The 51,612-nt window shown below is 32.2% G+C and carries 47 protein-coding genes, 1 tRNA gene and 1 rRNA gene; 16 read left to right on the top strand and 33 right to left on the bottom strand.

Going from position 1 to position 51,612, the window contains the following annotated elements; genetic code table 11:
• Positions 1-324: 324 nt before the first annotated feature.
• The 3 genes from BUA82_RS19960 to BUA82_RS19950 form a co-directional block, all read right to left on the bottom strand.
• The gene (locus BUA82_RS19960; protein WP_073012831.1) at positions 325-1,680 is read right to left on the bottom strand and encodes a deoxyribodipyrimidine photo-lyase; all 1,356 of its coding nucleotides are present in this window, start codon (positions 1,678-1,680) and stop codon (positions 325-327) included.
• 92 nt (positions 1,681-1,772) lie between these two features.
• Positions 1,773-2,741, bottom strand: a complete 969-nt coding sequence (locus BUA82_RS19955; protein ID WP_178140792.1) for a YbgA family protein — start codon at positions 2,739-2,741, stop codon at positions 1,773-1,775.
• A gap of 338 nt (positions 2,742-3,079) precedes the next feature.
• The gene (locus BUA82_RS19950; protein WP_073012827.1) at positions 3,080-3,805 is read right to left on the bottom strand and encodes an EcsC family protein; all 726 of its coding nucleotides are present in this window, start codon (positions 3,803-3,805) and stop codon (positions 3,080-3,082) included.
• 174 nt (positions 3,806-3,979) lie between these two features.
• Between BUA82_RS19950 and BUA82_RS19945 the strand changes: the two genes are divergently transcribed.
• Positions 3,980-5,056: an NAD(P)H-dependent flavin oxidoreductase gene (locus tag BUA82_RS19945; protein ID WP_073012824.1), complete on the top strand. Its 1,077-nt coding sequence runs from the start codon at positions 3,980-3,982 to the stop codon at positions 5,054-5,056.
• Positions 5,057-5,158: 102 nt separating this feature from the next.
• Here BUA82_RS19945 and feoB read toward each other — a convergent pair whose 3' ends face one another.
• The 4 genes from feoB to BUA82_RS19925 form a co-directional block, all read right to left on the bottom strand.
• The gene (gene feoB / locus BUA82_RS19940; RefSeq protein ID WP_073012821.1) at positions 5,159-7,276 is read right to left on the bottom strand and encodes a ferrous iron transport protein B; all 2,118 of its coding nucleotides are present in this window, start codon (positions 7,274-7,276) and stop codon (positions 5,159-5,161) included.
• Positions 7,277-7,290: 14 nt separating this feature from the next.
• The gene (locus BUA82_RS19935) at positions 7,291-7,518 is read right to left on the bottom strand and encodes a FeoA family protein (protein WP_073012819.1); all 228 of its coding nucleotides are present in this window, start codon (positions 7,516-7,518) and stop codon (positions 7,291-7,293) included.
• 152 nt (positions 7,519-7,670) lie between these two features.
• Entirely contained in the window at positions 7,671-8,612 is a 942-nt protein-coding gene (locus BUA82_RS19930; RefSeq protein WP_073012816.1) for a GNAT family N-acetyltransferase, read from the bottom strand.
• A gap of 103 nt (positions 8,613-8,715) precedes the next feature.
• Complete coding sequence (locus BUA82_RS19925; RefSeq protein WP_073012813.1) at positions 8,716-9,894, bottom strand: MFS transporter; 1,179 nt, start codon at positions 9,892-9,894, stop codon at positions 8,716-8,718.
• 243 nt (positions 9,895-10,137) lie between these two features.
• Here BUA82_RS19925 and BUA82_RS19920 point away from each other — a divergent pair, with 243 nt between their 5' ends.
• The 3 genes from BUA82_RS19920 (at position 10,138) to BUA82_RS19910 (ending at position 12,887) form a co-directional block, all read left to right on the top strand.
• Complete coding sequence (locus tag BUA82_RS19920; RefSeq protein ID WP_073012810.1) at positions 10,138-10,689, top strand: hypothetical protein; 552 nt, start codon at positions 10,138-10,140, stop codon at positions 10,687-10,689.
• 116 nt (positions 10,690-10,805) lie between these two features.
• Positions 10,806-12,002 carry a class I SAM-dependent methyltransferase gene (locus BUA82_RS19915; RefSeq protein WP_073012807.1) on the top strand — a complete coding sequence of 399 codons (1,197 nt, stop codon included), beginning with the start codon at positions 10,806-10,808 and terminating at the stop codon, positions 12,000-12,002.
• Between the two features lie 204 nt (positions 12,003-12,206).
• Positions 12,207-12,887 carry a DUF4230 domain-containing protein gene (locus tag BUA82_RS19910; protein WP_178140791.1) on the top strand — a complete coding sequence of 227 codons (681 nt, stop codon included), beginning with the start codon at positions 12,207-12,209 and terminating at the stop codon, positions 12,885-12,887.
• On the opposite strand, the gene BUA82_RS19905 is transcribed toward BUA82_RS19910, so the two are convergent.
• Entirely contained in the window at positions 12,882-13,637 is a 756-nt protein-coding gene (locus BUA82_RS19905) for a tRNA threonylcarbamoyladenosine dehydratase (protein WP_073012802.1), read from the bottom strand. The two genes, BUA82_RS19910 and BUA82_RS19905, sit on opposite strands and share 6 nt — an antisense overlap.
• Positions 13,638-13,851: 214 nt before the next feature.
• Between BUA82_RS19905 and BUA82_RS19900 the strand changes: the two genes are divergently transcribed.
• The 5 genes from BUA82_RS19900 to BUA82_RS19880 all read left to right on the top strand — a co-directional run bounded on the left by BUA82_RS19900 (position 13,852) and on the right by BUA82_RS19880 (position 18,457).
• Positions 13,852-14,274, top strand: a complete 423-nt coding sequence (locus BUA82_RS19900) for a MarR family winged helix-turn-helix transcriptional regulator (RefSeq protein WP_073012799.1) — start codon at positions 13,852-13,854, stop codon at positions 14,272-14,274.
• 97 nt (positions 14,275-14,371) lie between these two features.
• Entirely contained in the window at positions 14,372-14,725 is a 354-nt protein-coding gene (locus BUA82_RS19895) for a carboxymuconolactone decarboxylase family protein (protein ID WP_073012796.1), read from the top strand.
• A 63-nt stretch (positions 14,726-14,788) separates the two neighbouring features.
• On the top strand, positions 14,789-16,537 hold the full coding sequence (lpdA, locus tag BUA82_RS19890) for a dihydrolipoyl dehydrogenase (RefSeq protein ID WP_073012794.1): 1,749 nt from the start codon (positions 14,789-14,791) through the stop codon (positions 16,535-16,537).
• Positions 16,527-17,522, top strand: coding sequence for a lipoate--protein ligase (gene lplA / locus BUA82_RS19885; RefSeq protein WP_207650323.1), 996 nt, complete (start codon positions 16,527-16,529; stop codon positions 17,520-17,522). The genes lpdA and lplA overlap by 11 nt, the downstream gene beginning before the upstream one ends.
• Positions 17,523-17,764: 242 nt before the next feature.
• Positions 17,765-18,457, top strand: a complete 693-nt coding sequence (locus BUA82_RS19880) for a 5'-methylthioadenosine/adenosylhomocysteine nucleosidase (protein ID WP_073012790.1) — start codon at positions 17,765-17,767, stop codon at positions 18,455-18,457.
• A gap of 313 nt (positions 18,458-18,770) precedes the next feature.
• On the opposite strand, the gene BUA82_RS19875 is transcribed toward BUA82_RS19880, so the two are convergent.
• The 4 genes from BUA82_RS19875 to BUA82_RS19860 all read right to left on the bottom strand — a co-directional run bounded on the left by BUA82_RS19875 (position 18,771) and on the right by BUA82_RS19860 (position 20,439).
• On the bottom strand, positions 18,771-18,983 hold the full coding sequence (locus BUA82_RS19875) for a DUF3955 domain-containing protein (RefSeq protein ID WP_073012787.1): 213 nt from the start codon (positions 18,981-18,983) through the stop codon (positions 18,771-18,773).
• 50 nt (positions 18,984-19,033) lie between these two features.
• Positions 19,034-19,258, bottom strand: coding sequence for a helix-turn-helix domain-containing protein (locus tag BUA82_RS19870; protein WP_073012783.1), 225 nt, complete (start codon positions 19,256-19,258; stop codon positions 19,034-19,036).
• Positions 19,259-19,272: 14 nt separating this feature from the next.
• Entirely contained in the window at positions 19,273-19,761 is a 489-nt protein-coding gene (locus BUA82_RS19865) for a DUF2975 domain-containing protein (RefSeq protein ID WP_073012780.1), read from the bottom strand.
• Between the two features lie 87 nt (positions 19,762-19,848).
• Entirely contained in the window at positions 19,849-20,439 is a 591-nt protein-coding gene (locus BUA82_RS19860; protein ID WP_073012777.1) for an RNA polymerase sigma factor, read from the bottom strand.
• An 877-nt stretch (positions 20,440-21,316) separates the two neighbouring features.
• Between BUA82_RS19860 and BUA82_RS19855 the strand changes: the two genes are divergently transcribed.
• The 3 genes from BUA82_RS19855 (at position 21,317) to BUA82_RS19845 (ending at position 24,474) form a co-directional block, all read left to right on the top strand.
• Positions 21,317-22,606: an ABC transporter substrate-binding protein gene (locus tag BUA82_RS19855; RefSeq protein ID WP_073012852.1), complete on the top strand. Its 1,290-nt coding sequence runs from the start codon at positions 21,317-21,319 to the stop codon at positions 22,604-22,606.
• 179 nt (positions 22,607-22,785) lie between these two features.
• The gene (locus BUA82_RS19850) at positions 22,786-23,628 is read left to right on the top strand and encodes a carbohydrate ABC transporter permease (protein WP_083600047.1); all 843 of its coding nucleotides are present in this window, start codon (positions 22,786-22,788) and stop codon (positions 23,626-23,628) included.
• 18 nt (positions 23,629-23,646) lie between these two features.
• The gene (locus tag BUA82_RS19845) at positions 23,647-24,474 is read left to right on the top strand and encodes a carbohydrate ABC transporter permease (RefSeq protein WP_073012774.1); all 828 of its coding nucleotides are present in this window, start codon (positions 23,647-23,649) and stop codon (positions 24,472-24,474) included.
• Positions 24,475-24,666: 192 nt separating this feature from the next.
• Here BUA82_RS19845 and BUA82_RS19840 read toward each other — a convergent pair whose 3' ends face one another.
• A complete protein-coding gene (locus tag BUA82_RS19840) occupies positions 24,667-25,503 on the bottom strand; it encodes an AraC family transcriptional regulator (protein WP_073012771.1) in 837 nt (278 codons plus the stop codon).
• A 131-nt stretch (positions 25,504-25,634) separates the two neighbouring features.
• Between BUA82_RS19840 and melA the strand changes: the two genes are divergently transcribed.
• Positions 25,635-26,933 (top strand): alpha-glucosidase/alpha-galactosidase, encoded by a 1,299-nt coding sequence (melA, locus tag BUA82_RS19835; protein ID WP_073012768.1) that lies wholly within the window; start codon positions 25,635-25,637, stop codon positions 26,931-26,933.
• A gap of 112 nt (positions 26,934-27,045) precedes the next feature.
• Here melA and BUA82_RS19830 read toward each other — a convergent pair whose 3' ends face one another.
• The 5 genes from BUA82_RS19830 to BUA82_RS19810 form a co-directional block, all read right to left on the bottom strand.
• Positions 27,046-28,608: an anti-sigma factor family protein gene (locus BUA82_RS19830; protein ID WP_073012765.1), complete on the bottom strand. Its 1,563-nt coding sequence runs from the start codon at positions 28,606-28,608 to the stop codon at positions 27,046-27,048.
• Positions 28,586-29,167 carry an RNA polymerase sigma factor gene (locus tag BUA82_RS19825; RefSeq protein ID WP_073012763.1) on the bottom strand — a complete coding sequence of 194 codons (582 nt, stop codon included), beginning with the start codon at positions 29,165-29,167 and terminating at the stop codon, positions 28,586-28,588. The genes BUA82_RS19830 and BUA82_RS19825 overlap by 23 nt, the downstream gene beginning before the upstream one ends.
• A gap of 361 nt (positions 29,168-29,528) precedes the next feature.
• Positions 29,529-31,088: a PTS transporter subunit EIIC gene (locus BUA82_RS19820; RefSeq protein ID WP_073012761.1), complete on the bottom strand. Its 1,560-nt coding sequence runs from the start codon at positions 31,086-31,088 to the stop codon at positions 29,529-29,531.
• A gap of 58 nt (positions 31,089-31,146) precedes the next feature.
• Positions 31,147-32,472, bottom strand: coding sequence for a 6-phospho-alpha-glucosidase (locus BUA82_RS19815; protein ID WP_073012759.1), 1,326 nt, complete (start codon positions 32,470-32,472; stop codon positions 31,147-31,149).
• 16 nt (positions 32,473-32,488) lie between these two features.
• Positions 32,489-33,811, bottom strand: coding sequence for a 6-phospho-alpha-glucosidase (locus tag BUA82_RS19810; RefSeq protein WP_073012757.1), 1,323 nt, complete (start codon positions 33,809-33,811; stop codon positions 32,489-32,491).
• Positions 33,812-34,163: 352 nt separating this feature from the next.
• Between BUA82_RS19810 and BUA82_RS19805 the strand changes: the two genes are divergently transcribed.
• On the top strand, positions 34,164-34,904 hold the full coding sequence (locus tag BUA82_RS19805; protein ID WP_073012754.1) for a MurR/RpiR family transcriptional regulator: 741 nt from the start codon (positions 34,164-34,166) through the stop codon (positions 34,902-34,904).
• 147 nt (positions 34,905-35,051) lie between these two features.
• On the opposite strand, the gene BUA82_RS19800 is transcribed toward BUA82_RS19805, so the two are convergent.
• From BUA82_RS19800 to BUA82_RS19755, 11 genes are all read right to left on the bottom strand, one after another.
• The gene (locus tag BUA82_RS19800; protein ID WP_073012752.1) at positions 35,052-36,296 is read right to left on the bottom strand and encodes a DUF1015 domain-containing protein; all 1,245 of its coding nucleotides are present in this window, start codon (positions 36,294-36,296) and stop codon (positions 35,052-35,054) included.
• 166 nt (positions 36,297-36,462) lie between these two features.
• Complete coding sequence (locus BUA82_RS19795; protein ID WP_073012750.1) at positions 36,463-37,374, bottom strand: D-2-hydroxyacid dehydrogenase; 912 nt, start codon at positions 37,372-37,374, stop codon at positions 36,463-36,465.
• A 21-nt stretch (positions 37,375-37,395) separates the two neighbouring features.
• Positions 37,396-38,469, bottom strand: a complete 1,074-nt coding sequence (locus BUA82_RS19790) for a pyridoxal-phosphate-dependent aminotransferase family protein (protein ID WP_073012748.1) — start codon at positions 38,467-38,469, stop codon at positions 37,396-37,398.
• A gap of 433 nt (positions 38,470-38,902) precedes the next feature.
• Positions 38,903-39,583, bottom strand: coding sequence for an ABC transporter ATP-binding protein (locus BUA82_RS19785; protein WP_073012745.1), 681 nt, complete (start codon positions 39,581-39,583; stop codon positions 38,903-38,905).
• A gap of 2 nt (positions 39,584-39,585) precedes the next feature.
• Complete coding sequence (locus BUA82_RS19780) at positions 39,586-42,237, bottom strand: ABC transporter permease (protein WP_073012742.1); 2,652 nt, start codon at positions 42,235-42,237, stop codon at positions 39,586-39,588.
• A gap of 184 nt (positions 42,238-42,421) precedes the next feature.
• On the bottom strand, positions 42,422-42,595 hold the full coding sequence (locus BUA82_RS19775) for a zinc-ribbon domain-containing protein (protein WP_073012739.1): 174 nt from the start codon (positions 42,593-42,595) through the stop codon (positions 42,422-42,424).
• 182 nt (positions 42,596-42,777) lie between these two features.
• Positions 42,778-44,022 carry a HAMP domain-containing sensor histidine kinase gene (locus BUA82_RS19770; RefSeq protein WP_073012736.1) on the bottom strand — a complete coding sequence of 415 codons (1,245 nt, stop codon included), beginning with the start codon at positions 44,020-44,022 and terminating at the stop codon, positions 42,778-42,780.
• Positions 44,023-44,071: 49 nt separating this feature from the next.
• Positions 44,072-44,755 (bottom strand): response regulator transcription factor, encoded by a 684-nt coding sequence (locus BUA82_RS19765; protein WP_073012733.1) that lies wholly within the window; start codon positions 44,753-44,755, stop codon positions 44,072-44,074.
• A gap of 385 nt (positions 44,756-45,140) precedes the next feature.
• Positions 45,141-46,643, bottom strand: coding sequence for a carboxypeptidase M32 (locus BUA82_RS19760; RefSeq protein WP_073012730.1), 1,503 nt, complete (start codon positions 46,641-46,643; stop codon positions 45,141-45,143).
• Positions 46,644-46,761: 118 nt separating this feature from the next.
• Positions 46,762-46,923, bottom strand: a complete 162-nt coding sequence (locus BUA82_RS20875; protein ID WP_178140790.1) for a hypothetical protein — start codon at positions 46,921-46,923, stop codon at positions 46,762-46,764.
• Between the two features lie 20 nt (positions 46,924-46,943).
• Complete coding sequence (locus BUA82_RS19755) at positions 46,944-47,648, bottom strand: beta/alpha barrel domain-containing protein (protein WP_073012726.1); 705 nt, start codon at positions 47,646-47,648, stop codon at positions 46,944-46,946.
• Between the two features lie 219 nt (positions 47,649-47,867).
• Between BUA82_RS19755 and BUA82_RS19750 the strand changes: the two genes are divergently transcribed.
• Together BUA82_RS19750 and BUA82_RS19745 are read left to right on the top strand one after the other, a co-directional pair.
• Positions 47,868-49,103, top strand: a complete 1,236-nt coding sequence (locus BUA82_RS19750) for a DUF1576 domain-containing protein (RefSeq protein ID WP_073012722.1) — start codon at positions 47,868-47,870, stop codon at positions 49,101-49,103.
• A gap of 1 nt (position 49,104) precedes the next feature.
• Positions 49,105-49,464 (top strand): hypothetical protein, encoded by a 360-nt coding sequence (locus tag BUA82_RS19745; RefSeq protein ID WP_073012719.1) that lies wholly within the window; start codon positions 49,105-49,107, stop codon positions 49,462-49,464.
• Positions 49,465-49,484: 20 nt separating this feature from the next.
• On the opposite strand, the gene BUA82_RS19740 is transcribed toward BUA82_RS19745, so the two are convergent.
• The 4 genes from BUA82_RS19740 to rrf form a co-directional block, all read right to left on the bottom strand.
• Complete coding sequence (locus tag BUA82_RS19740; RefSeq protein WP_073012716.1) at positions 49,485-50,009, bottom strand: NAD(+) diphosphatase; 525 nt, start codon at positions 50,007-50,009, stop codon at positions 49,485-49,487.
• 67 nt (positions 50,010-50,076) lie between these two features.
• Positions 50,077-50,790: a DNA/RNA nuclease SfsA gene (gene sfsA, locus BUA82_RS19735; RefSeq protein ID WP_073012713.1), complete on the bottom strand. Its 714-nt coding sequence runs from the start codon at positions 50,788-50,790 to the stop codon at positions 50,077-50,079.
• Between the two features lie 528 nt (positions 50,791-51,318).
• Positions 51,319-51,393 (bottom strand) — tRNA-Glu (locus BUA82_RS19730).
• Positions 51,394-51,517: 124 nt separating this feature from the next.
• Positions 51,518-51,612: ribosomal RNA gene (gene rrf, locus BUA82_RS19725) — 5S ribosomal RNA — on the bottom strand; the annotation flags it as partial.

Here is a 51,612-nt window from a genome sequence, read left to right as displayed (position 1 = left end):
CTCTGTTCAATTTTCAAAGACCAGTGCGGCTTTTCCCTCACCGCTTAGTTATCTTACCACGGTGGGTTTTCCTTGTCAACACTTTTTTAAAAATTGTTTGTTAGATTTTCTTACTAACTAATTTTTAATGTATCCAAGTGTTTTGACTCGGTGTCGCTCTTGCCGCAAGCGACTCACTTATAGTAACACGAGACTACTATCATACAAATATCAAAAACTCCTGTATAAATGAATTATTCCTATTATGATATTGTATACTCAAAATATCAAATTTATTCATATACTGACACACTAGGAATTGTTTATTGCTTTTTATAGAATATTCTAGGAAATACTCTGTATTTTTATCAAATATCTCTCCATATTAAACTTTCTTTTTAGCCCTTTATCATTCATATATCTAACGGTGCCAAATATCTCTCTTTCCCTCCAAGGTCTATCATGCTTGCCAAAGCACCAAGCTACCCCTGTAAATCCATTGGGATCTCTTCCATCTAAAAGGTATTTATTATTTAAGTACATAGCTGTATTAAAAGCCTCTTCCGGGGTTTTGCTCCATTCTAATATTTTCTTTCCCCAATACATCCTCATATATCCCTGCATCTTTCCTGTAATAACCATTTCCTTCTGGGCAGCATTCCAATATATATCATGGGTTCTACCTTCCTCTAATTCCTCTAAGGAATAAATGAACTCCCTCTCATCCTTCAAATGCTTTTTCAAGGTAACCTTTGCCCAAGCAGGAATACACTCATAAGAATCATACTTATCATTATAAAAAACAAAATTCATGCTTAATTCTCTTCTTATTATTAGTTCTTCCAAAAAGTACTTTTTATCCTCTATATGTACATTCATTAGTTTCATATAAATATATAAAGGAGAAATTTGTCCAAAATGCAGGTAAGGGCTTAAATTAGAGGTATAATCTTCTCCCGGCTCATTTTTTAATTCATTATAGTAAGGTAACTTATGGATGATAAACCCTTCCAATAATACCTTGGCATTACTAGTACCACCTTTATAATAAGAAGTTCTTTTAATATCCTTATTAATTTTTAATTGAGATATAGCTTTATCTATATCTTCTATATCATACTCTTCAAAAGGAAGAGTACATTTCAAAGAACCCTCATTAATTTCCCTTTCACTCAGGGGTAATGTATAGTCCTGTAACTTTTTGCTTATTTTATTTCTAAGAGTAGCTGCGGAATATTCTTCTTTAGGTGAAGCCTCTTCTATTGGTACAATAACATTAGTTTCTACCTGAATCACAGCACAGGGTGCATTTTCAGCTAAGACTTTTCTCCAGTCTCTTTCTATCCTTAAATAACCTCTGTCCACCACCATCAAAGCCGCCAAAGATGATATCTCCAAGGCTCCTTTTTCAGGTGATATTCTTATAATAAGCATCTTAATATTTCTTTTTGATAATTCTGATTTTACTTCCTTTAAGCCCTCTAACATAAAATAATAATGTCTTTCATTAGCTTCAGGAAAATTATCAGTTAGTCCAAAATATACAACTAAAGGTTTTTTAAGCTTATTTGCCTGTAAAATAGCATACTCCAAGGCATGGTTATACTCAGTCCTCTGGGAGCTTTGCATCCAATAAACTACATAGGGGTTGTTCATCACGGTTTTATCATTTAAGATTATAATTCTTTCTTGAGAAATCAATACTTTCACCGACCTTATTACTAGTTATAAACTTTTCCTAAATATCTATATTTCCTAAGATTCTAATTACCTCTTGAGAATCCACTCTTTTATTATGAGTTATCAGCCTTCCCTGAATCGCTTATATCCACCAAATCCTCAGGATATGGAGCCCAAATGCTCTGTTCTAATAGATAGCCTTGCTCATACTTAATAACATAAGATCTTAAAAGATTTAGCGGCACGCTTAAAGGTGCTTTTCCTTCCCTATATTTATCAAAAGTACCTAAAACAAATTCTTTCTCTTTTGAAGAAAGATTATCTGAAAAGTAACCAAATATATGCATTAATGCATTTATATAATTAGTATATCTAGGAAGTCTTGCAAAGGCATTTCCTAAATGATCTCTATATTCATCAATGATTTCCTCAAAAGGTTTTTTATCATGATTTGCTACTATTCTGCCTAAAAGTTTTTGCTCTCTTTGGTGATAAGCCATAAGGAGGTATTTGTTATCTGACTGAAACTTAACCAGCTCAGCCATGGACTTGCTTTCTTTAACTTGGCGTAGCTTGAACATTATATATACTTTTGTAAGGAAGTGTTCTCTTATTCTAAAGTTAGTCAGCCTTCCTTCTTCTTCAATAGCCAAATAAGGATATTTCTTCATAACCTCAGAAGCAAAAAGCCCTGCTCCTTTAGTAGAACCTACAGCTTTTTCCTTTCCTATATACACCTTTACATCCTTTATACCGCAAGAAGGTGACCTTCCCTTAAGTATAAAGCCATCTACATCCTTAAGGGAGTTTAAAAAGTTTAAAGAGTAGTCTGTCATTTCTTTTGAATACTCCTTACCTGAAGCAGGCTGGTAAAGAAAGATTTCGTCTTTTTCAGAAACCAATCTAATAGGGTCTCTTGGTATTCCTAGCCCGATTTCTACTTCTGGACAAACAGTAGTATATTCTACATAATCTTTTAGCTTGTTAACGAATTTATCTGGTATAGTCTGACCATTGTAGCGACAAGCACTAAAACCTAAACATCTACTTACCACCACCTGTGGCATGCAAATCTTTTCCATAAACAATCCTCCTATTGTAAGTGAAACCTACTGATAATTGAATTATCACTAGGTTTATTATCCCTTGCTATTTTATTTACTTACTTAATAATTTTTAAGAGTATTTGAGTAAATCATAATAATTGTTTTCAAATCAAGTGATTCTTAGCTTCAGAGGTCGTTTGCTTAAAAGGAATACTTACTCCAGCTGAAGCTTAGAAGAACTTATCCAGGAGCTTAGACCCCCTTATCTCACCACTTAAATAAGTAGGAGTATTAGGGGCGGTTAGCTATGGGATAAATTATATCATGGGTTTTGAAATATTTATATAATGTGATAATTGTAATGTACAATTAATTTAATCTTCTTTTTTAAAGACTCTCATTCTATAAGCGTTACAGGCATAATAGCCCAGCTGATTTAAAAGCTTGTAATTAGCATAGGCTCCTACCACTGCCCCTATCCCTGGTACTAGTTGAAGCATCTTTGCTAAGTCTATATAGTCCCTATACTCCTGTTGAAAAATTCTCCAATCAAAGGATTCTGCATCATCAGGAAGAGTTTTAATATAACTGTCCCAATTTTCCATAATGTTGTATATTTCATTTCTCCTTTTTTGACTGGAAAAGGTTATTTGAAATATATAAAGTATATAAAGTCTTTCCCTATAATCTTTTACATTAAATCCATATATAGCAGCGGCATCAAATAGAAACTTCATCTTAATGCTTAATAGAATAGGAAAATCCGCTAAACCCAAAAGAATTCCACCTGCCCCGGTACTAGCACCACTCACCGCTCCAGCACCTTTGTAAAACTTAATTCTATTTTGTAAAAGTTCCTCTCTTTGCTTTAAATCTCCCTGCATAAGAGGTTTTCTTGTAGTGTATTCAGAACCTACAGCCACTACTTTCACCATATTTTTAATGGCTTCTGTAATAACTTTATGTACTTGCTCTGGAATTAGATTATTAAATTTATCCTGCATTCCTTTAGATAGCTTATTAGTTATAGATGCTTTCCTAGTCATGTTTTTCTGCCAATATTTTAATTCTTTCAACGCTTTCTTTTCATATAAATTCATAAAAGCACTCCTTAAAATATTAATGAATATTTATATTATATACATATATGTTTATTTTAAATATGACAATGCTATTAATTTTTATTGACATTAAGCTATTTTTTACTTAATATTTTTAGTATAAATACTTTGATAATCAAAGTATTTATACTAAAAGGAAAGAAGGGAAAATCATTGAAGTTACCTCAATTAAAAATAGGAAATTTAATAGCCACTGTGCCTATTATTCAAGGTGGAATGGGTATAGGAGTATCACTAAATAATTTAGCTGCAGCTGTGGCAAAGGAAGGTGGTATTGGAATAATTTCTGGAGTTCAAATAGGTTTTAATGAGCCAGATTTTATTAAAGATTCTTTAAAAGCTAATATAAGAGCATTAAAAAGAGAAATAAGATTAGCTAGAGAAAAGTGTAAAAAAGGAATAATTGGAGTTAATATAATGACGGCAGTTAACCATTATAAAGAGTTGGTTACCGCTGCAGTAGAAGAAGGTATAGATCTAATTGTATCTGGAGCAGGTCTTCCTATGGAGCTTCCTGAGTTGGTTAAGGAAACCAAAGTTAAAATAGCTCCTATAGTTTCTTCAGGAAAAGCTATTTCAGTAATATGTAAAATGTGGGAAAGAAAACATTCAAGGATGCCAGACCTAGTAGTGGTAGAAGGTCCTGAAGCTGGTGGTCACCTAGGCTTTCATAAAGATGATCTCTCCTTGGAACCTCAAAAGATAGAAAATATATTTCAAGATGTAAAAAAGGCTTTAATGCCCTATGAAGAAAAATATAACAGCCATATTCCAGTGGTGGTTGCTGGTGGTATATTTAGCGGAGAAGATATAGCTAAATTCATGGATTTAGGAGCAGATGGCGTTCAAATGGCCACAAGATTCATAGCCACAGTGGAATGCGATGCCCATAAAAATTATAAAAGGGCCTATGTGAATGCCAAAAAAGAAGATATTCAAATAGTGGTTAGTCCTGTAGGCATGCCTGGACGTGCCATAAGAAATAACTTTATAAAAAGCTTAGAAGAAGGTCCTAAAAAAGTAAGATGTATTAACAATTGTTTAAAGCCCTGCAACCCTCAAAACACCCCCTACTGCATATCTCAAGCACTTATTAATGCCAGAAATGGCGACATTGATGAAGGTCTGCTTTTCTGTGGCAGCAGTGTAGATAAAATAGATAAAATCGTAACGGTAAAAGAATTAATTAATGAACTTGTTGGGGATTGTTGCCAGGCACGTGACAAGTAACATCATCAGATAAAGCTCAATGATCCTTCATCATTGAGCTTTTTGCATGAATTATTTATAGGAAATATTAATGGTTATTAAAGTTTCGCATGAATACGACAATTACGCAATAAATAATCTATAAATCGTTGTAGTTAAAAAGCAAACCATTATAGCTATTATAGTGGGTATTACTGCTCCAATAATTGTCCACTTCATGCTTCCTGTTTCTTTTTTTATGGTCCATAGAGTGGTGCCACAAGGCCAGTGCAGTAGGCTAAATAGCATTACATTTAATGCAGTGAGATAAGTCCATCCATGTTCAAGTAATATTTGTCTAAGATTGTCTATGCTTTCAAACTCTATCATATGACCTGTGGAAAGATAAGACATTAAAAGAATAGGAAGGACTATTTCATTGGCAGGAAACCCTAAGATAAAGGCCATCAATATATATCCATCTAGTCCTAAGGCTCTGGCAAAAGGCTCTAAAAAGTTTGCCGCCCAGGTTACTATGCTATAATCTCCAATATATATATTGCCTAATATCCAAGTTATAGCCCCTGCAGGGGCAGCTACTAGCACCGCTCTGGTTAATACAAATACAGTTCTATCTATTAAAGAGGTATATAGTATTCTGACTACCTGGGGCTTTCTGTAAGGAGGCAGCTCCAAGGTAAAGGAAGAAGGTATACCTTTTAAAATTGTTTTGGATAGCAAAAAGGAAACTCCTAAGGTAACAAGTATTCCTAGTATTACCATAGCTGTTACCATTAAAGCAGGGAGTATACCACTTAAAGAGTCTCTGCTTTTTACTACAAAAAACACAGAAGCAATAGCTATTAAAGTGGGGAACCTCCCATTACAAGGAACAAAGTTATTAGTTAATATTGCTATAAGCCTTTCTCTGGGGGAGTCTATTATCCTGCAGCCTATTACTCCTGCAGCATTACAACCTAGCCCCATGCACATGCTTAGGCACTGCTTTCCATGGGCACAAGCCTTTTTAAAATAGTGGTCCATATTAAAGGCCACTCTAGGAAGATATCCTAAGTCTTCTAATAAGGTAAATATAGGAAAGAATATAGCCATAGGCGGAAGCATAACGGATACCACCCAAGCCAAAGTCCTATAAAGCCCTAATACCACAATTCCATGAAGCCAAGCTGGCGCATTAAGAGAATTGAAAAGCTGGGTAAGCTTTGCTTCAATACCAAATAAAAATCTGGCGATAAGCTCTGAAGGATAATTAGCCCCTGTTACTGTTAGCCATAATACCACCGCCAATAAGAGTATCATTATAGGCAATCCATACCTTTTGGAAGTTAAAATATCATCTATATCTTTTTCTTTAAGTTTATGTGTTTTTTCTTGTTTCACTACTTTTTCTTTAATTTCTTCTGCTCTTTTAAAATTAGCTTGGCATATTTCATCTCTTATATAGTTTTTATCAAAGTTATTTATAATATTATTAATTTTATCTTTTATACTTTCTATTTCCTTATCCACTAAGTATTTTTTCATAGAATCATATAAGCTTTCATCTCCATCTAACATCCTTAAAGCATACCAGCGGGGATTAACTTCATCCATGGTTTCTCTTATTACTTCATTGATTTTTCTTAAGTACTCCTCTATCTCTTCTGAATAGACCGTATTATTGGGATAAGAAGATATCCTTCCTTCTATTAAACCACTTAACGTATCTTTTAAATATTCCATGCCCACATTATTTCTTGCAGCTGTTAAAACCACTGGTATTCCCAGCTCTTTACTTAATTTTTCTCCATCCACAGTGATTTTTTTCTTTGCTGCTTCATCAATTAGGTTCACACAAAGTATTACCTTGGAGGTAAGTTCCATGACTTGAAATACTAAATTTAAATTTCTTTCTAATGCAGTAGCATCTGTAACCACTATTACTGCTTCTGGGTTTCCAAAGCACAAATAATCTCTGGCCACCACTTCCTCTACAGAAGTAGCAAATAAAGAGTAGGTTCCTGGCAAATCTACCAAAACATAAGATTTGTCTTTATAACTAAACTCTCCTCTAGCATTTACTACGGTTTTTCCAGGCCAGTTGCCGGTGTGCTGATGAAGGCCAGTTAAACTATTAAACACCGTACTTTTACCTGTATTAGGATTTCCAGCTAGAGCAATTATAAATTCACTATCTTTCTTTTCTATATTAAAATTATCCTTTAAAAACTCTTTCTTAGTTGATTCATAGGTGAACCCCATGTATAGACCTCCTGCTAAATTCCTTTTACTAAAATAAGTGAAGATTCTTCTTTTCTTAATGCAATCATGGTATCTCTAATTTTAAACACTGTAAGATTATCCTTAGGTCCCTTTCTTATGACTTCTATTAGAGCATCTTTTGTAAAACCTAAAGCCAGCATCCTCTCTCTCATAAGGCCTTTTAAAAACAACTCATTAACTCTAACCAGGCTGCCTACTCGTATATCACACAGTTTATACATTTTTTCTCCCTCCGATTTAATTAAATAACTTTTAAGTTAGTAAAATCTAATTAAGTTTCCCTAGACTAACTTTCCTAATTTATTCTATGAAAAAAATAAAAAAAGGTGCCAGGCAAGCGGCAAGTGACAAGCGGGATGAAAATCCCAACTTGTCACTTGTTACGTGCCTGGCACCTATAGAAGGTAATATGATCCTGCCATTTGCCATTTATAAAAAGATATTTTTTGTTTAGTCCAAGCTCTATAAATCCACAACGCTTTAGAACCTTTTGAGATTTTATATTATCTAATAAGGTAGAAGCTTCTATACGATGAAGCTCCAGCTCTTCAAAGGCATACTGACACACTAGAGATACAGCTTCAGTCATATAGCCCTTTCCCTGAAAGTTTTCATCCATAGAATATCCTAATATTGCACTTTTAAAGACTCCATAAACTATATTAGATAGTTTAACTTTACCTATAAAATTGTCCTTAATAAATATGCCAAAGTCATAACTGTTCCCCATTAAGAACTGTCTATAGCTCTCACTTAAAAGGTTTTTTTGAGTTTCTAAGGTATAAAACTTCTCCTCCCTAAAAGGCTCAAAGTTCTTTAAATGATTTTTATTTTTAATATAATACTGTAACAGTTCTTCAGCATTATGAGGTCCCAGAATCTTTAGGATAATATCTGAGTCACTAATATTCACGGTATTATTTATCTTTAAAGTCTTATACTTTACCGCATCTATTCCGAAAACTAATTCATTTTCATAATGTCCTTCTAAAAATATATTATCTACTAATATGCCCTGAAGCTCCATACCACAATTAATAAAGGCTTCAAGCTGAAGGTTATTTGCCGTATAAATATTTATCTTATGTAAGCTTTGATCTTTAAAAATGGTGGAAATAATACTATTTAAAGAACTTTCTAACAGCTCAAGGTTATCTTTTTTATAAAAGCTTATTCTTAAAGAACATCTTTTATTTTCTTTACTTATATCAAAAATAATGAATCTTCCTGCATTAATCCCTGCTGCATCCTTTATCAAATACTCATTATTAACTCCCTTTAATACTTCTATATGAACATTACTTTTTTCCTTCATCAACTACATCTCCCTAAAAATATAATGAAAAGGTCATATATCATAGGCTTTTAATTACCTTTATAATTAGATATTCATAATGCTTTATCATCGAATCACAACTTTATTTTTCCTTCACAAATATACTTTTAGTATTTTTATATATTAGAATATTAAAGGTTATAGAAACCAAAATACATATAGGTATTAGATAGAAAGCTTTTTGGGCCCCTAGGAAGTCATTACCCGCACCTATTAAGAAGTTTAATATCATCCCTTGAAAGGAAGCGGAAGTAACTAATATTCCTGTTATATAGGAACTACTTACAGGAAAAACCTTGCTTATGCTAGCTATTATAGTAGGGAAGGTAACTGCAAAGAATATTCCAGAGGCTGCCACCAACACCATACCTGATTGTCCCATGATCAATCCTGAGGTATAAAGCAAGAAACCAATGGATAAGGATATGATTATAACGTTAAAGCTTCCAAATTTCTCTACTACAAAGCCCCCTAAAAGTCTTCCTATGGTAAATAACAGAAAGAATCCTGAAAGATATAGGGAACCTTGATTTTCATTATATCCATAAGCGGATTGCATATAGTTTACAAACCAATTAGCTGTACCCATTTCAGCAAAAACATAAAATCCTAAAGCTAACATATAGAATATTATAAGCTTATTAGATAGTATCTCCTTAATAGATAGTTTCTCTTTATCATCTTTTATATGAAGATCCGGAAAAGGTACAAAAAATGAAACTATGAGCAATATTACAAATATTACTGATATGCCTAAATAAATGCTTCTCCAGCCTACTCCTTTATTTAATAAAAAGCCAAAAGTCCTTTGACCTATGGTAGAACCAAAGCCATAAAAAAAGTGCAGAAGGTTCATAACTAAGCTCTGCATGCTTAAAACTAAAACAGGAAGTACTGTATTGCTTGCTATCCCTGCAAGAGCTAACCCTGCACTGTTCAAGGATATCCAGAAGGTAAGCATAGCAAAGTTCTTGCTGAAAGACATCATTATTAGGGTTATTAATAATACCGCTAGTCCTGAGATAAATACCTTTTTTTGACCTATTTTCTCACATAGGTACCCTCCAACAAAGGTAGATATCATATACATCGCTGTAGTACCTATAATCATATAGGATATCTCTTTATTACCCACAGCAAAATTTTCTTTAAAACCAGGTACAAAAACACCTTTTGTATTTTCAGTTATAGCTGCCATTATCATAGCTGCAAAAAGCATGATAAGCGCAGCTGGATAAGCTGTTTTTATTCTTTTATTCATTTTTCCCTCCAATATTTAGGATATTTAACTACATATCCTATAGAAATTCAAGTAAATTATAGCACAAAAAATCATAAATTCTAAGGTGGATTTTTGATTTTCCATAGCTTACTAATGCAATATATCTATCTGGAGAAAATCAATAAACATTTATATTAACTTCTTTTATAATTATTATCATGATATAATTTCACTATATTCCATTAATGTTAATTATATACTTTTCAAAGAGGTGTTATTTAAATGTATTCAAGAAAAAAGTGGATAATATCTGTAATAATTTTTATTGTAATTATATTATTTATTCCTTTGATATATCAAAGAATGAATAATATAGGTAAAATATCTATATTAATACCAAAGCCCAAAAAAATAATTATTTATAATAATAATAAAAATATAACTATAAATGAAAAGGACAAAAATTTTCACGAAATTCTTAGATTAACATCTGAACGTTTAAAACCCACACAGGAAAGTAAAAAAATAATTAATTCACCTAATGAGGATTCACTTTTAAAAGAAGTGTCTAATTCTAAATATGCTTGGAGATGTATTGAGTTTATCTATGATAAACCAACATCATTTAAATTTCACTTAAATACTTATGAAGAAAAAGAAATTAAGTTTAAAAAAGTATTTTTTCTTGTAAGCGCAGAAACCCAACAGGATTTTGGCACAAACATGATTTATGGTGAAGAAGAATATACTTCTGAAATAAAAAATATAAATACAGATAGTAAAATAATGACTAGGTTATTAAAAATTGTAGAGCAAGAGGTGCCTTATAGATAACATTATTTAATATAATTTTGCTTCATGCCTTTACCATGATTATTTTTCATTGCATATAAATGCAAAAAGCTGATAAACTTAATATATTGATTTTAATTAAAGAAAGGTGATTTTTAATGAACAAGCAAAACATAAATAAAGTAAAGCTCTTTTTGCTTGGGCTTCAAGGCAGGTTCAGTGAGAACTCTTCTATATTTAAGGATATATTGGTTACATATTCCGCTGGATTAAAAGAGTTCAAAGGCAAAGGCATATATGAAGAAGGTTCTATAAAATATAATTTTAATGGTAAAACAGAGATATTTTCTTTAGAAGAGTTGTTTGAAAAGATAACAGAAGAAGCAGAGAAATACGAAACTTTAACCCTACTCTACAGAGAAAGAGGTACAGAACTTTTAATTTCAGCAGATAACAAGAATGTAAAAATGAATACCACTGAGGTTAAGGAAGAAGAAGATATTCCAAAGGCTTCTGTATCTTCTAGCATTAATAACCTGCATTACACAGAAACCTCTACCCTTTTAAATAGAGATTATTATATAAAACCTGGAAAAGCTGATGCTCTTTTAAAAGAGATAGGAATAATGACTAAAGAAGGTAAAATCAAAAATGATAGGATAAGAAAATATAATCAGATAGATCACTATGTTGAGCTTTTAGAAGGAATTTTAGATTCTCTTCCAAAAAATGAGGTTATAAATATTTTAGATTGCGGATGCGGTAAATCTTACCTCACTTTCGTGCTTAATTACTATTTAACAGAAGTAAAAAGAAGAAAATGTCACTTTATAGGCATAGATATATCGGAGCAGGTAATAGCCTCCTCTAAAAAAATGGCAGAAAACTTAGGTTATAGGAACATGGAGTTTTATGCTATGGACATAAACAGCTATGAACCTAAAAAGAAGGTACACGTTATTATATCCCTACACGCGTGTGATACAGCAACGGATATGGCTTTAGCAGCAGGAATAAAAATGAATTCTGATTGTATAATAGCAGTACCTTGTTGCCATAGGGAGCTTCTAAACCAATATAATTATGAACCTTTTAAAGGGGTATTAAAGCACGGAATATTAAAGGCCAGAATGGCAGATGTGCTTACAGATGGTATGAGATCCATGCTTTTAGAAGCAAAAGGCTACGAGGTATCTATAGTGGAATACATTTCTCCTTTAGAAACTCCTAAAAACTTAATGATTAGAGCTATAAAAAAATCTGATGAAAATCAAGATGCCATGGATGAATACTATAATCTTATGTCCTCACTAAATGTATATCCAGCTTTGTATGCTTATATAAATGAATATTAAAGATAAATGGTATAAATGAGATAATTAAAGGAAACTTCTTCTCCTCACCTAAAGCTTTTAAAAATAAGGGGATGTCGCTTTAGGTTTTACGAAGAAGTAAGCGACTGCGCCAAATCGTAGATTTGGAATGTCTGCTTATCATACTATCACCAGCATATAAATATACTTAGTAATAAATACTTATGCAAGGTGAAGGACATGAAAATGAGATTTAGGCTTCCTTTTAAATTTAAACTTATGGTTATTTTAGCTTTTAGTGCTTTGCTTATTACTTCAGGCGTTTTTATAGGTAATAAGTTTAAACCTACTGTAAAGCAATATAAATCTGTGCCTCTTTCCCCTGAGGATAATAAGTCTGCACTTAAATTTCAGCTTCAGGAATCCATAGTAAATGGTATGTCCAAAAAGATGGAGTTTATCCCTTTAGAAGTAGACCTTACAGAAAAAATAATAATAGATGAAAGCTGGGGACAGCTTGCAGTTTTTAAAAAATTACAAAACATAGAGTATTTTGGTAAGGGGATTTATGCCATAGATTTATCTACCATTACCAAGGACTCAGTAATAGTAGATACCACTAATAATGCCATTACCATATACATTTCTAAGCCTTTTGTTAAAACCTGCAGCCTTCAAGAAGAAAAAACTTTATTTCAAAGTACTGAAAAAGGTTTGCTTAGATTTGGTGAGATAACCCTTACCTCCCAGGAGCAAATGGCTATAAATAAAGAGGTTAATGAAAGAATGATGGAAAGGATGAAAGACAAGGAACTAAACTCAAAGGCCATGGAAAGCAGTAAGATAATGATTAGGGACTTTATTCTATCCTTATCTGAAGCGCTTATTCCACAGCCTTATGAAGTTATTATTGAATTTAAATTATAGTTCTAACATATCCCTAATAACTACAGAAGCTATAATCATACCAGCTACTGGAGGCACGAAGGATACGCTTCCTGGTATTTGCCTTTTAGATGAGCATTTTTTAGTACCTCCAGTGCATACACATCCGGTTTTACAAGTTACCACATCTTCTACGTTAGGTTTCATAGGTACCTCTTCTGAGTAAACTACCTTTAAAGCCTTAACCCCTCTTTTTCTAAGCTCATATCTCATGACCTTTGCTAGAGGACAAACCTTAGTTTTATATATATCCGTTACTTTAAACTGTGTTGGGTCAAGCTTATTCCCTGTACCCATAGAACTTATTATCTTTATATTTTTATCTTGGCAATATACCGCAAGAGCCAATTTAGCTGTGATAGTATCTATAGCATCCACCACATAGTCCACATCTTCCGTTACTATATCCCCAATATTATCTGCAGTTACAAAAACCTGGTGAGTAATAACCTCACATTTTTTATTTATGGAAAGTATTCTTTCCTTCATAACTTCTACCTTGCTTTTACTAAGGGTGTCATAGGTAGCATGAATCTGCCTATTTAAATTAGTTAAACATACGGTGTCATCATCAATAAGTACAAGTGTCCCCACTCCAGATCTAGCCAAAGCTTCTACCGTAAAGCTTCCTACACCGCCTATTCCAAAAACTACCACCTTACTATTTCTTAACTTTTCTAAACCATCTTTACCAATTAGAAGCTCAGTTCTGGACAATGAGTGCTGAAGCATATCTTCCCTTCTCTCCTTTAGTGTTTATTAACATTGAATATTATATTATAATAATAAAGAATAAGAAAGAAAAAATTGAGAATTAATGAATAAGTAAGAAGTAAGAATTAAATTGTAAAAAAACTCTGTGAGTTTCATCCTTAACTCTTACCTTTTCACTCTTACTTCTTACCTCTTAACTCTCCTACAAATTCTCAATTAATACGGAGGTATTATGTTTGATTTAGAAAATTGTATAGGATTTTTAACAAATGTTCAGGCGAAGAAGTTGGCGGAGGCTTTTAATAATAGATTGATGGATAAGGGGATTACAAGGGTTCAATGGATTGCTCTTTATTATTTGGATAGATATGAATCCTTAAGCCAGATGGAACTGGCTGAAAAATTAAATATAAAGCCATCTTCCGTGGTGAGACTTATGGATAGAATGGAAAGAGACGGCTTGGTTGAAAGAGTAAAAAATCCTGAAGATAGAAGAGCATATAATTTAATTTTTACGGATAAAGGAAGGGAATTTTGGGATACTATAAAAGGAGAAGGTGAAATAATGGGTGACATTTTCACTAAAGATATTTCTCCTGAAGAGTTAAATGTGTTTATTAATGTATTAGAAAAAATGGTAGAAAATATTAAATAATTATTTAACAAAGTCTATTGATTAGCACCCTAATAATTGCTATACTAATTATTAGACAAGTAACTGTTTTCAAAACATATTATTAGGAGGGTATATCATGAGTAATAATCCAAGAGAAATGCTTAACAGCTTTATGCAAGGTCTAGAAAATTTAGGCAGCACCAATAAGGAAAATTTAGATGCTTTTATGGGCTTATTAGGAACAACCTATGCTCCTAAAAATCTTGATACCAAAACTAAAGAATTAATAAGTATAGGTGTGGCAGCTTATAACAGATGTGAGTATTGCATAGTATTCCATACATATAAGGCATTAGAAGCAGGAGCTTCAAGAGAAGAGATAATGGAAGCTGCTATGGTAGCAGTAGCCTTTGGTGGAGGTCCTTCCATGGCTTACTCAGTAACCTTATTAAAAGATTCTATAGACGAATTTGAAAAAGACTTTAAATAAATTTTAATTAAACATAGAGGCTGTCCAATTTTGTGACAGTCTTTTTTAACATGGAGGTTAATCATGGAAATTATTCTTGATAAAATAAGTGGTCACACAAAGCAAGGTAAAATATGTAAAGTTCACGTTAGTGAAGGGGATAATATAAACTTAGGAGATAAGATTATATCCATTGAAAGTAATAAAGGCAGCGTAGATTTCAAGAGCACTGTAAAAGGTATAATAAAAAGTTTAAAGGTTAATGTAGGAGATATGGTGAATGTAGGACAGGTTATAGCTATGGCGGAAGTTTCTGAAATCAGCACTACTTCAGAATCTGCCAGCGATTCAGCTAAAGCAGCTAACAAAAATCAAACTTCTTCTCCTTCCACCTTTAATTATATGGCAAATCTTTTAAAGCCTAAAAAAGAGGAAACAGAATGTAAGGTAGTAGTATTAGGCGGAGGTCCCGGTGGATATGTGGCTGCCATTGAAGCTGCAAAGCTTGGAGCAAAGGTTATATTAATTGAAAAAGAACATCTAGGAGGAACCTGCTTAAATCACGGTTGCATACCTACTAAGGTTTTAGTTCGAAGCGCAGAGGTATACAGCAATACAAAAAATGGAGCAGAGTTTGGAATAGAAGCTGATAATGTAAAATTAAACCTACCTAAAGTTTTAAACCGTAAAAATAAAATAGTGGATGAGCTTAAAGGCGGTATAGGTTATATCTTAAATAAAAGAGATGTAAGAACCATTTATGGTGAAGGTAAGATACTAGATAAATCCACTGTTTTTGTAAAAGAAGGTAATAAAGAAATAACTATTAAAGCAGAAAATATAATTATAGCTACAGGCTCAGAGTCCATAATTTTACCTATTAAAGGACATGATCTTCCTGGGGTAATAACCAGTAAAGAAGCATTAAATCTAGATAAGCTACCTGAAACCATGGTAATTATAGGTGGTGGAGTTATAGGTATGGAGTTTGCCTTTGTATATGCTGAGATAGGCTGTAAGGTTACTGTTATTGAATATTTTGACTCCATATTAGCCACCTTAGATAAGGATGTTATAGAGGTAATTGAGGGTAAGGCCAAAGAGTTAGGCATAAAGCTTTATACCGGAGCTAAGGCAGAAGAAATAATAAAAGAGGAAAATAACAAATTAATAGTATCCTTTAGTGAAAAAGACGAGAAGAAATTTGTTACAGGGGATAAGGTTCTCATGTCCGTAGGAAGAAAGCCTGTAATGGATAAAGAGGAACTTAAAAACATTGGTATAGCATTGACTAAGGGTGATAGAGCCATAGAAGTAAATGACAAAATGCAAACCTCCGCAGATGGTATCTATGCCATAGGTGACGTAACTAATAAGCTTCAACTAGCCCATGTAGCCTCTCATCAAGGGGTGGTGGCAGTGAAAAATATTATGGGGCAAGAGACTTCCATGGATTATTCTGTAGTACCTAGCGCCATATTTACTTCTCCTGAAATAGCTGTAGTGGGCATTACAGAAAAGGAAGCACTAAGCAAGTCTATGGAAATAGAAGTAGGTACCTTCCCTTTTGCAGCCAACGGTAAAGCTTTAATTTATGGAGAGAGTAGTGGCTTTGTTAAGATAATTAAGGATAAAAATACTGGAGTGATTTTAGGAGGAGCAATTATAGGACCTCACGCTACAGACTTAATAGCTGAAATTGCTTTAGCGGTTAAAAATAAATTAACGGATGAAAATATAATAGAAACCATACATGCTCACCCTACCACAGCGGAATCCTTACATGAAGCAGCTCTTGAATTACATGGAGGAGCAATACATTTTGTTAAATAAATTAAAGGCAAAGGTTGTATATTCTAATAGCTATGACCCATGGTTTAATCTAGCTTTGGAGGAATATCTGCTTAACTCCATAAGTGAAGATGAAGTGATTTTCTATTTATGGCAAAACCAAAATACCGTAGTTATTGGCAACAATCAAAACTCTTGGAAGGAATGCCGTATAGATGAACTTAACAGTGATGATGGAAAACTAGTTAGAAGGCTATCCGGTGGTGGAGCAGTATTTCACGATTTAGGTAACTTAAACTTCACCTTTTTAGCTAGTAATGATAATTTTGATATAAATAAACAGCTTCATGTAATATTACATGCTTTAAAAGACTTCGGCATAAATGCTGAGTTTTCTGGTAGAAATGACATTGAAGTATTTGGCAAGAAGTTTTCCGGCAATGCTTTTTACTATGGTGATAAGGGAAATTATCACCATGGTACCTTGCTGGTAGATGTAAATATGTCTAAGCTATCAAAATACCTAAAGGTTTCAGAAAGTAAAATTAAGTCTAAAGGCATTGACTCTGTTAAAGCTAGAGTGATCAACTTAAAAGAAATAAATCCTCTACTAATCATTGAAGATTTAAAAACCTCTTTAGTAAGAAGCTTTTGTGAAGTTTATAGTGTATCTCCAGAGGAATATGTGGTAGATGAAAGCACAGAGGAAATTAAAGAACTATACGAGAAATACTCCTCTTGGAACTTTATATACGGAGAGTCTCCAGAGTTTGACATAGAATACGAAAATAGATTTTCCTTTGGTAATGTACAACTATGTTTAAAAGTAAATAACGGCACCATTACCCAATGCAAGGTATTTACAGATGCCTTAGACACTATATTTCCTACTATCATAGAAACCGCACTAAAAGGTGTCCCTTTCCAAAAAGAAGCAATAATAAAAGCAATTCAAAATACACAATCTAAAACATCCTCTAGCATTATAGAGGAATTTATTATAAAATGGATAGGAAATTTAATTTAGAATGGTAAACTAATTTAGAATTTAAAATTTAGAATGTAGAATGAAGGATATTTTTCTGATAAAAAGAATCAGAAAAACTTAAAATTTATTTAAAGCAAAGAAAGGAACCCTTCAGGCTTCCTTTCTTTACGCTTTTAAGCTCCAAAGGAGTTTAATATTATATTCATTAAAATTCCGTCAGGAATTTTTTCCTTCATTTTAAATTCTAAATTCTTAATTTTAAATTAAGATGGAGGTTTGTTATGATAGGTATTATAGGTGCTATGAGTGAAGAACTGGAGATATTACTTAAGGACATGGAACTGGATAAAAAAGAAACTAAGGCAAATATGAGTTTTCATAGTGGAAGGCTTTGGGGTAAGGAAGTTGTAGCTGTAGTTTGCGGTATCGGTAAGGTAAATGCTGCAGTGTGTACACAGATTCTTATCAGCGAATATAAAGTTGATAAAATCATAAATGTAGGCGTTGCTGGAGGAATAGGCAAAAACATATATCCTGGTGATGTGGTTATAGCAGATTCACTAGTACAACATGATATGGACACCTCTGTATTTGGAGATAGAATAGGACAGATTCCAAGATTAGACACCTTTGATTTTAAATGTGACCATGAACTTGTAGAAATATCAAAATCCGCTTGTGAAGAAATAAAAGATATAAAAAGCTTTGTGGGTAGAATAGTTACGGGAGACCAGTTTGTGGCAGACTTAGAAAAGATTCAATGGCTTAGCAAAGAATTCGATGCCTTTGCCTGCGAGATGGAAGGTGGAAGCATAGCTCACGTTTGCTATCTTAACCATATTCCTTTTGTAGTTATACGTTCTATATCTGACAATGCTAACAACGGAGCTCATATGGACTTTGAAAAATTTACTCCTATAGCAGTAAAAAATTCCACAAGTATATTAAAGAAAATTATAGAGAAAATAAATTAATGGCCGCCACGTGATTTGTGACTTATTTAAAAGTCATAAATCACGTGGCTCCATTATTATCCAGTACTTTTTAATCTATTAACCCCAAAATTTTGTTTTACTAGTAAAGCTAATACCAATAATTTAATGTTTTCTTATATCAAATAATATTTTACCTTCTCTAATAAGCAAAAGGTGTGCAGCAGCTGGCATTTGAAATTTTTTCTTATTCAAATAAAACCATCCTTTTGTAATGCATTAAATTCAACAAATGTATATTAAATATCCATCCGTAAAACCAATGGATATGCTTTGTTACTTATAGATATAAGAATTATTTGTTGATACCTTCTTTAACCTTATAAAATAATGTAACTATTAATGCTGAAATTACGGCAATAAACACAAAGAAAAAACCCACTGGTATCAAATAAAATGGCTCTATAACTCTACCGTCAGGGGCAATTTCTGACCCAATAATATTAAAAGCCATCATACATGCAATACCTATAATAAATGATACCAAAGAAAAAATATACTTTTTCATAAAAACTTCCTCCTATTTAATTAAATATTTTTATTTTAATAACAGATATATTATTTTAACCTATCATCATCCTCATCTACATACTCCAAAATATCACCTGGCTGACAATCTAATATTTTGCATAAGGAATCCAGTGTAGAGAAACGAGTTGCTTTTGCTTTACTATTCTTTAAAATGGAAAGATTAGCCATAGTTATTCCCATTTTTTCTGAAAGCTCTGTAGAATTAATCTTTCTTTTAGCCATCATCACATCAAGATTCACTATAATTGGCATAATAACATTCCTTTCTAAATTGTTTCATCATTCTCCTCTTTAATTTTTATAGCAATCTCAAATAATTGGGATAATACTATGCATAGTAATCCTATTGTTAAGCAAATAATAGTCAATGCAGCAATAGGTAATCCTGTAGGAATATATTTGAATCCTTCCATTGAATAATCTAAATATTTTTCGCATCCTATAATAAAAATTAGTTCACTAAAACAACACATAGAAATAACTTTTAATGATTTAACGCTTTCTATAGAAAAAGGATTGTTTTTAACAACCAAGCCACAAAGCTCTCTTAGCTTAAATAGAGCTATTATATATGGAACTCCAAGTAAATAAATGCAAGTGGAAATGGTTATAACCATTCTATAGTCTGATATAGAATACCTGCTTTTTAAAAAGTCTTTAACAATAAGTGGATTTATCAAATAAAGAATACATGTAATAGAGATTCCTAAAATTACAATTGCATTTAGAATTTTGGGAATAAAATTCTTTCTCACATTATCAACCTCAATTTCTTTGCTAGTTTAAACAGAGTTTCTAAATATGAAACGCTAGGCATAATTATAAATAAAAACAAGCTTTTCTCATACAGTTGTATGCATTTGTTGCAATTCATATCCCTCACCCCTTTTTACTGACTTATTACGGAATACATATTTCTTGTACTTATCATAAATCTTGTAATAACGTTTTTTAACAGAGCATAAACTCATGTTAAGCATATGTGCAATATCATTAAAGGTCAGTTCATGTTTTGTATATCTTAAGGTAAGAATTTGCTTATCTATAATATCTAAGGTGTTTACAAAGTTTTCTATGTTTTCTTTAAGCTCTCTATACTCTAAAACTTCCTCTAGAGAAGACTCCTTAGAACAAATTGAACCAATGTCCTCTATGTTTACACTCTTCACCTTTCCTTCCTTTCTTATATAATCTATAGTTTTATTCCTTGCAATTCTATATAGCCAAGCTGAGAACATATAATCTGGTTTATAAGTAAAAAGCTTGTTATAAGCTAATATAAAAACTTCTTGTGTCAAATCCTCTGCTGTTTCTTTATCTCTCACCATTTGATAAATAAATCTTGCAATGGACATTTCATAACGATTTATAATAAGCTCGAAAGCTTGAACATCACCATTTAGTATTCTTTCCACTATTTCTTTATCCTCCAATAATCTCACCCCCGACCTTTTAAAAGTAAAATTAACAGATATTCTTCTGTATATATCCACGTACTAATCTTAGGAAAAGATTCTTTTAGAATTAAATACTTAAATTAATCTAAATAAACGTTATATTTAAGATTTTATAAATAAAACCACTTTTCACATTATTCAACCTATATATCCCTTTACTGTTTAATGCTATTATAAATAAATATTTATCGTTTGTCAATAAATATTATCTTCAATTCAATATATTATTATTCTTTTTCATTTTACATTTTTATTTAAATGTAAAGAAAAAAACATAGGTATCTCTGTGCCTATTCTAATGGCTTGTATTCAGTAAAAAACTCTACCAGCATATTAAAGAAAATTATAGAAAAGATCAATTAAGGATGGCTGAAAGCCATCCTTAATACTTTTTCCATTTTTGTCCATATAAACCTAACATTTAAACATATACTTCTAACATTAATTCATTCTAAATTAATACAATAATATAATATAATTTACTCATACTAAAGAATAAACAAAAAGTTTCCTAGGGAAATATTATTTTAAATTCAAAATATTTGTTATATGCGTATTTACTATATATAGGTGTAATTTTTAAAATTTTTAGGATAATTATAACCTTTAAGTAAACGTTATCAAAGCAAATACCTAATGTATCTTCAAGTAGATTAATCTCACTTGTTTAATTGTTTAAATTTTGTTTGCACTGAAATTCCCTAACTTTTATATATTCTAGCCTTTATAGTTAAGAACTCTATAACTGTTTAGGAATTTCTGCACATATATGATATAAGTATTAGAAATTAAGTTTTCTATTGCTCTTCAAGAGACTAAGGGATTATTAATAAAGGGGGAAATATTAGTGAAAATGAGTTTTAAAAAATTAACTGCTCTTGTACTCACTCTAGTAACTGGTCTTACAACATTAGCAGGTTGCGGCAGTTCAAAAGATAGCAACCGTACTGATTCGCAAAGTAAATCTAAAAATGTCACTCTTACCTATGCAATTTGGGACAAGAACCAAGAGCCTGGTATGAGGGCTATAGCTGATGCTTTTGAAGCAAAGAATCCAAATATAAAAATAAAAGTGGAAGTTACACCTTGGAGCCAATATTGGACTAAGCTAGAAGCAGCTGCTTTAGGAGAATCTATTCCAGATGTATTCTGGATGCATTCAAACAACTTTGTAAAATATGCTTCTGGTAAGCAATTATTAGATTTAAGTAGCAAGGTTAAAAACACCAATATTATGAGTCTTGATAACTTTCCTAAAGGACTGGTGGATTTATATACGCTAGATGGTAAGAACTATGCTATTCCAAAAGATTACGATACAATAGCTCTTTGGTACAACAAGACTTTATTTGATGAAAATAAAATTTCCTATCCAGATGCAACTTGGGATTGGAACAAGCTTTTAGAAGTTGCTCAAAAATTAACGAATCCTGCTAAAGGTATATATGGTTTTGCGGCTCCTGCAGACCAGCAAGAGGGCTACTATAATTTTATTTATCAAAATGGTGGATATGTAATTTCAAAGGATAAGAAAAAATCTGGTTATTCTTTAAAAGAAACTCAAGAATCTATACAGTGGGAAGTTGACTTAAGCCAAAAATACAAGGTATCACCAACTCAAGATAAATTTGCAGATACAAGCTATGTTCAGTACTTTGAATCAGGAAAAGTTGCAATGGCACTGTTTGGTTCATGGATGGTAAGTCAATTTAAAGCAAATGATTATGTGAAATCAAATTGTGACTTAGCTGTAATTCCTAAAGGAAAGCAAAAAGCTACTATATATAATGGACTTGGAAATGCTGCTTCAGCAAAAACTAAGTATCCAGAAGAAGCTTGGAAGTTCCTTGAGTTCTTGGGTACAAAGGAAGCTAATACTATTCAAGCTGAAAAAGGTGCGGCAATACCTGCCTTTAAGGGGACTGAACAACCTTGGATTGCCTTCTCCAAAGAATTCAATTTGAAGGTTTATCCAGAGATGTTGGATTACGGTGTTATCTACCCTAACTCCAAGACTCAATCCAAATGGGAACAATTAGAGACAGATACATTTAAAAAGGTATGGATGAAAGAACTTACAGTTGAAGATGGCTGTAATCAACTAGCTAAGAAAATGGATGAACTTTTAGCAACTGAAAAGTAGTTTATTTAGATAGCAATTGGTACTTTAAGTACTAATTGCTATGCTATTAATAAGGGATAGTTTATATAAAAAGGAGGAATTGGAAAGTGAGGACACAAATAAACACTAATACTGGAGTCCTATATAAGAAACCTAAACTAAAAAAGAAAGATTTAAAAGATTATTGTTGGGCATATTTTATGATTGCCCCTACAATAATAGGACTTATAATACTAAATGTGTGGCCTATAATTCAAACCTTTTGGTTAAGTCTGCATAAAACTATGGACTTTGGTTCTAATGAATTCGTTAGATTAGATAATTATAAATATTTATTACAAGATACTGCTGTAATGCAGGCTGCTGCTAATACATTTAAGTATGCTATAATAGCTGTCCCAGTAGGGATAATTTTTTCCTTAGCAATTGCTGTACTATTAAACTCTAACATTAAGGGTAAATCAATATACCGTACAATATACTTTTTGCCCATGGTTTCAGCTCCAGCTGCTATAGCTATGGTATGGAAGTGGATGTATAACACTGAGTTTGGACTTTTTAACTACTTACTTTCTTTAGTAGGAATTAAGGGGCCAAGTTGGCTCACAAATCCTAATATAGCCTTAGGCGCAATAATAGTTGTAGGTATATGGAGTTCCATTGGATATAATATGGTTATACTTCTTGCAGGCCTTCAAGAAATACCAGCAACATTTTATGAAGCAGCAGAGATTGATGGTGCTGGTCCTTTTCGTAAATTTTTCTCTATAACACTCCCTTTATTATCGCCTACAATGTTTTTTGTAGTTGTTACTACTGTTATTAGTTCACTTCAAGTATTTGACTATATATTTATGATGATAGATAAAACTAATGCAGCTATGGAAAAAACTCAATCATTAGTTTACTTATTCTATAAGTATTCATTTGTCATGAATGATAAAGGCTATGGGTCAACAATAATAATGTTTTTGCTTGTAATAGTTATGTTAATAACAATAGCACAGCTTTATTTTCAAAAGAAATGGGTTCATTATCAATAAAGTAAAGAAGGTGTAATAATGAGTATAAAGACAAAGAAAAATAACTTTATTATACATGCAGTACTAATAATAGGTTCTGTAGCTATGTTACTTCCATTCATATGGATGTTTTTAACTTCTTTAAAAACTCTTACAGAGTCTACCACCATACCACCCACTATTATTCCCAAGCGCATGAGGTGGAAAAACTATACAGATGTGTGGAATTTACTTCCTTTCCCAAAGTTTTATTTAAATACTATATTAATGCTTATTGGAAGAATTGCTGGTTCAGTATTCTTTAGCGCTATGGCAGCTTACGCCCTTGCTAGGATTAAGTTTCCTGGAAGAAATCTTTTTTTTATGATAGTTCTTCTACAGATGATGGTACCTGGACAAATATTTATAATTCCGCAATATCTTTTAGTTGCTAAGTTAGGTTGGTTAAATACTGTTAAAGCACTAATTGTGCCTGGCATAGTAAGTGCATTTGGTACATTTCTCTTAAGACAGTTTTATCTTGGAGTGCCTGATGAATTAGAAGAAGCAGCTATTTTAGACGGCTGCAATAGATGGCAGATTTTCTGGAAAATAATGATGCCACTTACAAAATCAGGCCTTATAGCTCTTGGCATATTTACCTCATTATTTGCTTGGAAGGATTTAATGTGGCCATTAATAGTAAATATGTCCATAGAAAAGATGCCCCTATCATCAGGACTTGCTTCTTTGCAGGGACAATACTCAACTAACTTTCCACAACTTATGGCAGGTTCAATGATAGCTATATGGCCTATGCTTATAATATTTATTATCTTTCAAAAACAATTTATTCAGGGGATTGCTACCACTGGATCAAAGAATTAATAGCTTTAAAGTAAGCTGTATTCTAAGCATGAAATTACTGCATAAAATACAGCTTTTTTATTATAATAAAAATCCTTTATATTTATATAACTTTATAATGAAATTAACTACTTCCTCTAAACAAATTAACTCTAAAACCTGTTGATTAATTTTCTCTTCTATATTTTTTTACTAAAGTATATAATGCATTGTTTAACCCTTTAGGGGGTTTATATACTCACTAGGGGAGTAACCTTTTACCTTCTTAAAGACCTTTGAAAATACCAGTTGGTCAGAATAGCCTACCGACCGTGATACATCTCCTATTCTTAGGTTTTTGTTCTGCTTGAAAAGTTCACACGCCTTATTAATTCTATATCCAATTAAAAAGCTTTCTGGGGACATGTTTAGTGAATTTTTAAAAATACTACTGAAATAGCATCGGTTTAATCCCACGTGGTCAGCAATGCTTTGTACAGATATGCTTCTTGAGTAATTCATTTCTATATATTCAATAGCTTTTTCAATATATTCATACTTGTAGTTAGAGACTTCTTTAATTTCTGCTTCCTCAATAAGTATTGATAAAAGCAGATATAAATAGCCTAGCATCCTAACTTCCCTTGCATGCTGAAACTTTGAACATTTAAAAATATTATTTAAATAGTCAGAAACTATTATTGAGTTTTTTGTTTTTATTATAGGATTATGATTATCTAATCCCATTCTTCTTATGTACTCATTAGCCTTTAACCCATTAAATCCTACCCATATATATTCCCATGGTTCTTTTTCATCAGCTTCATAATAAGTTATATCTCCAGGACATATTAAAAAGCCTTGGTTTTCTTTTATGTCAAAGGTGAGATTATCTATATAGAACTTTCCAGCCCCTTTAGTAACGAAGTGGATTAGATAATGATCTCTAACAGCTGGACCATAAGAATGTTTAGGTTTACATTTTTCCCACCCACACTGATAAACTATGAGATTAGAATCATACTTGTTGGTTATTTCTAGGAACAGCTCTTCCATTAATAAATTATCCATAGAAAACCTCCTGAAATTTCAAAATATATTGTAACATTTAACTATACACTAATAACATTATACCATATATATTTTTCAATATTCTCATTATAATAATAATTAAGATAATAATAATCAATGGAGGGATATTTATGACAAAGATAGCTTTTATGGGTGCTGGAAGCACAATATTTGCAAAAAATGTACTGGGTGATGTTATGCTAACTTCTTCACTTTGTGATTCAGAAATAGCACTTTATGACATAGACCCTAAAAGGTTGAAGGAATCAGAAATAATTCTAAACAATATAAATAAAAACTCAAATAGCGGTAGAGCAAAGATTACATCCTATAGTGATAGAAAGGAAGCTTTAAGAGGAGCAAAATATGTGGTAAACGCAATTCAAGTAGGAGGTTATGAGCCCTGTACTGTAACCGATTTCGAAATTCCTAAAAAGTATGGTCTACGTCAAACCATTGGTGATACCTTAGGTATTGGAGGAATTTTTAGAGCCTTAAGAACCATACCTGTACTTCTTGATTTTGCTAGAGATATGGAGGAAGTTTGCAAGGATGCATTGTTTTTAAATTACACCAATCCTATGGCTATATTAACTGGAGCCATGCTTAAAAGTACAAGCATTAAAACCGTTGGATTGTGTCATAGTGTACAAGTGTGTGCAAGCCATTTATTAGAAGGCCTAAACATGGATACTAAAGGTGTTCAGTGGAAAATAGCAGGAATTAACCATATGGCTTGGCTTCTTGAAATTACAAAGGATGGAGTAGATTTATATCCAGAGATTAAAAGAAAAGCACTACAGAGAGAAACTCCACATAATGATATGGTGCGCTATGAAATAATGAAACGCTTTGGATATTATGTAACAGAATCCAGTGAGCATAATTCTGAATACATGCCATATTTTATAAAAAGTAAATATCCCAAACTAATTGAAAAGTTTAATATACCTTTAGACGAATACCCTAGAAGATGTGTAGAACAAATAAAAAATTGGCATCAGATGGGTAAGGATTTATTAGATAATAAAAGCATTGAGCATAAACGTACTACTGAATATGCTTCATATATCATGGAAGCTATGGAAACCAATATACCATATAAAATTGGAGGAAACGTATTAAATACTGGCTTAATAACCAATCTTCCTAAGGATGCTGTGGTAGAAGTTCCTTGCCTAGTGGATAGTTCAGGAGTAACACCTTGCTATGTAGGAGAACTTCCCCCTCAATTAGCAGCATTAAACAGAACTAATATAAATACACAGCTTTTAACTCTAGAAGCAGCTATTACAAGTAAGAAGGAATATATCTATCATGCAGCAATGCTTGACCCTCATACTTCCTCTGAGTTGTCCATAGACGAAATAGTCTCTTTATGTGACGATTTAATTGAGGCTCATGGTAATTGGCTACCTAAATTTGTGTAATATATTTATAATTATTTAAAAGGGGAGTGAACAGTAGTTACTCCCCTAGTTTATTATTCAAGTACCTTCAGATAATTTTACGATACTACTTTATTGTTCACTTAAACACATATTACTTCGTGCTTTTAAATAAAACCTTCTTATCTCCCTTTTGTAAGTTATATTTCAAAATTTCAAACTCACCTGCATTTTTTGCTCCCTTAACTATATCTACCATAATAAAATTATCACTGTCCATAAGCTTAGGATAGCTAATTAGGTTGGTATCATTAATATTTATACTATTTACAACCTTATCACTGGTATCTAAAACAACCACCTTTGAACTTCCATTATTGGATTCTTGCTTTAAGGAAATGCCCCAGTTAAAGTAAGAGCTTTCTGTATAAACCGACCCTTCAGAAACAACTCTGGAGTTTAAATCTAAGATAGCTTGATTTTTATAATCGCTTATGATAATTTTACTACCATTTTGTTTAAAATAATCATTTTCATTATAATTTTTTAGGTCAGAAAAAAATATTTTTTCCTTACTTGGATACTCATAAATAGTATTATTTTCTATGGCTAATGCCCTATCGCCTTTAAAGCCTATGGGTGTGCCCTGCAGCTGGATTTTTTCTTTATATTCTGGTGCTTTTAACAAATATTTTTGTTTTCCATAAACGGATAAAGATCCTGTTTCACCTATAAATATATCCTTTATGGCCTCATTCTTAAAATTTCCCACTAGGTATGACTTCCAATTCATAAGGTCAGATGCTGCTACAGTTTCTTCTACCATGTCATATCTTACCATCCATGAACAGTCCATAGACCAATTAACATGTATATCAAATAAGTTACCATTTTGAAGCTTCATGGTTCTGCCTCTGTAGAAGTCTAATAAGTATACTGGTGCTTTTTCACTTTCAGTTAACTTTTTATCTTTATATGGGGTGGAGTTACCTATAACCACATAATTTCCGTCTGGACTAACTTTTATATCAAAACTAGATTTTTCTCCTAACTCTCCAGAGATTCCTAAATCTCTTAAATCTATGGCATTAGTAATCTTATTCATGTCTTGGTTGTAAACCAACAAATGAGTATAATTTCCAAAGATAATATTGCCTTTATCAGCATAATATACATTCCAAGGCATTCCCTTTACAGGAATATCATTCTTAAGTTCCTCTAATTCTTTTAATACATTTTCATGAATAGAATTGGTAGATTCTTTAGATGCTTCGGTAATTGCCAAATTATCTTGGGTAGATTTTTTAGCTTCTTGACCATCACTTGAAGACTTTGAATAGCCGCCTTTGATATTTATTTTATCAATTCCAATCATGCTTAAGGTCTTAGGAAGTAACATAAATACAAAGGAAGCTGCCGCTAAAGTAGCTATGAGCTTTTTATTTCGTATTAAGCCATATTTTAATTTGCTTATTAATTTAGTGTCATATTTATTTTTATCTATACTATCTAAAATACTCTGCTTTTTACTGGTGAAGTTTATTCCTGGAAAAGCTAAAACCTGTTGGAAACTATGAATAGTGGATAATCTTCTTTCATAAATTTCTCTGCATTTGTCACAGCTTTCTAAGTGATTTAACATTTCATTGCTATCTATGCTTCCTAATTCATTTTCTATATAATCCATTAAATTATCAGCGAATTTGTTGCAATTCATAGTCCTCACCCCTTTTTACCAGATTATTGCGGGATAGATATTTTTCGTACTTATCATAAATCTTGTAGTAACGTTTTTTTACTGAAGATAAACTCATGTTCAGCATATCTGCAATATCATTAAAGGTCAGTTCATGTTTTGTGTATCTTAAAGTAAGAATCTGCTTGTCTATAATATCTAAAGTTCTTATAAAACTTTCTATAGTTTCTTTAAGTTCTCTAAATTCTATGATTTCTTCTGGAGAAGATTCATTAGAACAAATTGGACCTATATCATCTAAGTTTACACTCTTCACTTTTCCCTCTTTCCTTATATAATCTATAGTCTTATTTCTTGCAATTCTATAAAGCCAAGCCGAAAATTTATAATCAGACTTATAGGTAAAAAGTTTATTATAAGCCAAAATAAAAACCTCTTGAGTTAAATCCTCCGCGGTTTCTTTATCCCTCACCATTTGATAAATAAATCTTGCAATAGAAATTTCGTAACGATTTATGATAAGCTCGAAGGCTTGGACATCACCATTCAATATTCTTTCCACTATTTCTTTATCCTGCAATAACATCACCTCCGCTGTTTTAAAGTAAAAGCAGCCGATACTTTCCTATATATTTCTACGTATCAATCTTAGGAAAAGATACTTTTAAAATTAAATATTTAAATTTACGTTACATTATATCTACTAAAGCGTCTTCCCATGATTTTTTATAATAAGTTACTGCAAAATTAAAAATTCTAACATTAGTTGATATCTCTTTAAATATTTCTCTTTGAAACTATTCATTAATAGTTTCACCCTCTTATATATGTTCAGCAAATCTAACAATTCCTAAACCTACAATTTTCAATAAAAATATTAGGTAACATTCACAGAATTATATAAATCAATTCTGTGAATGTTACCTAAAAGTATTGCATTATTAATCCAACCCTATTGCTTCTCTTATTTGTGTTTTGTAAACATCAGCTTTAGCTCCATATATAACTTGAACACCATCACTAACTTGTACTACTCCATTGGCTCCAAGCTTCTTCCATAAAGCTGTATCTCCAACTAATACTTTATCTTTTACCTTTACTCTTAATCTAGTAAAACATGCATCTACAGATAATATATTATCTTGTCCTCCCAAGCCTTCTATTATTTCATATAAAATTTCATCTTTAGCTGTTTCTTTTTTACTAACTTGTGTTTCCTCTGTATCTTCTTCTCTACCTGGAGTTTTATAATCAAACTTTAAAATCATATATTTAAACGTAAAATAATATAAGAAGAAAAATGCTGTTCCCAAAATTGGTATCCAAATCCAATTTGATCCTTTATCAGACTGCATAATACCATTAAATATTGTACTTAAGAATGGTCCTCCAAAAGCTGAAGTACCTGGTACATTTACCTGTAATAAATAAGTTAATAAATATGCTAACCCAGCATACAAAGCATGAACTACAAATAACATTGGTGCAACAAATAGAAATGCATATTCTATAGGTTCTGTTATTCCTGTAAAAAACGCTGGAATAGCTGCTGCAATAATTAGTCCTTTAACAAATTTTTTCTTTTCTGGTCTTGCAGTCTTATACATTGCAAAAGCAGCACCTGTTAATCCAAAAGCAGCTATAATAACTTTACCATTCATTACGAATCTAGTGATATTTATATCAAACATTGCAGTTGGAGATGCTAACTGTGCTTGATATATGTTAACTGCCCCTTCTATAGTTTTACCATCAATTAATGCAGATCCTCCTAAACTTGTAAAGAAGAATGGTAAATATACAAAATGATGTAATCCAAAAGGTAATAATGCACGTTCTGCTAATCCATAAATAACTGTGCCAAAAGCTCCTGTTGAATTTATAATAGCGCTAAGGGATGTTAATCCACCTTGAATTATTGGCCAAATTCCTGCCATAACTAATCCTAAAAATACTGAAGCTACTATTGAAATCATTGGCACAAATTTTGTACCACTAAATATACCCAATACTGGAGGTAAGGATATATTATAGAATTTGTTATGTAAAAATGCTACTAGAAAACCTACTATAATACCGCCAAATACTCCTACATCTAAAGAAGGAATACCTAAAACCATTGATTGTCCTGTTTGTAATTTAGCTGGATTTAATTTTCCTAAATCTATTAATAATGTGCTCATTACGTTATGCATAACTATAAAGGATAAAAATGCCGCTAGCGCTGCAACTCCTTTTTCTTTTTTTGCATAGCCTATTGCTATAGAAATTGCAAATATAACTGGTAAATAGCTAAATACTGAATTACCTGCTGCTTTAAATATCTTAAATACCAATTGTAAGAAATGGTTTTCAAGAAAAGGCATAGTTTTTATAAGGTTAACACTTGAAAAAGCTGAGCCTATTCCCACGAGGATGCCTGCTATGGGTAATAGCATAACTGGGGTCATTAGAACTTTACCTAGTTGTTGAAATGCTGAAAAATACTTTGAATTCTTCATTAATATCTCCTCCTTTTTATTGTGGTCGACTTAGCAAAAGCCAAGCCAACCAGTATATTTATTTTAAATCAGGCCAATATCCTTTATTAGCTTCTATTAATTTATCTAAGATCTTTCTAGCCACTTTTGCTGACGGGATTGTTTTATTTAAAGTTAATGCTTCTAATGCTCTTTGGTATGAATTTTCAAATACAGCATCCACTGCAAGCTTTTCAAAGGCAACTTGGTTTTCAATCAATCCTTTATAGAAAGTTGGAATTTCTCCAATAACTATTGGCTCTGGACCCCAGCTTCTTAGGTAGCATGGAACTTCAACCATAGCATCTTTAGATAAGGTTGGTATTGAACCATTATTTTCTACTATAACTAAATATCTATTTCCCTTGTTATATGCTATAGATGCTGCTACATCTACCATGAAATCTCCAAATGCATTAAATAAATCTAAATTTACTTTATGCTTCCCTTTTGATTCATCAATCAGCCTAGCTTCCTCAAACATTTGTTTTTCTCTTCCATCCATAACCATGTTAGCTCTTGTATACTCTTTATTGCTCTTTTCAACAACTTCCTTAGGATACAGATAATATTGTAAATAAGTATTTGGTAAAAAGTCAGGAAAATCTTCTAAAATTTCTTTAAAATTACTCCATGTCTTCTTCCAATCTGGATCCGAATGGTGCTTATCATGTGATGCCGCCAATCCAGACTCTAAAATCTTTTCTCTTAATTCAGGTAACCTATCTACACCATTTTTGTCATATAATTTTGTCCACCAACCAAAATGGTTTAATCCGAAATAAACTGGATCTAATTCGTCATAGCTTTGTAAACCTAACATTTTAGCAAAAGATAATTGAATTGCTACTGGCATATCGCAGATATTTAAGATCTTTTCATTGTTATACTTTCTTCTAGTGGCTTCAGCCACTATAGCTGCAGGATTACTATAATTAATTATCCAAGCATCCTTATTATATTTTCTAATATTATCTATCATTTCAAAAACTCCTGGAATAGACCTTAATCCATATGAAAATCCGCCAGCTCCACAAGTTTCTTGTCCTACTACATCAAATTCTAGGGGAATTTTTTCATCCTTTTCTCTCATTTTTAGTCCACCTTGTCTTATTTGAGCAAAGGCAAAGTCTATATCTTCATATGCTACTTCAGGGTTTGTGGTCACAACATACTCAACCCCTTCTTTTAAGTCCTTTATTAATTGCTTACATATTTTATCTACTACCTTTAATCTTTCTTCACTGATATCATATAGAACTAGCTTCCTCAACGGAAACTCTTCTTGCTTTTCCACTAAACTCTTTATAATTCCTGGAGAATGAGAACTTCCTCCACCTACTATTACAACGCTAAACTTCTTCATAGTTTATATCTCCTCATTATTTAAAATTTGGCCAATATTCCTTATTTGCTTCTATTAACTTATCTAGGACCTTTCTTGCTTTCTTGGCATCAACTATGGTTCTATTTAGTGTTAATGCTTGCAATGCTTTTTCATAAGAACCTTCATAATAGGCATCCACTGTTAACTTTTCATATGCTAATTGTGATTCTATTAAGCCTTTATGGAATACTCCTATTTTGCCTACTGAAAGTGGTCTTGGTCCATTTGCTGTTAATATTGCTGCTACTTCTACCATTGCATCATCTTGAATATTAGATATAGTTCCGTTATTTTCTACAATCACAATAAATATCTTTCCTTGGTTATATGCAATAGATTCTGCAACTTGGATCATAAACTCACTATGAGCATCATTGTGAACCATCTTGCAATTCTTTACTGTTCCTTCTTCTGCAACTTTTCTACATTCTTCAAATACTCTCTTTTCTCTTCCATCCATTACCTCGTTTGCTCTAGTATAATTAGGATTTAATTTTGCCCCTTTATATTGTGGATATAGATAATATTGAAGATAGGTATTAGGCAAGTATTCTGAAAAGTCCTCACATATATCCTGAACCATACCATATGTGTCTAACCATGACTTATCCCTTTGCTCAGCATCCACTGGAAGAAATCCTTTTTCATGTATTAGCTTCTTCAATTCAGGTACAAGATCTTTTCCTTCTTCGTCATAAAGATGTGTAAACCAACCAAAATGATTTAGCCCAAAATATACCGGTTCAAAGCTTTTAGATTCTCTTCCTAAAATTCTTCCATAGGATCTTAGAAGATTTACTGGTTGATCGCATATATTAAGTATTCTTTTATCCTCTGGAAATTCTCTTCTTAAAGCTTCTGCAACTATTGCAGCTGGATTAGTATAGTTTAGTATCCATGCATCTTTAGAATATGTTCTTATATCATTAATTGTTTTTATCATATCTCTTATAGATCTTAGTCCATATGCAAATCCGCCTGCTCCACAGGTTTCTTGTCCTATTAAACCCATACTTAGTGGAATCTTCTCATCTTTTTCTCTCATGGCATATCCACCAGTTCGCATTTGCATAAAAACAAAATCCACATCATTATATGCCTCTTCAACCTTGGTTGTATATTTAAAATCTAGCTCTGGATACTCTTCTTTAAATAATACTTTAGCAAATTCTCCAATTACACTTTGTCTTTCCTCATTTATATCAAATAGCACTAATTTATTTACTGGAAATCTTTCTTTTAACTTACATAATGTTTGCAATAATCCAGGCGTCCAAGTACTTCCTCCACCTACAAGTGTTACATTAAACTTTCTCATTAAACACATCTCCTTTATATAATAAACTGTTGTTTGTTTATCTAAGTACGTTTATAATTATAATGTGATTTAAAAAAATTTAAAATGACTTTGAAAACATTCTCAATTTTATTCAAAAATTAAAAAAGTTTCACTTTGTGAAACTTTTTTCATAATAAAAGAATCAATTTATTATACATATTACTACATAATTTGCATCACCTTAACCACAACTCTTAAGTTAATTTCACCATACCTACAGATAGTATTAACTACTTTAATAAGTAAATTTAGTTACTAATTGCATATTCTTATAGAATTTTTAACACCATGAAATATAATACTTTAGTGCACTAAGCTTAGGGGGGTACCTATGGACTTCTATAATAAAATCAGCATAAATACAGAAAAGCTGAATAAAAATGAACTGGAAATATTAAATTTTTGTATGAAAAATGCTAATAAAATTAAAGAAATGAAAATAAATGATATAGCTGCTCAAACTTTTACATCAGCCGCTTCCATAGTTAGATTTTGCAAAAAACTTGGTTTTTCAGGATTTGCTGAATTTAAAGCAGCAATTACCTTAAATACTGAGGAAAGTAGCAAAGAACATATAGACTATTATCCAGATCTATTTAGTGATATTAACAAGTCTATTGAGCTTATAAATGAACCAATTATCGATGATGTTCTAGAATTAATACATAATGCCAATAGAATTGAATTCTTTGGCGAAGGTTCTTCTAGAATTGTATGCTCTGAAGTTGCTAAGAAATTTAGAACCATTGGCAAAACAGCTTTCAATTATGATGATAATAGTATGATGTATATATCTGCTAACTATTTAACTCCTAAAGATCTTATTTTTGCAGTTTCAATTTCTGGAGAAACATCCCAAATATTAAAAGCATTAAATATAGCTAAAATTAGAGGAGCTAAAATTATTTCTCTAACGGATATTAGCAATAACTCACAGTCAAAATTAGCAGATAAATCTCTTTTTATAACCTCCACCTCTTATAAAAGAGATAATATAAATATTCAATCTAGAATCCAAGCTCTTATAATAGCTGAATATGTGTTTTTTAGATACTTAGAGAAATATTTTTAATAAATTAAAGAAGCCGAATCCCCCAGATTCGGCTTCATAGTGCCCCCTAAGTATTAACTTTAAACTGTTTTACATGCTAACAAAGTTTTCATTCTATTTATATATACTAATAACCCCTTAATTTAAGAACATTTTTTTATAATACTACTATTTAAGTTTATGAATAAATAATCCGCTCCTTAATTTAGGCTCAAACCAGGTAGACTTTGGCGGCATTATTTTTCCTGCATCTGCTATACTCATAAGATCATCTATAGTCGTAGCATACATGGAAAAAGCCACTTTCATTCCATTCTCTACCCTTATCTCTAATTCTTTAAGCCCTCTAATTCCACCAACAAAGTCAATTCTTTTATCCGTTCTAGGATCTTCAATGCCCAGTATAGGAGAAAGAAGATTATTTTGTAATATAGAAACCTCCAACCTCTTTACAGGGTCTTTTGAATCATAAGTACCTTCCTTTGCAGTAAGCTCATACCATTTACCCTCTAAGTACATTCCGTAGGTATGCTTACTTTCAGGCTTATAAGGACCATCTTTTTCATGCATTTTAATATGAAAATTTTCACTTATCTTATGCATAAACTCTTCCGTAGAAAGCCCATTTAAATCCTTAACCACCCTGTTGTAATCCATTACATAAAGGTCCTCATCAGGAAATATTACAGATAAGAAGAAATTAAACTCCTCCTCACCAGTATATGCTGGATTTTCTTTTCTTCTTTTTAAACCTACCTTAACGGCAGATGCTGATCTGTGGTGTCCGTCCGCAATATATAAATAATCCACCCCATGAAATAAACTACTTATCTCATCAATAACTTTTTTATCATCAATAACCCAAACTATATGTGATATTCCATCTTCCGAAGTAAAGTCATATACAGGTGTCCTTTTAGTCCAATTATCTATAATACTTGATATACTTTCCTTATTTCTATAGGTTAAAAATATTGGCCCTGTATTTGCATCACAATAGTCTACATGGTTAAATCGATCTCTCTCTTTATCTTCCCTAGTATGTTCATGCTTTTTAATGATATTATCTAAATAATCATCAATAGAGGTACATCCCACCAATCCAGTTTGTTCTCTACCCTCCATTATCTGTCTGTATATATATAAGCAAGGCTTATTATCCTCTATAAGCACTCCGTCCTCTATCATTCTATAGAGATTATTCCTAGCTTTTTCATATACCTTTTTATTATATATATCTATATTTTTATCTAAATCTATCTCTGCCTTGTCCACATGAAGGAAGGAATATGGATTCCCCAATACCATTTTCCTAGCTTCTTCAGTATTCATTACATCATAAGGAAGTGCTGCTACCTTATGTGCATACTCTTTGGCTGGTCTCACCGCTTTGAAGGGTCTAACTATTGCCATGTCTTGTCCTCCTTAGACATTGTTGTAGCTTGGCAAGAGAGTAATTTGTAATTAACCATTACCATAACTTATTCTCTTGCCTGTTTAATAAGTAATCTTATTAATCAATAAGCTTTTATATAAACACTCTTATTGGTTTTTATAAGCCTTATTTTGCATGAAAATTTTACTTATTAAAGAAGGTTTTTAATATTTGTACTATCTCTTCACCTATTCTTGTTTGAGCTTCTGCAGTAGCAGCTCCGATATGAGGAGTAGCACTTACCTTTGGATGATTAACAAGTTCTAAGTTTTTAGTAGGCTCCTCTTCAAAAACATCTATACCCGCTCCAGCTACCTTTCCGCTTTCTAGCGCAGCTAATAGCGCTTTCTCACTTACTACCTTTCCTCTGGAACAGTTTATAAGATACACTCCATCCTTCATCATGGCAAATTCCTTTTCTCCTATGAGAGTACCCTTTTCCTTATCATAGGGTACATGTAGAGAAATAAAATCTGCTTTACTTATTAATTCTTCCATAGTACAAAACTCATATTCCTCAAAGCCTTCCAACTTTCCACGACGGCTGGTATAAATTACATTCATACCTAAAGCCTTAGCTCTTTTAGCAAGTTCTCTTCCTATCCTTCCGAAGCCTATAATTCCCAGGCTCTTTCCTCCTAATTCTATGCCTTCGTATTTCTTCTTTTCCCACTTTCCTTCTCTCATGGTAACATTAGAAATATGAATAAATCTGGTTAAAGCAAACATGTGACCCAATGCTAACTCTGCCACAGAAGCACTGCTGGCATTGGGAGTATTCATAACTTTAATGCCTTTGCTTTCTGCATAGGCCACATCGATATTGTCTACTCCCACTCCTCCTCTTATTATAAGCTTAAGCTTTCCCCCCATGGCTGCATCTATGATAGGTTCTCTCACCTTTGTAGCTGAACGAACTACAAGAGCATCAAATTCTTTAAGCTTTTCACCTAGAGCCTCCGGCTCATAATGCTGCTCCACCACTTCAAAACCAGCTGTTTTTAAACTTTCCACCCCTGACTTTTCCATACCATCTGTAATTAATACTCTAAACATAATTATATTCAACTCCTAAATTTATAACTTGAGTATATCTTCTATATTAGAAAGAAGTTCTTTAATATCTTCCATTTGCATATCAGCCATATGTGCTATTCTAAAGGTTTTATCCTTAAGCTTGCCATATCCGTTGGAAAGCTGCATGCCTCTAGCGCCTAACTCTTTATTAAGAGCAGCCACATCAATTTCCCTAGTATTTTTTATGTTAGTTAAGGTATTAGACCAGTATCCTTTTTCAGGGAATACTTCAAAATGCTTTTCTGCCCAAGCTCTAACCACTTCTGCCATGGATATATGCCTTGCAAATCTATTTTCTAATCCTTCTTCATTTAATATATAATCAAGCTGATAATCTAAAGCGAACATATGAGATAATGATGGTGTGGATGGATATTGGTAATCCTTCTTTTGAATGTATTTGTAGAGAGCTAAAAGGTCAAGATATACTCCTCTAAAAGGAACCTTTTCTGCTCTTTCCCTGGCTTTTTCTGAGAAAGTACAAATTGCCATTCCTGGAGGAAGTCCTATAGCTTTTTGAGTGGAAGTTATACAGATATCAACGCCAAGCTTGTCTACTTCTATCTTAGTTCCAGCAGCAGAACTTACTGTGTCCAAGCAATAAACAACCTCTGGATATTTTTTCATTACTTCAGCTATTTCATCCACTGGATTCATTATTCCAGTTGAGGTTTCGTTATGAGTTACAGTGATAAGATCATATTTGCCAGTAGATAATACCTCATCGATGAGTTCAGGCTTTGTAGGTTTTCCCCATTCTGCCTCATATAGATCTGCAGGTACATTGTTATATTTCGCCATTTCGTACCATCTGTTACCAAAAGCGCCTACAGAAAATACTGCTGCTCTCTTAGCTGTACAAGATCGTACTGCTCCTTCCATGAGACCACTTCCAGATGTAGTAGACAGAAGTATCTCACTTTCTGTGTAGAAAAGCTTTCTCATGTTGTCACTGATTCTTCTTTGTAGAGCCGAAGCATCCTTGCTTCTATGTCCTATCATAGGTTCAGACATTTTCTTAAGAACCTCGGGCCTAACCTCTACAGGTCCTGGTATAAATAGTTTTTTGTGCATTATGTTACCTCCTACGGTATTTTAAAATTAATGCATGTCTTTCCAAAGCTGAAGTAAATTCTAATAATACCATTTTATCATCTGTTAATAATTTACACAATATTCATTCAAAAAAATATTATGAATTTTCACAATTTTCACATGTTAAATTTATAACTTTTTATAACTTTATCACAAAGCATTGTGATAATACTATTTATAAGTGTTCCTTTTAATCAAACTAAATCTGAAGCTAAGGATCACTTGATTCAAAAATAATATTTTCTTATTAAATTTTAATATGTATATAAAAAAGTGACAAAGTGGAGGTTTAACTCCACTTTGTCACTTATCACGTGCCTGCCACCTCCTAAGTTAAAATTCCGTGAGGGTGGAATTTTTCGGCTGAACTTAGGTGGCTAGGCTAAAGTTATAATGTTATTTATAAAATATATTATCTTACCTTTTCGTCTTTAGTAATAACTCCATCTTCTATGGATAGCACTCTGTCGGCACTGGAGGCTATATTAAGATCGTGGGTTATCACTATTAAGGTTTGATTATATTTTTTAACTGAAAATTTTAATAACTCTAGTATTTCTTTTGAGTTTTTACTATCTAAATTGCCTGTGGGTTCATCGGCCAATATTATTGAGGGCTTGTAGGCAAGAGCTCTTGCTATGGATACCCTCTGCTGCTGCCCTCCAGAAAGTTCTGAGGGCAAGTGATGAAGCCTGTCTTTTAAGCCTAAAATATTTACTATTTCACTTATATATTTATCATCTGGCTCCTTATTATCTAATAAAAGGGGCATAAGCATATTTTCCTCTGCAGTAAGCACTGGAAGAAGGTTATAGAACTGAAATATAAAACCTACATTTCTTCTTCTAAATACAGACAATTCCTTTTCCTTAAGGTTATATATATTTTTTCCGTTAATTATAACTTCTCCACTAGAAGGCTTGTCTATTCCTCCTAGAAGGTGTAGTAGTGTGCTTTTACCTGATCCACTAGGGCCTATTATAGCTGTGAATTCCCCTTCATTAATGGTTAGGTTTATATTTTTAAGGGCTTCTACTTTGGTTTCGTTGCTGCCATAATTTTTACAAAGGTCTAAAGTCTTAACTATTTCCATGGTTATTCCTCCATTTTTATAGTTTCTATTATATTGCTGGTATTTATCTTTTTTAGTGGAGGATAACTAGAAAGTAAAGTAATAATTATTGTACCTACTCCTCCAATAAGCATTCCAATCCAAGGTATTTTATAATCAAAGGTAGACATCATACCAAAAATCTTATACATTATATAGCTTAAGATACTGCCTATTATACTGCCCCAAAAGGCTGCGATAATGCCATAAATCAAACCTTCCATCCATACTTGCCTCTTTACCTGCTGCTGAGACATACCTATGGCTTTAAGGGATGCAAATTCTCTTCTTCTAAGGAGCAAGTTAGTATTTATGGTGTTTAATATATTTAATGATCCTATAAGTACTATAATAGTAACAAAACCATATAAGAAAACACTCATTATCAGTTTGCTCTGCCTATCTCTTTTTGCTCTCTCATAGAAATCTTCCATAGATATTCCTTTGTCATTAGAAATATAACTTTTAAGTTCATCTAAAGCTTTGTTTCTATCTACATTCTCATTTAAAATAATGTTTATTTGACTAAACTTTTCTGTTTCAATAGCTTTAGCATATACCTTTTCTGTGGTTATGAAATTTATAGGATCTTCCCTGCTAATGGTAACAGGAACCGTATCAGCTATAGCTACTATTTTAAATTTATTGCTTTTTGTTATCTCTGGAAACTTCTTTTCTTCATCATAAGACTTCATAATGTTTTGATTAGCATCCAGTATAACTTCATCTCCCACCTTTAAATTAGTAGGATTTATTTTATATATTTTTTCCTCTGAAGGATTATAAACTCTAGAGTCCTGCACCAAGATAATTCCATTAACCTTATTAATTTCATCTTCATTTATCTCACCTTCTATAAGGTGATTTTTAGTGGTTTCTAAAAAATCTTTGTCATATCCATATAAAGAAGCTTGATTAAAATAAACATATTTCTCTCCATGTATATTATAAATAGTATTTAAAACTCTTCTACTTTTTTCAATGTAATCCATGTTAAATTTATTGCTTTGTATAAAAGCAGGAGTATAATTTATGTTTTGCTTATAAGCTTTTCTTATAAACTCCTGAGAATTTAATTTTTTAAGATAATTATCATCAAACCCATTCTTCTCACCGCCACTTTTTCTAAGCTGAAGGTCAAAGATATAATCTACATTGGAAGGGTTAGATCTCATGGTGTAATTCATAAAGGAATTAAAAACTATAAACAGCACTATACTTATAACTAAAGAAGCTACAGTAACAGTAAATCTTCTGCGGTTTCTTCTAATATTTTTATAGGCTAGCTCTCCTTCTACTCCAAATAATTTTCTTATTAAGAAGCTAGATCTCATTCTTTTAAATCTTTCTTTTTTTATGGAACCGGTATTTCTTACCGCTTCTAAAGGTGATATCTTCCCTGCAAGCTTAGCAGGTTTCCTAGCTGAAAAATATATGGTAACTGCCCCTAATATAAAGCTTGTAATTATGACTTTAGCATTAATATACATATCCATACCCTTAAAGGAAGCAAAGCTGGTAGAAGATAATATGTACACCAACACCTTAGAAGCTAGAAGGCCGCTTATTATACCTAGAGGAATTCCAATTAGACTAAGGGTTATAGCCTCTTTAAGCACCATATTTCTCACTTGTTCTGGAGAAGCTCCAATGGATCTTATTATGCCTATTTGCGTTATACGCTCCATAACTGAAATCTGAAAGATATTATATATAACCAATATAGTGGATATAACTACTAACACAACTAGAAAGGCAACTATAAGTGTAAGAGAATCATTTACATTGGCATAAAGTCCCTTACCTTTTAAGGTTAAAAGCCTATTGTTATATTCTATAAGCCTTTCCGGCTCTTCATCATAAAGTTTAAAATCTCTAGCTATTTTCATACCTGTTTCATAGGCAGAATCTATTTTTTTCATGTGAGCATAAATATTATAGTTTTTATTAGCATCATAAGTTTTTTCTTGAGAAGGCAGTGTAATAGCCTTAAATATATATCCATCAGAAAAGTAAAATTGGGACTTTAGTATACCAGTTAAGGTATAACTTCTTTTTTCCACAGGCTTTATAGTCTCATTAGTATCCCAATAATTAGCATCTACTAATTCTTTTCCGCCAGCATCATATCTTTTTACTATATCTAATTCTAGTTTATCTCCTATTTTTAAGTCCTTAGGTAAATATTTAAAGGAATTTTCTTCTAATGCTATTTCATCCTTATTTTTAGGCATCCTTCCATCTTTCATAACTATTGGTAATGTAGATAAAGCATCTTCATCATAGCTTTCAATGCTTAGGTATCTATAATTAGGAGTTTCAGGATTTTTCTTTTTTTCTTCTTCAGTGGTCCTGCCAATTAACCCATTACCTTCTATGCCCACCACTCCAGCTTTATCAAAGTTTGTATGGGATATTACCTGACTTACCTTATTCCCTTTAACCCCTTTAAACTTTATATGATAATTTCCTTGAGTTTCAATTATATTTTTAATTTCATTTTCTCTATAAGAGTTTACTAAAGTACCTATGGAAGTAAAAAGTGCCACAGAAAGAATAATTCCTATGATGGTAAGCACACTTCTTTTTTTCTGTGATTTTAAATACTTATATGCTATTTCACTAAAATGTTTCATAATAACCCCCTAAGAGAAATCCTTAATCATACTTCAATTATAATATTAATACATAAAGCTTACAGATAAATGAAATTTAATCTTACAAATTAGTAAGGAAGGTGCCAGGCACTGTCACGTGTCTGGCACCCCTTATAAAATAAAAACCCTGCAGTATAAACCGCAGGGTATAGATTTCAAGATTCTAGTATTGTCTTCTTGGTCCTCTATTGTTGTTTTGTTGCTTTCTTGCTTTTCTGCAATCAACGCATCTTTGTGGTTCGTTTTCGAATCCTTTTTCTTTATAGAAAGCTTGCTCGCCTTCAGTAAATACGAATTCTTTTCCGCAATCTTTGCAAACTAAATTCTTATCTGCCATTTTAAAATTCCTCCTTTTCTCGAAGATTATAAAGATTTAATGCGGCATAACAATAATCTCTCGAAAAAAGAGGATATGTTGTTCCTGGATTAAATCATATATTGAATTAACAATACGACATAACTATAACATAATTAAATATCATAATCAATAGATTTTTTATTTATTTTACTGGTAAAAACCTATTTTAAGAAAACAATTTCAAACTCAGTTCCAAAGCCTATTTCACTCCTTACATTGATGCTCCCGCCTTGGCTTTCTATGATGGATTTTGAGAGAGCTAGGCCTATTCCTATGCTATCACTTTTAACGGAATTTTTGCCACGGTAAAATCTCTGAAAGATATGAGGTATATCCTCCTTTGGTATTCCATATCCGGTATCAGCGATGATAATACGGGTAAATACAGGTGTATTCTCTAGTTTTATATATATGTTATTACCTTCAGGGGTATGCTCTATACAGTTTTTAATTATGTTGGTATATGCCTCTACCATCCAGTTTTCATCTAATAAAAGCATTATATTGTTATCTTTATTTTCAAATATTATATTTTGATTTTTTTCCTTCCATTTTACTCTTAAGGAATCCACAGCTTTTTCTATAGCTCTGACCACGGGAGTTTCTATATATTCAAATTTGATAGCTCCTGCTTCTAATCTTGCTATTTTTAATAGATTAATTATAAGCCATTCCATGCGAATCAGCTGTGCTCTGCTCCTTAGTAAGAATTCCTCTCTTGTATTTTCATCCTCTATATTGCCCTCTAAAAGTAAATCATTAAAAGCTATTAGAGAAGAAAGGGGCGTTTTTAGCTGATGAGAAATATCAGATAATATGTCTTTTAAAAATATCTTTTCCTTTTTGGAAAGCTCCATGCCTTTTTCTATCCTACTGGCCATTTCATTAAATTGGTGACCTAAAATTGCAAATTCCCCTTCTCTATCATCTTCAAGCTTTATAGAAAAGTCTCCTTCCACAATCTTCTCAGCACTTTTAGACACGGTTCTAATCTTTTTTAGTATTTTTGTATAATCTCTAAAAACCACTAAAAAGGTTACCAGTAATAAAATAAAAATATATATGCCTACATTATTTTTTATATATTTTTCAAAACTTGACACTTCAGGTATCAAGGATACATTCATACTTTTATCATATCCATATTTCTTTAATGCGAGCTGTGCCTTGGTATTAGTTTTAGGAGAAATCTCTTTAGTAAAATAACCTACTATTTCACTTTCCAACTCAGGATGCTTTTCTATAATTGCTCCTGCGATGGATGAATTATGTTCTATAAGCTTCTCTGAAAAACCCTTCAATTGAATATTGAAGAGAAATATTGATAGTACATAAAAGATTACAAATAATATTAGAAATTTTAAAGCTATCCTCTTAACTTCAGGATTTCTATAAATTGAATTCATTCTCACACCTCATACATAAAAAATTTCACCCATGACGATTAATAATTCATCAAGAATTCCATCTATAACCCAAACCTCTTACTGTGGTTATAATATCCGGAGCAGCTGGGTTGTCTTCCACTTTTTCTCTAAGGCGTCTTATGTATACTGATAGAGTATTATCATCTACAAATTCACCTGCAGAGTCCCATAGTTTGTCCAAAATTTGATTTCTAGAAAGAGCAGCATCTCTATTTTGCATAAAAAGTAGTAGCAGCCTATATTCTAAAGCTGTTAATATCATTTCATCTCCATCTTTAAATGCTTTTCCTCTTAATGTATCTATACCTATTCCACGACTTTCTATTACAGCTGTGTTATTAACATTATTGCTAGAATTCCTTCTAAGTACAGCTTTTATTCTGGAAAGCAGTTCCTTTATTCTAAAAGGCTTTGTTATATAATCGTCTCCCCCCATATCTAGACCCATTACTATATTTACCTCTTCATCAAAGGAAGTAAGAAATATTATGGGTATGGAAGAATCTTTCCTTACTTCTTTGCAAAAATCATATCCATTTCCATCTGGAAGCATTACATCCAATAATATAAGGCTAAAGTTATCCTCTAGAAAAATTTCCTTCGCCATTTTAATATTAGGAGCTTTAAAAACCTCAAAGCCCTCATTTTTTAATGTATATTCCAGAGCTACCGTTAACGCGGCATCATCTTCTACCAAAAGTATTTTGGTCATTAAATTCCCCCCATTCCAAACAATACACTTATTAAGCTATTATTCTTTAACCCATAGCTAACCACTCCTAATACCCCACTTCTTCAGGTGGTGGTATAATGAGTGCTAAGCTCATGGATAAGTGATTCTCTATTATGAATTATAAAAATATAAGGTCTAAATCACGTAAATGTAGATTATAAAATATAACTATAAATCCAATGAAAATAAATACAACATTTAACTGTATTATAAACTAATTTATAACATATGTCTTTTCATAATAAATACCTTTTCAAAAAAAATCTCTCCAAGGTAATAACACCTTAAGAGAGATTTATTTCACATGTAATTATAGATTGATAGTGTTTAAGAGTTAAGAGTTTTACCTTAGGTATTACCCTTATTAGAGATTGTATATCTCAGAATATTTATTATTTAAATATTCAACAAAATATTTAGCTGTAAGTTCTTCACCAGTTACCATTTTTATAAGCTCTGCTGGCTTGTATACAGCTCCATGCTTATGGATATTGTCTTTTAGCCAATTATGAATTTCTTTTAGATTGCCTTTTGCTATTTCATCATACATATTTGGCATATCCTTAAGCATCTTATTTAAGAACTGAGCTCCATAAAGGTTACCTAATGCATAACTTGGGAAATATCCAAATAAACCTGATGCCCAATGGGTATCCTGCATAACTCCTTCTGAATAGGTTTCAGCCTCTACACCTAAATACTCTTTATATTTTTCATTCCAAGCTTTAGGGAGCTCCTCTACAGTAACTTCATTATTGATTAAAGCTTTTTCTAGTTCATATCTTATGATTACATGAAGGCTATAAGTTAGCTCATCCGCTTCAGTCCTTATAAGAGATGGCTGTATCACATTTATAGCTTTGTAGAATTCTTCAAAATCTACATTTTCAAACTGAGAAAATGTCTTTTTAGCCTCTGGGAAGAAAAACTGCCAAAAAGCTCTACTTCTTCCTATAATATTCTCATAAAATCTTGACTGGGATTCATGTATTCCCATGGAAGCACCAGAAGCAAGCCCTGTTCCCTTAAGTTCATCGGGAATATCTTGCTCATATATAGCATGTCCACCTTCGTGTATAGTGCTGAACAATGCGCTTCTAAATTCATTCTTTAAATATTTAGTTGTTATTCTTACATCCTTGTTTCCAAAGTTAGTGGTAAAAGGATGAACACTTTCATCTAATCTGCCAGCTTCAAAATCAAAGCCCATTTTGTCTAGAACAAACAATGAAAATTCTTCTTGCTCCTTTGTGGTAAAGTTCTTTTTAAAGAAACTGTCATCTATTTTTACGCTGCTATTTTTTATTTTATTTAAAAGCTCTACTATCGAATCTCTAAGATCAGAAAAAATCTTATCCAGTTTTTCCACAGTAATACCTGGCTCGTAGATATCTAGCATAGTGTTGTATTTATTGCCTTCATATCCGTAGTGTTCCACCAGTTCCTTTTGAAAATCTATAACCTTTTTTAAATGAGGCTTAAAGCTTTCAAAATCATTTTTATCCTTAGCTTCTTCCCAAGCTGCTTCTGAATTTGAAACTACTTGAGCATAGGCAACAGCTCTATCTTCAGGTACCTTTTTAGTGAGATCATAATTTTTCTTAGCGTTTTCCACCATAGATTTTTCTATAGCATTAAGCTCTTTAGAGTCTATAAGTGCATCTATAAACTCCTTCATTTTATCTGAGGTTTGAAGTTTATAAATCTCACCAGTAAGGAAAGCAAGCATTTCTCCTCTATCAGCCATAGCTTTTCTTGGAGCTCCCACTCTCATATCCCATTGAATAAGAGCAGAGGCCCCCATAAGATGCTCTAACTTTCTCATATGGCTTTTCATATCTCGAACCTTTACATTTACTTCGCTCATCTTTTTACCTCCTAAAAATTTATATGTTTATTTTTAATATTTCTCTGCTTACGATTTAATGGAGAAACCATACTCCCATGACTTAACTACACATTTTTCTTCTCTGATTTTTTATACTTTAATCTAGAAACAATACTGACTCCGTCTCTCTGCAATATTTCACCACTATACACTGTCCAAAATTTCTAGGACATCTTCTACATAAACAGTCTTTGGCGGTACCATCACAGGTTTTATTAAATTCAGGACAGTATTTGCAATTATCTCCTTCTGACTTCATATATACTCCTTCTTTTGTGTTTATAGGTTTTTATCTTCCTCAAATTTTTCTCTATAGTTTACCATTAAGCTACCTAAAATATCTCCTATGGCTGGAGGTGTATAGGTGATAGCATTGGCCCCTGCCTCTATAGTCTCTCTTATGCTGTCCTCAGTAGGTCCTCCTGTAGCAATAATAGGAAACTCGGGATACTGTTTTCTTATATTTCTAACTATCTTTGCGGTGTTTTTTGCACCAGATACGTTAAATATAGTAGTTCCTGCTTCTATTCTAGCAGGTATGTCTTCACAGTCTGACACTACAGTTACTATGATAGGTATATCTATAGTCTCTCTCATTTTCCTTATCACTTCATTAGGTGTAGGATTGTTTACCACTACTCCCATAGCTCCTTTGAATTCAGCATCTAAGGCTAGGTTAACCACCCTTTTACCTTGGGTTATGCCTCCACCAACTCCACAAAAAACTGGTACATCTGCAGCCATAACTAAAGCTTCAGTTATAACTGGCTGAGGTGTAAAAGGATAAACAGCTATTATTGCATCTGCATTAGTATTTCTTATTATAGCCACGTCTGTAGTAAATAAAAAGGACTTTAGTCTCTTTCCAAATATCTTTATACCACTAGCGCTTCTTATCACCTGGGGAACTTCAATCATATGGCTTCTTAAGGTTCCTTTTATCTCTGGTACATACTTTATTTCTTTTATTCTTTGTTCATCCATAATAATGCCTCCTATCAGATTTTTCCACTTAAATATAATTATATATTTTATAAGGGAATTATTAAATAGATAATACCCCATAATAAAAATTAAATTTTGTTATTAATTGTTTTACGCAATAATTAAATTATTTTAATAAAAATTAAAAATATTGCTTGAATTTAGTAATAATTATAATATAACATAGTAATATAAACTTTATATGAAAAGGAGAAAATTATGAAAAGGAGACTTTATCCTGCATATCAAGTTCACATAGTCATATTTCTAGCATTCTTAATTACAGGTTTTATTATGAATTCCCCTTCTGAGATAATAGGAGGAATAAAAAGTATAATATTAAACTCTGATATACTTATCACCGACTATGTAGAAATCGCTGGAGTAGGACCTACATTAGTAAATTCTGGCTTGCTTAGCTTAATGATAATAGCCTTCTATATATATCATGGAATAAAACCCAACGGCTCCACCATAATGTCTATATGGCTTACCGCTGGATTTGCTTTTTTTGGGAAAAATATATTAAATATATGGCCAGTAATCCTTGGAGTGTGGCTATATTCAAAATATAAGAAAGAATCTTTTATAAATTATATATTAATTGCAGTATTAGGCACTACTTTGTCCCCTGCTGTAAGCCAATTATCTTTTCAAAATATATTTCCTATTAATATTGGTGTGTTAATTGGTGTTATTATAGGCATATTCATAGGTTTTATACTCCCACCTTTAGCATCTAGCTGTATAAAGATACATCAAGGATATAATCTATATAATATAGGTTTTGCTGGAGGCTTGATAGCCATGATACTCATGTCCTTATACAGGATATTGGGCATAGAATTTGAAAAAAGGTTTATTTGGAATACAGGAAATAACCTGTTCTTTTCCATATTTTTATTGGGAATTTCACTATTTCTTATTATATATGGTATTATAAACAATGGGAAAAGCTTAAAAAATCTTAAGGCCATCCACGGTCATACTGGAAGACTAATAAGCGATTATTTCCTTCTATATGATAATGCAGCCTTTATAAATATGGGTATACTAGGAATCTTCTCTACCTTATATGTAATTGTTGTAGGAGGAGATTTAAACGGGCCTACTATAAGCGGAATCTTTAGTATTATAGGCTTTGGGGCATTTGGTAAGCATCTTTTTAATATAATACCTGTAATGATAGGAGCTATCCTTTCAGCATTTCTTAATATCTGGCAGCTTAATTCTCCTAATATGCTTCTTACCACTTTATTTAGTACTGGTTTAGCTCCTATAGCTGGTCAATTTGGCTGGCCCATAGGCATACTAGCTGGTTTTCTCCATGTGGCAGTAGCCATGAACATCGGTTACTTACATGGAGGATTAAACTTGTACAACAATGGATTTGCGGCGGGTTTTGTTGCCATGATACTAGTGCCTATAATAAGAGGATTTGGAAAAGGAGAATAAAATGAAGAAAAAAACTGCACTAAAACCTGTAGATCAAGTTAATTTAAAAATACTAAATGAACTTATAAACTTCTGTATGCATCATGGAGGTTCTCATATAAGCATGACCATGAAGAATTATGAACATGAAATGGTGATAGAAGTTTCCACAGAAATATCTAATATGGATGATGAGGTTATTACTACCCTTAGAAAATATTTAAATACTCCAAGACAACATGAAGTAGAGAGCTACTACTGGGAGCTTAGCGGGGAAGATGATAATGACAGCGAATTAACCCTAGTGGGAATGATGTCAGATGAGGCTGAAGTTAATTACCAAAATGATAATTTATATATAAAAGTTATAAGAAAAAAATAAGCTCCAATATTTGGAGCTTATTAAATTTCACATCTATAAGCGTTTTTTCCCTTATATCCCATTTCATTTAAAACGGCCATAACAACCTTCTTACCCACTTCATCTTCTTCCATCTGGCATAAGGCATCTTCTATATTCACCCACTCTGCCCCCTCAACCTCAGGAGACTTTGTTATCTCTCCAGATTCATAGTATCCCATATAAGTGAGCATAAGTAGTTCTTTATCTGCTAAACAGCTGCTTCCTAGGTATTTAATATCTTTTATTTCTATACCAGTTTCTTCTTTAACTTCTCTATATACCGTTTCTTCCACAGTTTCACCATTAGATACATAGCCGGAAATTAAAACCTTAGAATTTTTAAATATATAACTTTGTTTTAAAAGTAATATATCTTCACCTTTAACCACCGCTACTACTACAGTAGGCTTTGGAAGGTCAAAATACAATATTTTGTCGTATTCACAGTAAGGTACATTACCTTCATCATAACTGAATCTTTCTTTTAGTTCTTTTCCACATAACGGACAAAATCTATACCTCATTGTTATTCCCCCTATAGAAGCAAAATAAGCTGCTAATTAATATTTTAGCATATGGATAAATTCATTACTACAGTAAGATTTCTATCTCCTGATGCAATGTAATAGAATCCCTGGTAACCTTAGAATTAAAGGCAAATACATCCACTCCATTATCATAGGCATATCTTAAAGCCTCCCCAAAGTCTGGATCCATTTCATCATGAGGAGTGAAGGTTGAAGCTTCTTCCATCTGAATTAAAAATAAAACTCCTGCACCTCTGCCAGACTTTTTTACATCTACAAGTTCTCTAAGATGTCTTGCTCCCCTTATGGTAGGGGCATCAGGAAATTTAGCTAAGCCATTTAATTCATAGGTAACACCCTTAACTTCGAGAAAATATTCCTGAGGAATAAGACAGGAATCATCATAAGGTTCCATTGATAATTTAAAATCAAATCTACTGCTTCCAAATACCTTTTCTCTGAGTATAATATTGTACATGTCTAATAACTTTACTTTTTTATTAATTAATGCTTCTTCTACTACCTTATTAGGTATTTGAGAATCAATATTTATAAGTTTACCTTCTTTATATCCTGCAATAAGATCATAACCTGTTTTTCTGGTAGGATTAAGCTCTTCTCTTAATAACACTTCTGTACCTGGAATTAGAATTTCTCTACATCTCCCGGTATTAGGAACATGTACCATGATTTCCTTACCCTCTACTTCTATATACGCTTGAAATCTATTGGGTCTTTCAATAAATTTTGCACTAATAATATTCTTATTCATATACATGTGATTTTCTCCTTGTTTATTATAGTTATACACATTATCCACAGTTTTTATCCACAGTTTTGTGAATATCTGTTTATATCATCATTTGTTTATATTTAATTATTCTTAAATTTTTTAAGATTAATTAAATAAATTTTGTAAACACTGGTAAATGAATTCTCTAGAATAATATACCTTATCCACTTTTAGTCACAGTTTTATCAACATTATCCACAGTGCTTATACACAATTTACACAATTTAATGGTTTTAAAGGGTTTACGCTGTTGATAACTTATATAACAGATGATATTTATGAATAAACTATTAACGAAATATTAATGACATATTGTTATATAAAATATCAAAGATTTTATTTCTTTTAAAATATGCTTATTAACTTTAAAAATTTTGTTAATAAAAAAAACTGCTCAGTATGAGCAGCTTTATGTGAATAATTATGACATTGTAAATAGCTATATTAAATATATTATCAGTAATATATTATCTGGGAATGCTATAAAGCACTCCCAGTTATATAGAAATTAAATGGTGACCCCTAGGAGAATCGAACTCCTGTTACCACCGTGAAAGGGTGGTGTCTTAACCGCTTGACCAAGGGGCCATGTTATTCTATATGGCTCACACAACAGTCACCTGAATAAATATTATATAGCACATCTTAAAACCTACAATTAAAAAGGCTGCCGGCAATTTACTATGTCAGCAGTCTCTCATTGTACAGATGTACCTGGCGACGTCCTACTCTCCCACACAGTCTCCCGTGCAGTACCATCGGCCCTATGAAGCTTAACCTTCGTGTTCGGAATGGGAACGGGTGTTA

The sequence above is a fragment of the Clostridium amylolyticum genome, assembly GCF_900142075.1.
GTDB lineage: Bacteria > Bacillota > Clostridia > Clostridiales > Clostridiaceae > Clostridium_AA > Clostridium_AA amylolyticum.
Note: the sequence above shows the minus strand (reverse complement) of the source record. Positions and strands in the feature narration are given on the sequence as shown.

Bases quoted from the DNA above. Each gene is read 5' to 3' on its own strand.
- BUA82_RS19955 (WP_178140792.1), bottom strand. From the start codon at position 2,741: ATGGAAAAGATTTGCATGCCACAGGTGGTGGTAAGTAGATGTTTAGGT.
- BUA82_RS19950 (WP_073012827.1), bottom strand. From the start codon at position 3,805: ATGAATTTATATGAAAAGAAAGCGTTGAAAGAATTAAAATATTGGCAG.
- feoB (WP_073012821.1), bottom strand. From the start codon at position 7,276: ATGGGGTTCACCTATGAATCAACTAAGAAAGAGTTTTTAAAGGATAAT.
- BUA82_RS19935 (WP_073012819.1), bottom strand. From the start codon at position 7,518: ATGTATAAACTGTGTGATATACGAGTAGGCAGCCTGGTTAGAGTTAAT.
- BUA82_RS19930 (WP_073012816.1), bottom strand. From the start codon at position 8,612: ATGAAGGAAAAAAGTAATGTTCATATAGAAGTATTAAAGGGAGTTAAT.
- BUA82_RS19925 (WP_073012813.1), bottom strand. From the start codon at position 9,894: ATGAATAAAAGAATAAAAACAGCTTATCCAGCTGCGCTTATCATGCTT.
- BUA82_RS19920 (WP_073012810.1), top strand. From the start codon at position 10,138: ATGTATTCAAGAAAAAAGTGGATAATATCTGTAATAATTTTTATTGTA.
- BUA82_RS19915 (WP_073012807.1), top strand. From the start codon at position 10,806: ATGAACAAGCAAAACATAAATAAAGTAAAGCTCTTTTTGCTTGGGCTT.
- BUA82_RS19910 (WP_178140791.1), top strand. From the start codon at position 12,207: ATGAGATTTAGGCTTCCTTTTAAATTTAAACTTATGGTTATTTTAGCT.
- BUA82_RS19905 (WP_073012802.1), bottom strand. From the start codon at position 13,637: ATGCTTCAGCACTCATTGTCCAGAACTGAGCTTCTAATTGGTAAAGAT.
- BUA82_RS19900 (WP_073012799.1), top strand. From the start codon at position 13,852: ATGTTTGATTTAGAAAATTGTATAGGATTTTTAACAAATGTTCAGGCG.
- BUA82_RS19895 (WP_073012796.1), top strand. From the start codon at position 14,372: ATGAGTAATAATCCAAGAGAAATGCTTAACAGCTTTATGCAAGGTCTA.
- lpdA (WP_073012794.1), top strand. From the start codon at position 14,789: ATGGAAATTATTCTTGATAAAATAAGTGGTCACACAAAGCAAGGTAAA.
- BUA82_RS19880 (WP_073012790.1), top strand. From the start codon at position 17,765: ATGATAGGTATTATAGGTGCTATGAGTGAAGAACTGGAGATATTACTT.
- BUA82_RS19875 (WP_073012787.1), bottom strand. From the start codon at position 18,983: ATGAAAAAGTATATTTTTTCTTTGGTATCATTTATTATAGGTATTGCA.
- BUA82_RS19870 (WP_073012783.1), bottom strand. From the start codon at position 19,258: ATGCCAATTATAGTGAATCTTGATGTGATGATGGCTAAAAGAAAGATT.
- BUA82_RS19855 (WP_073012852.1), top strand. From the start codon at position 21,317: ATGAGTTTTAAAAAATTAACTGCTCTTGTACTCACTCTAGTAACTGGT.
- BUA82_RS19850 (WP_083600047.1), top strand. From the start codon at position 22,786: ATGATTGCCCCTACAATAATAGGACTTATAATACTAAATGTGTGGCCT.
- BUA82_RS19845 (WP_073012774.1), top strand. From the start codon at position 23,647: ATGAGTATAAAGACAAAGAAAAATAACTTTATTATACATGCAGTACTA.
- BUA82_RS19840 (WP_073012771.1), bottom strand. From the start codon at position 25,503: ATGGATAATTTATTAATGGAAGAGCTGTTCCTAGAAATAACCAACAAG.
- melA (WP_073012768.1), top strand. From the start codon at position 25,635: ATGACAAAGATAGCTTTTATGGGTGCTGGAAGCACAATATTTGCAAAA.
- BUA82_RS19830 (WP_073012765.1), bottom strand. From the start codon at position 28,608: ATGAATTGCAACAAATTCGCTGATAATTTAATGGATTATATAGAAAAT.
- BUA82_RS19820 (WP_073012761.1), bottom strand. From the start codon at position 31,088: ATGAAGAATTCAAAGTATTTTTCAGCATTTCAACAACTAGGTAAAGTT.
- BUA82_RS19815 (WP_073012759.1), bottom strand. From the start codon at position 32,472: ATGAAGAAGTTTAGCGTTGTAATAGTAGGTGGAGGAAGTTCTCATTCT.
- BUA82_RS19810 (WP_073012757.1), bottom strand. From the start codon at position 33,811: ATGAGAAAGTTTAATGTAACACTTGTAGGTGGAGGAAGTACTTGGACG.
- BUA82_RS19805 (WP_073012754.1), top strand. From the start codon at position 34,164: ATGGACTTCTATAATAAAATCAGCATAAATACAGAAAAGCTGAATAAA.
- BUA82_RS19800 (WP_073012752.1), bottom strand. From the start codon at position 36,296: ATGGCAATAGTTAGACCCTTCAAAGCGGTGAGACCAGCCAAAGAGTAT.
- BUA82_RS19795 (WP_073012750.1), bottom strand. From the start codon at position 37,374: ATGTTTAGAGTATTAATTACAGATGGTATGGAAAAGTCAGGGGTGGAA.
- BUA82_RS19790 (WP_073012748.1), bottom strand. From the start codon at position 38,469: ATGCACAAAAAACTATTTATACCAGGACCTGTAGAGGTTAGGCCCGAG.
- BUA82_RS19785 (WP_073012745.1), bottom strand. From the start codon at position 39,583: ATGGAAATAGTTAAGACTTTAGACCTTTGTAAAAATTATGGCAGCAAC.
- BUA82_RS19780 (WP_073012742.1), bottom strand. From the start codon at position 42,237: ATGAAACATTTTAGTGAAATAGCATATAAGTATTTAAAATCACAGAAA.
- BUA82_RS19775 (WP_073012739.1), bottom strand. From the start codon at position 42,595: ATGGCAGATAAGAATTTAGTTTGCAAAGATTGCGGAAAAGAATTCGTA.
- BUA82_RS19770 (WP_073012736.1), bottom strand. From the start codon at position 44,022: ATGAATTCAATTTATAGAAATCCTGAAGTTAAGAGGATAGCTTTAAAA.
- BUA82_RS19765 (WP_073012733.1), bottom strand. From the start codon at position 44,755: ATGACCAAAATACTTTTGGTAGAAGATGATGCCGCGTTAACGGTAGCT.
- BUA82_RS19760 (WP_073012730.1), bottom strand. From the start codon at position 46,643: ATGAGCGAAGTAAATGTAAAGGTTCGAGATATGAAAAGCCATATGAGA.
- BUA82_RS20875 (WP_178140790.1), bottom strand. From the start codon at position 46,923: ATGAAGTCAGAAGGAGATAATTGCAAATACTGTCCTGAATTTAATAAA.
- BUA82_RS19755 (WP_073012726.1), bottom strand. From the start codon at position 47,648: ATGGATGAACAAAGAATAAAAGAAATAAAGTATGTACCAGAGATAAAA.
- BUA82_RS19750 (WP_073012722.1), top strand. From the start codon at position 47,868: ATGAAAAGGAGACTTTATCCTGCATATCAAGTTCACATAGTCATATTT.
- BUA82_RS19745 (WP_073012719.1), top strand. From the start codon at position 49,105: ATGAAGAAAAAAACTGCACTAAAACCTGTAGATCAAGTTAATTTAAAA.
- BUA82_RS19740 (WP_073012716.1), bottom strand. From the start codon at position 50,009: ATGAGGTATAGATTTTGTCCGTTATGTGGAAAAGAACTAAAAGAAAGA.
- sfsA (WP_073012713.1), bottom strand. From the start codon at position 50,790: ATGTATATGAATAAGAATATTATTAGTGCAAAATTTATTGAAAGACCC.